Source organism: Cellvibrio mixtus subsp. mixtus J3-8 (assembly GCF_000766945.1).
GTDB classification, from domain to species: Bacteria; Pseudomonadota; Gammaproteobacteria; order Pseudomonadales; family Cellvibrionaceae; genus Cellvibrio; species Cellvibrio mixtus_A.
In genome coordinates this window covers 4498-48779 of sequence record NZ_KN266213.1, presented here as the reverse complement: position 1 = coordinate 48779, position 44282 = coordinate 4498, and the positions used below count along the sequence as shown (strand labels likewise).

The window sequence follows — 44282 nt, the reverse complement described above, 5'->3', positions numbered from 1 at the left end:
CAGGCTGAACGTTTGATTGAAGAGCATTATGGATTGATTGCCGGTGGTGATCTTACGGTAGAGTTCGAACGCGATGTTTCAGGTGGAGAAGCGGCGCATGTAGAAGCTACCTATGCATCCTCCGGTTCCACTGGCACCAATATTAAACTGGTTATTGACCTTAGTGATTTCAGTGAGCTGCCCAATGGTAATTCCCCCTGGTATTACGACCGCATCATCGCGCATGAAATGGTGCATGCGATCATGGCCCGGAACATGAACAATTCCGAATTGCCGAGTTGGTTTAAAGAAGGAACCGCAGAGTTTATTCACGGCGCTGATGAACGCGTTAAAGGTGATGCCGATATTCTCGCGCTCGAAAGCAACTTCAGTGTTTTATTTGGCACTACACCGGCTGCTCCCACGCATTCTGCGGCTTACTCCGTTAGTTATATTGCGGTGAAATTGCTGGATAAAGAAATTCGCGATAGTGGTGGTGCGGGTATCAAAGATGTTTTCAACCATTTGAAAACTGGAAAAACATTGGATCAAGCGTTAGCGGCAGTCAGTGCTGCATATCCTTCATTGTCTGGTTTGTGGAATGGCAAGGCATCATTCGAATCGCATTTCCTGGCAGTTGGTTTTGCACAATATCCCTTATTATTAAATCTTGATGATCAGGATACCGGTTCTATCGCTGGTTCTGATTATGGCCATTCATCAAAATCTGAAGCCGCCATTATGCCGGAAGGCATTAGTGGTCCATCTAAAAATTTCAACGTCATTATTCCTGCTGCATATATCCCGACACCCGAAATCCGTGGTGCACTGGAATCAATTCGTTTTAGTAATGGCAATGAGTGGAATCAAGCCAGAGTCCTCCAGGAAGTCCTGAAGCCAACCAATGGTAATGACACCATTCATGCCTTCGATACCAATGACACATTAAGTGGATCAAAAGGTAATGACAAACTAATTGGTTACGGCGGCAATGATGTTTATCGCTATTCATCAGGTGATGGCAATGACGTCATTATTGATAGTGCGGGCACTGACCAGATTGATTTTTCGGCGGAGATATTGGCTGCGGATGTTAAGTTAAGGCGTGATGCGCAAAATAATTTAATTATCACAGTGAAAGATGGTTCAATTATCACAGTTAAAAATGCGTTTGATACATCCGGTAACCTCACGACAGGTTCAATAGAATCTATTAAGTTTTTGAGCGGAATAACATGGGATTCTGCAAAGATTCTGGAAGAAGTAAACAAGCCAAGTGAGCCTCTGATAAACATTGTTAATGGTACTGCCAGCAGTGAAACCTTATTGGGTTCCAGTGGCGATGACATAATCATTGGCGGGAAAGGTAACGATCAGTTAAATGGATATGCAGGTAATGATATCTATCGTTATTCATTAGGCGACGGCAATGACATTATCATTGATAGCGCAGGCGCTGACCAGATTGAGTTTTCGGCAGAGATATTGGCTGCGGAGATTAAGTTAAAGCGTGATGTATATAACTTGGTTATTACGCTAAAAGACAATTCCACAATTACCGTTAAAGATGCTTTTAATGCATCTGGTAACTTTGCAATTGGTTCTATTGAGTCCATTAAGTTTTTGAGTGGTGTTACATGGGATTCTGCAAAAATTCTGGAAGAAGTAAACAAGCCAAGTGAGCCTGTGATTAACATTGTTAATGGTACTGCCAACAGTGAAACCTTATTGGGTTCTAGTGGCGATGACGTAATCATTGGAAATAAAGGTAACGATCAGTTAAATGGGTATGCAGGCAACGATATTTATCGTTATTCATCAGGCGACGGCAATGACATCATCATTGACAGCGCAGGCACTGACCAGATTGAGTTTTCGGCGGAGATATTGGCTGCGGATGTTGAATTGAAACGAGATGTGCAGAACGACTTGGTTGTTACACTAAAAGATAATTCAACAGTAACTGTTAAAAATGCTTTTGATTTATGGGGTAATCTTACAGGTAATTCGATTGAGTCAATTAAGTTTTTGAATGGAGCAATCTGGGATGCTGCAAAAATTCGCGAGGACGCAAATAAACCTGGTGCGAATTTTGTCAATGGATCTATTAACAGTGAGACCCTCACTGGCACTGCAGGAATTGATATTTTAACGGGTGGTAAAGGGAATGATTTACTGCAAGGCAAAAGTGGTAATGATACCTATGTGTACAACCTGGGGGATGGCAACGACACTATAGCGGATGATAGTGGAGTTGACGTAATTAACTTCGGGCAGAATATTTTTTCTGATCAAATTATATTTTCTCGTTGGGGCTGGTACGGAGTGAAGATTGATCTGCAGGATGGCAGCTCAATTATAATCAACAATATGTTTAATTCTATTGATGTCGGGGCTGGCGCTGTTGAAGGTGTTCGATTTGCTAACGACGAGTTCTGGGGGTTATCAAGGATCAAAGCGGAGATATTGAAACGTGAATCATCAGATGGCAATGATGTGTTTGATGGCTTTGGTGGGGATGATGTGCTTGAAGGCAAGGGAGGATATGACCGGATTTATGGAAGAGAAGGGAATGACCGTTATATATTTAAACGTGGAGATGGTGTAGACATCATTAATGACACATCAGGCAATGATACGTTAGTGTTTGGTGAAGGGATTACTCCAGAAGATATTATTGTTCATCAAGCAAGTGGAAATTTATATTTTATTATTAATAATGGTGAAATGGTTCAGATAATGGGTTCGCTTATTGATGGCGCACCTGATGAATCCAAATTCATCGAAAAAGTTGATTTTTCTAATGGAGTTGTTTGGGATCAGGTAATTATCAAACAAAAAATAGCTGAAACAAAAATTAATCCTGATGTGCTTTTTGGGCGTAATACCTGGGATGATTTATATTCTGGTAGTGCCTATTTAATCCACGGGTTGGATGGCGATGATGAAATTCGTGGCGGAAGAAACACAAATTTCATCATGGGTGGTGGTGGACTTAACTTTCTGCAGGGTTATGGTGCTACCTATCTTATAACAGAGCAGCCTAGCTTAAATTTCATTGAAAATTTTCGAACTGATCAAGACCGGATTTTATTTGCCGAAGGTATTAAGCCAGAAGATGTAAAAGTAAAAATTGTTGAGGCACGCATTGAAGCTGGTCTGGAAGATGGCAGATTAATGGGGTACACCCTTGGATCAGAGAATGGTCGATGGAATCTTGAGTTAACTACAGGCGAAGTCTCAATTTATCTTGATAGTCTTTTTACGGATGGAGCCTACATTGGCGCGAAGGTTTATAGCCCAGAGAGGGCAATGGGTACTGTTGAATTTTTTGATGGAACTCGTTGGACAATAGATGACCTTTTAGTTCTTGCTTTGAATACTTCAGCGAATAATGATTGGATAAATGGAACAGGTTATAACGATAAAATATCGGGTAACGAGGGAAATGATTCCATTTATTCCTATTCAGGACAAGATTTGCTTGATGGTGGTGTCGGTGATGATCGGCTTGTTGGTGGTGATGATCAGGATACGCTAATTGGGGGTAAAGGAAATGACGAGCTTTATGGGGATTTCGGTGAATTTAGTAATAGAAATACCGCTAATGATACTTATATTTTTAATGTTGGTGACGGTAGCGACACTATTACAGATCTTTTTGGTTTCGACACTATTGAGTTTGGTGCAGGCATACAAAAAGAGGATGTTGTCATTACAACTATTGATGAAGATCTAGTTGTTTCATTTTTAAATCTGGCAGACCGTATAACTATCATTGGTGGTGCTATTCCTGAATACAAGTTCTACGTTGGAGGTAAAATAGAAAATTTTAAATTCTCTAATGGAGATATTTTAAATTTTGATCTGAAAGATACCCCGATATTTTTGGAAGGGGATGATCGGTATAATTTTTTATTTGGAGGAAACAAAAACGACACAATAATTGGTGGTTTGGGTGATGATGAGCTCAGTGGGGGCGATGGTGATGATGAGTATAGATATAATCTGGGAGATGGTTTTGATAGAATAATTGAAAATTCTGGGAGTGATAAAATTATTTTTGGAGAAACGATTACTCCTGAGATTACTAAAATAATAAGAGACAGCAACTTTTTTACTATTTACGTTGATGGAGAGCAAGCACTGTCTTTCCGTGATTCGTGGACTGACGTTGGTTCTATTGACTCTATTGTTTTTGCTAATGGTGAAATTTGGAATGTCTCGCAAATGATTTCCAAGTCGCTGATAGCAACATCTCAATCGGATAGTTTATATGGAAGTGATTTCAACGATCTGATTAATGGCTATGAGGAGCGTGACTTCATTAAAGCGGGCATGGGTAATGACACCATAATAGGTGGGTTGGGACATGATTCTTTGGAGGGCGGTTTAGGGGATGATATTTATCAGATTGGTTCAGGTCATGGTTATGATCAGATCTTTGACGAAGGGGGTATTGATACTATTGAGTTTGGTGTGGGTATTCTCCCCACAGATATTTCGGTGCAGGCCATAGACTCCAATTTAGAGATAAAAATAAAGAATGGTGAAACGATTATATTATATAACGTTTTTGATAATGATCTTACAGGCGTGGCAACAAGGAAAATAAATACAGAAAATTTAGTAGAAAACTTTATTTTTTCCAACGGGCAAAATTTACTGTTAACTCAGTTATTGCAAAAACTATCTGTCGGCACAAATCTTCAGGATACTTTGTATGGATCAGATATCAATGATTTTCTTGATGGTAAGGAATCGAGCGATGTAATGTATGCTGGTAGTGGAAATGATACATTAATTGGTGGCGACGGAAATGATCGATTACTTGGTGAAAGAGGGGACGATATTTTATATGGTGGCAATGGAAATGATGTTCTTGAGGATTTTTATGGAAACAATATCTATGTGGGCGGTAAAGGCAACGATAGAATTTCATTGTCAAATGGTAATTCGGTTTTTGGTAGGGAAAGTGCAGGGCCGAGTGTAATACGCTTTTCTTTGGGGGATGGTGTCGATACAATCGGCTGGGCTGTTCCTGGTCAAATGGTGATTGAGTTAGGCGAAGGAATATCGCCAGAAATGCTTGCATTTAAGTCATATAACGATGGTCTCGTAGATTTATTAATTCCTGGAACCACAGATCAAATAAATCAATTATCCGATAGACGGGAATATAGCATCAAATTTTTTGATGGCGCTTATTGGAGTCCTGATCAGTTATCGGCAGCTGTTAATAAATCAAAAGCCTTTCTTTCCACCAGTAAACAGACTCTTAGTGGGACTGTGCGGCCAAACGCTAAAATTTTTATTTCTGTCTTAAATCAAAACAATACCATTACAAATTATCCAATGATTCTGTCTGACTCTTCTGGTTATTATGAAATTGATTTTGAAGAGCGACTTTATACACACCAGATCGAAATTTTTTATGAAGATATAGTTGGAAATAAACTTCCCCTCACTGTATTTGATACTGTTGATTCACGCACGCCTCCTACACCCACAGCTGAGATAGATACTTCTGGTTATTTAATTGAAGGTTTTACAAGCCCCGGTGCTACTGTAAGTCTCTTAAATTATTATACGTCTATAGCTTCAGATCCAACTACAGGGTTTTACAGTATTGTTTTGCCAGACAATTTTGTTAATGGTGAAGATATTAAGGTTGTGGCAAGTTTTAATCACAGTTCTTATTCTTTACCAGCAATTATTAAGGCTCCAGACACTACTGCCCCAATACAAGCCTCAGGAATTCTTGACCATGTTGGGAGCAGGATTACAGGGGTTGCAGAAAAAGGTGCAGAAGTTACGTTGATAGATAATTTTGGTAAAACTTTAGGTATAGCCACTGCAAGTTCTAGTGATGGAACTTATGCAATCAAGTTTCAACGGCCTGTCGCAAATGGTGAATTAATCGAAATAATCACACGAGATGCCGTAGGGAATTCATCATCGGGTTTCATTCGTGCACCGGATTTAACTGCTCCTGTTTCGCTACACGCTTCTATTAATACAAACAGAAAAATCATCAATGGATACACAGAACCAGGTGCTAAAGTTATCGTTCGCTCACTAGAAGGTTCTTTTTTAGGTGAAGTGATTGCATCCGGTGTAAATGGATCTTTTGAATTAACTTTATCTACAGCATTGGCTGTTAACGATATAGTTAATTTACGTGTGATAGATGTCGCAGGAAACGTGTCTGAAATTATTCAATTAAAAGCCCCTGCTATAAATTCACCAATTCAACCTTCTGCGGCATTTGATGTGCTAGGAAAGACAATTTCCGGTGTTGCTGGTGAGAGTGGGGTTCTAATATTAAAAGATCAAGGTAATCACGAAATTTCCAGAACAGTTGTTCAGGCTGGTGTAGGTTTTTCTATTGAGCTTGAAAAGTCCTGGATAAATCGTGAAGTTTTTAATGTGGCGTTAATGAACGCAAGTGGCGATATTTCCTCACCTGTTTATTTTATCGCTCCTGACAGAACGCCGCCTAAAACTCCAAGTGCAATATTAGATGATTATAATTATGACATTGAAGGGTATGCTGAGCCTGGAAGTACTGTGGATATTGTTGATAAAAACGGTGATATTATTGCAACAGTGAATGCAGATTTAAAAACTGGGCACTTTACCAAAGTTTTATATGGGAAAGTGACAGAAGGTGAAGATATTTTTGTTAGGTCGGTAGATAGTGCAGGCAATAGCTCTTCTCTTAAATTGACCGTGCACGATTTAACTGCACCGTCACTTTCTGGCTATTTCGATGAACAAGGGCGTGTAATAAGTGGTGTCACAGAACCTGGTGCTTTGGTTTATATTAAGTACTCATCAGATTATGCAATCGCAAGTGCGGATGGGACTTACTTAATTGAACTTAGTAAGCCAGTCATCAGTGGTGAGTCTTTTGAAGTTCATGTGAAAGATAAGAGTAATAATATTTCTTCGATTTACATTGATTCGCCTGATTTGACCCAGCCAATGCCTCCGACAGCGCAATTTGATTCGGCGGGAAAAGTTATTACGGGGGAAACCCAATCGACTTCCACTGGAGGTTCTCAAGTTATTGTTATGGATAGCACTAATACAAGGGTTCTAGGTAGTGTTGTGTTAGGGGCATATTCGAGCTCTTTTAAAATAACATTAGCTACCGCATTGAAGAACAATGAGGTTGTTAATGTTACTGTGAAAGATGTTGCAGGAAATACATCTTATGCAACATCAATTAATGCTCCTGATAAAACTGCTCCCATTATTCAGTCTGTTAAATTTAATGAAACTGGGAAAATAGTTATTGGCACCACGGAACCAGGTGGTGTTGTGATTGTAAAGGATCAATCAGGCCAGCAGTTAAAAACAGCAGTTGCCGATTTAACAAATGGCAATTTTAGTATTACATTAGACACAGCATTTATTAATAAAGAGACAGTGAGTGTCACTGTGAAGGATGCGGCTGGAAATGTTTCGACAATAAAATCAATAATTGCTCCTGATTTAATTGTGCCTATTGTTCCAACCGCATCAATTGATGCTGCTGGTAAAGTAATAACGGGGACCGGAGAAAAAGGAAGTATTATTATTGTTAGAAGTGCGAGTGGTGAGGAGCTAAAAACGGCAACTGTTAATACATCAACAGGCACATATTCATTGACACTTACTACAGCGATGATAAATAAAGAAACGTTACTTATTTTTTCTAAAGATGCCGCCGGAAATATTTCTAATCCAACGTCCTTGATTGCGCCTGACAAAACACCGCCTGCAATTCCATCGGCGGAGTTTGATACAACCGGGCAAATTATTACGGGTTATACCGAAGCCGGTAGTACGGTTACCGTTAAAAATTCCTCTAATGTACTGCTTAAAACTGCTGTTGCTGATTCAGTCTCTGGTGCTTATACCGTTATTCTTGATTCGGCATTTATTAATAAACAAACTGTGAGTATTACTGCAACCGATAGCGCAGGAAATATTTCGGGTAAAAAATCCATCATTGCACCGGATTTGACTCCACCTGGTATTCCAACGGCGGCGATTGATGCTACCGGTAAAATTATTACGGGTAAGGCGGAGAAGGGCAGCACAGTGATTGTGAAGGATGCGAATGGTGTCGAATTGAAATCGGTGGTGCTGGATGCTGCAACAGATGCTTATACATTGACGCTTGATGTGGCAAAGATTAATAAGGAAACACTGTTAATTACTGCGAAAGATCCGGCGGGCAATATTTCTTCTCCAAAATCCATTATCGCTCCCGATAAAACTCCACCTGCTGCCCCTTCTGCAGTCCTCGATGCGACCCGAAAAATTATTACGGGTACCGCAGAAATTAGCAGCAAGATTGAGGTTAAAAATGCTGCCGGGACTGTGCTGAAATCTGTTACTGCCAATGCAACCAACGGTTCATACAGCATTACGTTAACGACAGCATTAGCAATCGGCGAAAAAGTTACTATCACAGCTAAAGATGCTGCCGCTAATATTTCGGACCCAACGGTATTGACGGCAACGGCAGTGCAAGCGGTGTCTACTCTTTTTGCAGACGCTGCACCTGAATATTTGTTAGTTGAATCCTTGTTCGGAGATGGCGTTGATGTAGCGGTCATTAATACGCCTACCGGTGTTAGTGATTATCGCCAACAAAATGGGATATTGATTCAGGCCATGGCTTCGTTTGCAGTGGTGGACGGTGTTGATACCAGGCGATCCGTTCATTATTACGAGGAGCGACCAGCGATGCTTGCTCCGGCGGTGTAAAGTTAATCAGGATGTGAAAGAAAAGTTGCAGGTATGTAGGGTTTTTAATTCTGCGCTGTAATTTTAAAAGAGCCTCATTTGAGGCTCTTTTTTGGCGATCAATAAAGAAAGAATATTCCAGGCAAACGTCTGGCATTTTCCTCGCGGAAAATTCGTTTGGACGTTCGCTAAATGGATGGCGAAGTTGGCGCCACACTTTTTTTGTGTTCACTGATTTTCTTTTTCTTGAGCTCGAACAATAACAACGAATGATCAGTGACAACAAATTCATGACCGAAGTGGTAAAAATCATGTTTATTGCGCTGCGGTTGATTGGTATCAATCAGGCAGCTCCAACCACTCCCCTGGGGAACTGCGGGCAGTTTGAAATTAACCGCGTCGGGTTGGGCATTGAGAATAAGCAATAATGTTGCATCCGAACCGCGGCGATGAATACCGGTGGGTTGCGCGCGGCCATCCATGATCATGCCGAAGCAACCCAGGTTTGGATCATGCCAATTGCCTTCCTGCATTTCTTCACCGGTGGGTGAAATCCAGCTTACATCTTTTACATCGAGTTCTTCATTGTACTCGCCTACCAGAAAACGCCCGCGTCGCAACATTGGATACGCATGGCGCAAGCGGATTAATTTGCGGGTGAAATCGAGCATGGTTTTTCCTTGCTCTTTGATGTCCCAATTCAGCCAGCTGATTTCATTATCCTGGCAGTAGACGTTGTTATTGCCGTTGAGCGTGTGCGCGAATTCATCGCCGGAAACCAGCATGGGTGTGCCTTGGGAAAACAGGAGCGTAGCCATCATATTGCGCATCTGGCGCTGGCGCAGGCGAGTGATGTTTTCGTCGTCAGTCGGACCTTCACAACCGTAGTTAGCAGAGAGGTTATTATCGGTACCGTCGGAATTATCGTGGCCGTTTGCCTCGTTATGTTTTTGCTCATAGGTAACGAGGTCATGCAACGTAAAACCGTCATGGGCGGTTACGAAATTCACCGATGCAGAAGGGCGACGACCACGGCGGTTGAACACATCGCCGGAGGCAGTTAAGCGGCTCGCCAACTCCTGTATTTTGCCTTTATCGCCACGCCAGAATTCGCGCACGGTATCGCGGAACCGGTCATTCCACTCCAGCCAGCCGGGTGGGAATGCCCCGACTTGATAACCCCCCATACCGCAATCCCAGGGCTCGGCGATGAGTTTTATCTGGCTAAGTAATGGATCTTGTCGGCATGCGAGATGGAAACCATGGCGTTCATCAAAACCGGTTTTGGCGCGCGCGAGGATAGTACCCAGGTCAAAGCGGAAGCCATCCACACCCATATCGGTGGCCCAATAACGTAACGAGTCGGTCACCATACGCAGTACACAGGGATGACTTAAATCGAGGGTGTTGCCGGTACCGGAATCATTGATGTAATAGCGCTTGTTATCGGGCATTAACCGGTAATAAGTCGAGTTATCGATTCCGCGCAACGACAGCGTTGGGCCGAATTCATTGCCTTCGGCAGTGTGGTTGTAAACCACATCCAGAATCACTTCCAATCCGGCTTGATGGAAATGGGCCACCATTCCTTTGAATTCATTCAGATGACCGCTCGCCAGATAAGGTGTGTGCGGTGCAAAAAATCCGAGGGTGTTGTAACCCCAATAATTTTTCAGGCCGCGCTCAAGTAAATGCTGCTCGTCGACAAACGCATGAACTGGCAAAAGCTCAACGCTGGTGACGCCCAGCGAGCGTATATGTTGCAGCAGATCGGGATTGCTCAGCCCGGCAAAGGTGCCACGTAAATGTTGCGGAACTGAAGGGTGTTGCATGCTGATGCCGCGCACATGGGTTTCGTAAATGATGGTTTTGTCGGGGGGAATGCGTTTGAACTGGTGGTTACCCCAGGTAAACGCGGAATCCACGACTTTGGATTTGGGGATATAGGCGGCGCTGTCGCGCTCATCAAAACTCAGGTCACCGTCGGGCGAGCCAATGGTGTAACCAAACAAACTGTCGTCCCATTTCAATTGGCCGACCAACTGTTTGGCATAGGGATCAATCAGCAATTTGTTGGGATTAAAACGATGCCCGGCGTCGGGTTCGTAAGGTCCGTAGACGCGGTAACCATACACCTGGCCGGGGCGAGCATCGGGTAAGTAGCCATGCCAGATTTCATCGCTGTATTCCGGCAACTCAATACGCTCCAGCTCATGCTTGCCGCTCGCATCAAACAGGCAAAGTTCGACCTTGGTTGCATTGGCCGAAAACAGCGCGAAGTTAACACCCAGTCCATCCCACGTCGCTCCTAACGGAAAAGGATTACCTTCGCTGATACGTGAATGGGTTTTAATCATTGGAGCGGGTACCTGTGTGTTCATCAATCATATCCCCCAGGCCTGTATGCGGCCTCTCATTGAAAAACGTGCCAACGGAAAACCTGCAAGGTAAAAACCATGCAAAACGTTTACCTATTGGCAGGGTCCTGTTGTTTTAGTGTGGTTTGGCGGGTTTTCTGGAGGCCTTTTTCGGAGCCGCTGCCGGGTCGTCCACAACCGCTTTTACGCGCACGCGGGTCGGGGGCGGGGCGATTTCCGGATCGGCAGACGCCATAGTGACCTCATGCTCAGCTGGCCCAAATGGCGATTTTCCATCGACCGGTTTGGCTGCCTGCTGTTCGTCGGCAGGTTTAAAGTTCTGCGGATCGGTCAATGATTCCATCGGGTCCGCTGGACCAGTTTCACCGGCAGCGAGTTTGCAGGCCATTTCCCAGTGACGCGCCGCCTGGCCATCGGGTTTACCTTCCGATTCCCAAATCTGGTGCGCGAATTTACGTACAACGTGTTCATTAGGTTGCATGATGCACCTCCGGTGAGAGTGATAAATAGAGAAGGTTGACGGGAAAGTCCGCGAGCAAATCGCGGGCTTCCAGTTGATCTTCCCGGGCTTGGTGAAAACGGTTGGAGAACACGCTGACCAGGCGTTGGCCAGCCAGCTCAGGGGGAAGGGTGATATGCGTGTCTTCCCACAGTAATGTTGGAACGAGAGGGGTTTCTGTATCGCCCAGCAATGTTGCTGCTAAACGCGGGGCGATAATGATGACCCATTGATTTTCCCGTTGGCGGGCAAAGGCAATAATCCGCTCGGCCCCTGTGCCACTAACGGCCAGTGGTTCATAACTGCCACGGCTAAACATTTCGGGAATAACATTGCGCAGGCCAAGGGTTTTGGTGATCAGGTATTGCTTGATATAACCATTGCGCCATTGCTTGATAAGGTCGGCGGGTGCTACGTCACTTTCCAGCGCGGCGAGTCGCGGGGCGTAGTCCACCGGGCGCCGGTTGTCCGGGTCGACCAGACTGAAGTCCCAGAAGTCGCATCCCTGGTAAAGATCCGGTACGCCAGGCGTCGTAATGCGCAGCAGGGTTTGGGTCAGGCTATTCAATGCACCAGCTGGGGCAAGGCTCATGGCAGCGGTATAAATATCCGTGCGCAAATCGCGAGCCTCATCGGCCGTGAGCAGGCGGGTCAGGAATTCCTTGCAAGCTGATTCATAAGCCCCGTTCGGGCTGATCCAGCGGGTGCGCAATTTGGCTTCGCGCATGGCCTTTTCTTGCCATCCCAGCACTCGCTCCAGATAAGTAGCGATGCCATCCTTGTCTGCTACATCCAGCCCCAGTGGCCAGCTTCCCAACAGGATTTGATACAACGCCAATTCGTCGCCAGCGGAGGGTGCAAGTCCATCTTCCAATTCCGTACGCAAGGGGTGGGCGAGCGAGCGCCACTCGTACACCTTTCCCGCAAACCACACGGAGCGCTCACTAATAACGGCAATACGTGCGCGCGTATCTTCACCGCGCTTGTGGTCGTGGGTAGCGGTCGCCAATAGGTTGTCAGGAAAGTTTTTTGCGCGTTGCCGGGCAATTTGGTGGAAGCGGGCTGTAGGAGCGCTAAATCGCGCCGGATCAAAACCGACATCGTTGCGTGATAGCAATACAGCGGAGCGATAACACGCCGTATCTTCCACCGCTTTGGCCGCTGTAGGTGATGTCACCTGTTGGAAATGGGCGAGGGTTACACGGCGCAAACGCCGCGCCTGGCCGGGAGGCAATTCATGTAAAGGTTGTGCGCCCAACCAGGAATCCAAACGTTCCAGCAACGGCCAATCGCTTTCCTGCAATGTCGTTTTGGCGCCGGCCAGCGCTTCGGAAAACACAGCTTGTTCCTGCGGTGTACGTGCGCATGCATTGGAATAGGTGCGATACACAGGGAAGTGGACAATCAATTCCAGCAAGGCCCGGCGAATTGCACCGAGGGTGAGGTCGCGGGTGGCAATATCGGTGCGGGCAACCAGCAATAACTGATGCGCGAGGCTTTCAAAATCGCCCGCCAGGGATGTGGACAATATCAGTCGCCGCGCTTCCAGTACTTCTTCCTTAAAGTTTGCCGAACGATTACTTAATTCCTGCCACAAACCATGTAATTGCAAGGCGCCAAGTGGATCGTGTTGCAGCAAGGAAACCTGGTTCATAAATTCGTAACCGGTAGTGCCTTGTACCAGCCAGTCACCAGGCAATTGCTCATCATCGGCGAGTATTTTTTCTACATAGATAGCAAATTGCTCTGGTTGTGGCGCTAACTGGTTAACGCGTCGACGCAACTTGCGGCAATAAGCCCGTGGGTTTGCGAGGCCATCCACATGATCGATGCGCAGACCATTCACGACGCCCTGTTCGATTAATTCAAAAATTTTTGCATGAACGGCTTCAAACACGTAACTCCGTTCCATGCGTAATGCGCCCAACTCATTTACATCGAAGAAGCGTCGCCAATTAATATCATCGGCGGCGGTGCGCCAGCTGGCCAGGCGATAATGTTGTTGTTCCAATAACTGGTGCAGGCGTTGTACTTGTGCGGAATAGCCATCGTGCTGGTTGCCACCGGTGCCCGGTACCACGGTAAATTGTGCAATCGCATGCCCAATCGCAGTGGCGATAGCCTCGTGTTGGGCGAGTTGATGCAACTCCTGCTGTAATGGACGAACGGCTGTCAAATAATCCGGGTGTTGATCCAATGCTTTAAAACGTTTGCCCAATCGTTTCAAATCATCATTTTTACTGCGCGCCAGGATTTCTGTGTAAGTCGGTGGATAAACCGGAAAACGGTGATCAAAATGTTCGAAATAAAACGCACCTGTTTCTGCTGAGAAATGCAGCGGTAATTCACCGGCTAATAGCACTTCGCCATAATCGGTGCGCAGGAACGGAACAAGCAATTGACCTTTCATCAACGGGTCGGGGGAGTTCCAATTGATGTCAAAAAAACCCGCATAAGGACTGCGTTGTCCCCACTCCAATACACTTAACCACCAGGGATTGCTAGCGCCGCCTACTGCCATATGGTTGGGCACAAAATCCACAATCAAACCCATATATTCACGGTGCAATGCATCGGCCAGGCGGCGCAGTCCTTCTTCACCCCCCAGCTCCGGGTTGATGCAGGTTGGGTCTACCATATCGTAACCGTAGGTTGAACCGGGGCGCGCTTTCAATACTGGCGATGCATAAATATGGCTCACGCCCAACTGCAAAAAATAAGGCACTAAAGCAACAGCGTCATCAAAGCGGAATCCGCTGTGAAATTGCAGACGTAGTGTGGCTCTTAATTCGGTCATATTCTTGCCTCTTCCAATACATGTTCCGTTGTTGCGATTGTTATTCCTGAACATTGTTATTCCTGAACAGTGGTTCCTGTATGTCAGTTAATCATCGTTGGCGCTCGCGTATGATTCAGGTGCTTGTGTTGCCTCATCCTGGTGGTGATGTTCAAGAATGGCGAGTGCACTGAGTCCCGGCAAAATATTGTGTTGATAATCATCATCGCTAACGCGGTGGCTGTACAAAACACGATGGCCGTTCCAGGCAGGATTTATAGTCACCGCGCCTTCGCTGAGATTAATATCGATGCGCAATTCGCGCCCGTCATTTAATAACCAACGGGCGCTGACTGCTTTATCTCCTAAAATATGCGCACCTGCCGCAACTGTTCCTGGCAAACGTGGAATGATTTCTTTTTTTCGCAACGCGAGTAATTCCCGGTATAACGACAAGCGCTCGCGGTGCGCCGGTTGCAAGCACTCTGCAAAATCCAGACGCGATTGGTTGAATGTCTCAAGTGCATTCGGGTCGGGAATTTGCTCGCGAACATCATCGCGATTAAAAAAACTGAACGCTGCAAATTCGTTGCGGCGGCCATCGCGTACGGCTGTGGCTAATTCAGGTTTGTGATCAGTGAAATACAGGAAGGGTTGTTCCGCGCCCCATTCTTCCCCCATAAATAACAGTGGAACCATCGGAGAGAGAAGTAATAAAACGGTCGCAGCTTCCAAGGCTTCTTTACGCGCGAGTTGCGTCAAGCGTTCACCAAAGGCGCGGTTGCCTACCTGATCGTGGTTTTGCAGAAACAAAATAAATGATGTTGGTGGCAAATGACCGCTAGGTTCACCGCGTGGCTTTCCATGGCGAGTAGTGTCGCCCTGGTAAATAAATCCTTCACTTAAAAAACGCGCCAGTTTTTCTGTTGCACGTTCAGAGAAATCGGCGTAATAACCTTCGTGCTCGCCTGTTAACAGGTGATGCAAAATATTGTGGCCATCGTCATTCCATTGTGCGTTGTAACCCTGGCTCAGCAAGGTTGCAGAATTATTTTCATTTTCCAGCATTAAATGGATATGACGTTCTGCGGGCACAGCGGCGCGAATTTGCGCTGCCATCGCCGCAAGGAAATCAGCATCCTGGATTGCATGTACCGCATCAAAACGCAAACCATCCACGCGATAATCCAGCAACCACATCAATGCATTTTCAATAAAAAATTCGCGCACTTCATTGCGCTGGAAATCAATAGCGGCACCCCAGGGGGTGTGGACATCGGGGCGAAAAAAATGGCTGGCGTAATTGTTCAGGTAATTTCCATCCGGGCCAAAATGGTTATAGACCACATCAACAAACACCATAATTCCCAATTCGTGCGCGCAATCAATTAAATGTTTTAATTCGTCGGGGGTGCCATAACTGGCGTCCGGTGCGAATAACAAGGCACCGTCGTAACCCCAATTGCGGCTGCCGGGAAATTCGTGCAATGGCATTAACTCAATAGCGGTAACGCCCAATTCCATTAATAACGGCAGGTGTTTGGTTACACCGGAAAATCCGCCCATTAAACCTGCATGCAATTCATAGATAACAGTTTCATGCCACGGGCGGCCACGCCAGTCATTGCAATTCCATTGATAAGTCGAGTGATCGACAACGAGGCTCCAATTGTGCACATCGTGATGTTGTGCACCGGCTGCAGGGTCCGGTACGGGTAATTCATTATTGATAATAAAGCGGTATGCATCGCCACCCGTGGCGGCAGCAGTGAGTTCGAACCATTCTTGCCTGCGCTCCATTGGCAATGTATCGCCTTTGCGAAATTGCAAATGTACGTCGCGCGCATCGGGTGCCCATAATGAAAAACGGGTATAACCTTTGCCTTGGGTGACAGCGCCAAAATGTTGAGTCCTCATCGACATTGGCGTAATCCTCCTGAAATTAAATGTGTTGTCCCGGTGTGTGGATAAGGCCGCTTATTAATAACTTGCTGGTACAGCTGATGATAAGGCCGAACGGATTCGCGCCAATATTGTGGTGAGTTCATCGCATGGCAACGCATTGCATTTAACAATTCAGGATACTCGTAAACATTTAATGCGCGCTGGATGGCTTCGTTGTAACTGCTTAATGTCGCTTCTTTAAAAAGAAAACCGTTAAGGCCATCTTCAATTGTATCGGCAAGGCCGCCAGTGCAGGTCGCAATAGGCAAGGAGCCAAATCGTTGTGCGTACATCTGGCTTAAACCGCAAGGTTCAAAGCGCGATGGCATTAACAAAAAATCGCTGCCGGCAAAAAAGCGGCGCGATTCATTTTCATTAAACCCTATATGTACACCGACTTGTTTCGGGTAGCGTTTGGCGAGTTTCACTAACGCATTTTCCAGCGACGAATCGCCGGTTCCCATCACCGCCAACCGCCCGCCAGCGCGCACTAGTGAATCTGCAATTCCCAGGGTGAGATCCACACCTTTTTGCGGTGCGAGACGCGAAACCACGGCAAACATCGGCCCGTCATTGGCAGCGAGATTGAAACGATTTTCTACATAGCGTGTGTTCGCGCGTTTTGCTTCCCATTGGCGCGGCGAAAAACTTTCCACTAAATAAGGATCAGTGCTCGGCTCCCAACTGTCATCAATGCCGTTGGTAATTCCTTGCAATTGCCCCTGTGCGGATTTTTTTTGTAACAATCCATGCAAGCCGCAACCAAATTCCGGGCGAGTAATTTCACGGGCGTAATTTTCACTCACAGTAGTAATCGAATTCGAATAAACGAGGCCTGCTTTTAAAAATGATAACTTCCCAAAGAATTCCATTTCTTCGGTATTAAAAACCTGCGCTGGCAAGCCAATGTCATTTCCGGTTTCCGGATTGAATAAGCCCTGAAAAGCGAGGTTGTGAATGGTAAATACAGTCGGGGTGGATTGGTGGCGCAACGCCATGTACGCAGGGGCGAGGGCGCTGGGCCAATCATTGCTGTGAACTATGTCAGGGCGCCAGCTTAAATGCCCTTTGCCCAGCGCGAGATCAGCTGCAGCAAGCCCCAGGCGCGCGAAGCGAATATGGTTATCGTCCCATTCATTGCCTTCTGGCGATGCATAGGGGGAACCTGTCCGATCATACAATTCCGGGCAGAGTAAAAGATAAATAATCGGGCCATTCTCCAATTGTATCTGCCCGATTTTGCACGCTGGAATTTTTGCCAGCCCCTCAAGTCGGGCGACAATTTTCATCGGAAAATTTTTCTGCAGAATTGAGCGGTAACCGGGGATTAAAATTCTTACATCGTGCTGGTGCAATAGTGCTCGCGGTAGCGCCGCCGAAACATCGCCCAATCCACCCGCCTTTATAAGCCCTGTATATTCCGGCGTAACAAACAATACTTTTTTCCGGGGAGCATGGTCCTCACGAAATGTTTTTAGCCGCTCCGCAAACGTAGGCTCCAGCTTGTTATCGCTTAATAATTTCCGGTTAACTGAATGATTCATAAATTTCTCGCTATACCGGTGGTTGGCGTTCTGGTTCTGGATGTGTGTCCACAGGTGGGGCTGGTGGTTCCTTTTCGCGTAACATGGCGCGCAGTTGCGGCAAGGAATCGGGATAATTTTTCATAATAAAATTAATCAGGTTCTCGCGCAGATAACAGCGCAAGTCCCAATTTTTAGAAGAATCGGTAGTGCTGATTAAAACGCGTATCTGGATACTTTTGGCGTCGGTATCGGTAACTTGTACACCGCATACCCTGCCATCCCACAATTGCGGAACTTCTTTACACAGGCGCGTTGCTTCCTCGCGGATGGGCTCGATAGGCACGGAATAATCCAGCCATAAATAAAAGAATCCCAACAATTCGGTGGTTTTTCGAGTCCAGTTTTGGAAGGGGTTTTCGATAAACCATTGCAGCGGAACAATCAGGCGGCGGTCGTCCCAAATACGTACTACTACATAGGTACCGGTTATTTCTTCAATGCGTCCCCATTCGCCCGCGACAATCACTACATCATCAAGGCGAATAGGCTGGGTGATAGCAATTTGTAAACCTGCGATTAAATTCCCCAGCACCGGTTTGGCAGCAAAGCCCAGCACCAAACCGGCAACGCCGGCAGACGCTAGCAAGCTGGTTCCAAATTGCCGTGCGATAGGGAAGGTCATCAACATCGCGGAAAGGCCAAATAAAATGACCAGGAAACTGAGGGTGTGCACCAGAACTTTGGTTTGGGTTTGAATGCGCCGGGCGTGCAAGTTGTCGCTGATATTAATCGGGTTATGTTTGTAAATAAGTTGTTGCACTGCATCGACTGCGCGCAAACCCAACCAGGTTACCGCGCCAATAATTGCCAGCAAGGTGATATGGTTAATGGCATTAATGCCGGTCATATCTTGCGGAGCAGATCTCGATACTGTTTGCAGGCCTATCAACGGAATCAATAAATGCAATGGATCGCGAATGCGCTCCAAAATGTCGCGTGCAAATGAAAAAGGCGTAAAAACGTGCGTAATAATCCGGCTGACAATCCGCGCGATAATAGCAAGGGCAATAAATACAACGATTGCAATCGTTAACCAGGTAAGTTCGGGGAATTGTTCCAGCCATTCATTCAACATAATTCACGCTCGTTACAAAAATACAATTAAGCGATAGCCTGATAGCACATAGGTTATGTACACCAGCGCCTTAGTTAACTCCCGCGAGAGAGCCCTATCCTTAAATTCCACCGCAAACCCGATGAATAAACAGCTTACGACGCTCTACGTAACGCTAAAATCAATTCCTGCTTGTTCATACCGGAACGGCCAGCAATATTTTTGTTGCGGGCTTTTTCCAATAAACTGATTTTGGTTTGTGATTCCAGTGAGTTGGGGTTTTCTTTTTTCTTGCGAGTGTCCGCTGCATTTTGGGCTGAGTCTTCACGCGCTTTACGTTTTTCGCTGGCCGGTTTATTTACACCGGAGCCTGATTTTTCGCCCCCACCGGATTGTTTATTTACGGTAGCCCAGGCGATTTGTTCTGCTTTCGCACTGGAAACGCCTTTTTCTTTGTAACCGTCTTCAATATGTTCCGCTTTGCGTTTTTGTTTGTCGGTATATTTTGCTTTGCTATCGCTACGTTGAGGCATGATAATTTCCTCTTGGTATCATTGCAGTTATTGAATGATTACCTGAAAGAAGCTATGAACTTCTTTCAGGTAATGCGGTCATCGCCAGAGGCGATTGTTTTATTCAGTTTCAGCCTTGGTGCTAACGTTCGGGCTGTTTTTAGCCAATTCGCTCACCAATGCTTCCGCTTCTTTCAAGTGATGTTGAATTTTAGGAACAGTAGCTACTGCAAAAGTGCGCACGTCTGCATCTTTTGACTTGGCTGCATCCTTATAAAATTCGAGTGCATCTTTATGCGCGCTCACTTGGTTGTTGGCATACGCGACATCAAATGATTCGCCGTCACGTTGCTTTAAAATAGCCGCCTTGGCTTTACTGGTCAGTTCAGCTTCATCAGTCACATCAACTTTTTTGCGAGTTGCCAGGCTGCGTATTTCAGTGTTGTTGGCACTGTGCTCATTAATCATTTTTTGCGCGAAGGTGCGCACGGCAGGGTAAGTAGACTTATCCAATGCCAATTTTGCTGCTTCAATTTCGGCAATATTTTTTGCAGCAGCTTCATCAACAAAATCCTCTGCATCTATGTCGGCCATTGCCGCGATGCTGCAGGTACCTAATGCCACAGTGAACAGGGAAGTCATAATGTATTTAGTCATTTTCATGATTGTTGCCTCTTATTGAACAAAATTTAAAGATCATGAGCGAAGATCTGGTTTTTGTATTTGTTGTGTACGCAACATTCAAGCCAGATTTTATTTCATAAAAAAATAATTTTATTTTCTACGCATAACCCGCGTCATGATGGTTATTTCTGGGGCATCTGGCACAGAGGAAAAATTCCCGATATAGAAAAAAATTTCGAAAATGGCGCGCAAGGGCATCATTTCTACTGGCGTTATTGTAATAATTTCAATAGATAGGGCATATGGTAAGCTTAAAGCTATGGGCGCTGATGGTGCTTGATAAGCAATATCCGGGGTTCACGGGTTTACGTGGAAGGAAATAGTTTTAATTGGAAAATTATTTAGACCTGAACATTTTTTGCTGGTCTATATTTTGCACCCGGCTTTGATAGTTTTTTAATAAAGCTTATGGAAGAAATTCATAACGTTTATTTTTCTAATAAGCCTGGATGAGGTGTGTGATGGCGAAGCAGAATAATCGCAATGTGCTTTTAGGTGACTCTACCTGGTATAAAGATGCAGTAATTTATCAGGTGCATGTGAAATCCTATTTCGATTCAAATAACGATGGAGTAGGGGATTTTGCCGGGTTAATTACCAAGCTGGATTACATTGCTGAACTTGGCGTCACTGCCATCTGGCTTTTACCGTTCTATCCATCCCCCATGCGCGATGATGGTTACGACATTGCTGACTACCGTGCAATTGAACCTTCCTATGGCACTATGAGTGAAGTGCGCCATTTTATAAAAGAAGCGCATAAACGCGGTTTGCGGATTATCACCGAGCTTGTTATTAACCACACATCGGATCAACATCCCTGGTTTCAAAAAGCGCGGCTCGCCAAAAAAAATTCCAAAGCACGTAATTTTTACGTGTGGTCTGATACCAATCAAAAGTATGAAGGTACCCGAATTATTTTTTCGGATACCGAAAGTTCCAATTGGACCTGGGACCCCATTGCCGGCCAATATTTTTGGCACCGCTTTTATTCCAACCAACCGGATCTGAATTTTGATAATCCCGATGTCTTGAAAGAAGTCCTTTCTATTATGCGTTTCTGGTTTGATATTGGTGTGGATGGTTTGCGCCTGGATGCCATTCCGTATTTGGTTGAGCGCGAGGGAACATTGAATGAAAACTTGCCCGAGACGCACGCGGTCCTTAAAAAAATCCGTGCCGAATTGAATGAACATTATCCGGACCGGATGTTGTTGGCGGAAGCGAATTTATGGCCAGAGGACATCCAGCAATATTTTGGTAATGGCGATGAATGCCATATGGCATTTCATTTCCCGTTGATGCCGCGTATGTACATGGCCATTGCACAGGAAGATCGTTTTCCAATTATTGATATTCTGCGGCAGATGCCGGAGATTCCGGAGAATTGCCAATGGGCAATTTTTTTGCGTAACCATGATGAATTAACACTGGAAATGGTGACAGACCAGGAGCGCGATTATTTGTGGAATCACTATGCTACGGATAAGCGCGCGCGTTTGAATCTGGGTATTCGTCGGCGCTTGGCGCCACTGGTGGAACGCGACCGGCGCAGGATTGAATTATTAAAAAGCTTATTGTTGTCGATGCCGGGAACCCCAACGATTTATTACGGTGATGAAATCGGTATGGGCGATAATATTTTCCTGGGAGATCGCCACGGTGTGCGCACGCCGATGCAATGGACGAATGATCGCAATGGTGGATTTTCCCGCGCCGATCCTGCGAGCCTCACCTTGCCGCTGATTATGGACCCGCTATATGGTTTTCAAGCGATCAATGTAGAAGCGCAAGCGCGCGATGCCCATTCGCTGTTAAATTGGACGCGCCGGATGCTATCGGTAAGGAAGCAACAAAAAGCATTTGGTCGCGGCAGTTTAAAAATATTATCGCCAGCAAATCGCCGCATTCTTGCTTACCTGCGCGAGTATGGTACAGGTGAAACCAGTGAAATAATTTTATGTGTGGCAAATATGTCGCGCGCGGCCCAGGCGGGTGAATTGGATTTGACCGCGTATGCAGGGAAAATTCCGATTGAAATGATTGGCGGCACTCGTTTTCCTGCGATTACGACATTGAATTATCAATTGACCTTACCTCCCTATGGGTTTTATTGGTTTTTGTTAGTCGATGAAAACCAAATGCGCAGCTGGAATGTGACTCCCGCCGATGTGTTGCCCGAATTGCCAACACTTATTATTAAATTGTCTTTATTGGAAATATTTTTATTACCCGCGAAAACGGTGCTGGAACAGGAGTGTTTGCCAGTGTATTTGCAAAATCGCCCCTGGTTCCATTATTGGGCGGGTGTCGCGGAAGAATTCCGGCTGGATTATCCGTTGTCATTTGGGGAGGCGAGCCAACCTTATGTATTTGCCGAGCTGGAAATGATTAATGCTGCAGTCAGCGGCGCCCGTTACCATTTGGCATTGGGTGTAGTTGCGGAACATTTGGCGAGTACACTTTCCAAACAGCTCACTGTTACACGCTTGCGGCAAAAACGCGTAGCAGGCTTATTAGTGGACGCATTTAGTTTGCCGGAGTTTAACCGCAAATTAATTAACTGTTTTTATCAACAACATGTTTATCGCTATGAAAATTCGGAAATACAATTTTTAGCTAAATCGGAGCTGCCGGAATTAAGTGACGCGCAGTTGGATGATATCCAGATGCTTTCCCATCCACACACGTTATTGGTATTGGTGGGCAATGCTGTTGTGATTAAACCGGTGCGCACGATTATTTATGGCCCGCATCCTTTTGTGCAGTTGAGTGATTACTTGCATCAACACCATTATGTGAATGCGATTAAAGTGCTTGCGGAGATGCATCGCGTTGATCAGCAAGGTTCCAGCAGCCTGGCTATTTTGCAAGAGTACCTGGTTAACCAGGGCGATGCGTGGCAGTGGACGCATAATACCCTGGAGCGCGGATTCCGCGACCAAACCACAGCGGGAAGTTCGAGCATGAATGAGCAGGTACCGGCATTGGTGGAGCTGGAAAATTTTGCCGGTGTTATGGGAAAACGCCTGGGCGAAATGCATGTGGTATTGGCATTGCCGTCGGATCAACCCGAATTCGGTATGGTGTTGGCAAGCTCGGAAATGATTGCGGTGTGGGTCAAAAGAATCGTGAATCGTTTGGATGAATTGATCCAATTATTAAAACAGCATTCGTCTGCTGATGTTGTCGAAAGCGCGAATCGATTGGAGAAAGATTTGCCAGCGATTGCAAAACATTTGGAAGCGCATATTCCCCAATTGGAAGGGGCACCGCATATTCGCACCCACGGCAATTTGCATTTGGGGCAAATTTTAGTAGTGCGTGGCGATGCTTTCTTTGGTTGTTTTGATGAGTTCCCGGCTGCATCGTTAATTGCAGCGCGCTCACCGGCCAATCCGTTTAAGGATGTCACTGACCTGCTGTTGTCGTTTGATGATGCTGCATCGGCAGCGGTACGCAATATTAGCGACGCCGATCCGCTCGCGAATATCGAACAAGCCCAGGCACTGGCGGTGTTATATCGCCAACGTGTAAAAACAGCTTTTTATAAATCCTATCAATTGGCAACGGAATCGCTCCCCGCCTTCTGGGATCAACCGGACCGTGTTGCGTTGGCTTTACAATATGCATCTGTAGAAAATCGTATCAATCATGTATTGCGTGGTGCATCCAATACCAGTCTCTTGCAAATACACCTGCATACATTGGAAGAGCGGTTGGTTGGTATTCTCGGTAATAACGGAAATGGATAAAACCTGTTCAAAAAGCAGGTAAATGTGCAGGCCGGTTTTTTAGCTGGCCCCGTTTTTATAGGCAACTTTTCACACAATCACAGACAAACTTCGTTCCCCCATGGCATTCCGGTCCGCATGTGGTATGTTACGTCGCATTTCCAGGCCAGCTCTGTGGAAGCTGGCTTGCGCTTGAATAATGTTGGCCTGCGCGTGCCTGAAAATAAGAGGAAGTCATCTGTGATAGAGATCTTTTTAGCTGGTGGTCTTTTGATGTGGCCGTTGTTGGCCTGTTCATTAATTGTGATTGCCATTAGTGCTGAACGTTATTGGACGTTGAACCCTGCCAAAATTGCCCCCAAGACCCTGCTTGCCCAAGTATGGACCTGGATTAAAAATAATCAGCTGGATGCGACCAAGTTGCGCGAGCTGAAACAGTCATCCCCCCTGGGTTATATTTTGTCCGCCGGTTTGAGCAACTCCAAACATGGCCGCGACATTATGAAAGACTCGGTGCAGGAGGCGGCCAACAAGGTTATCCATGACCTTGAGCGTTATGTCAGTACCTTGGGAACCATTGCGAATATCGCACCCTTGTTGGGATTGTTGGGAACCGTGTTGGGAATGATCGAAATTTTTAACGGCATCATGCTTGAAGGTTCCGGTAATACCAATGTGCTCGCGGGTGGTATTTCTATCGCGCTGTACACCACTGTAGCGGGTTTGGTGGTGGCAATTCCGGCAACGATTGCGAACAAATATTTCCAGCGCCGTATTGATGCGATTGTGGTGACCATGGAAGAGGAAGCGATCAAGTTGATCGATGCTCTCCATAGTGAGCGTCGCGTCGATGTGAAAGTAGTCTAGGGCGGGAGCTAACTGTGCAGTTTCGTAGGCAAAAACGCGAAGACGACTTTATCAACCTGACACCGTTGATTGATGTGGTATTTATCCTGCTGATTTTTTTCATGGTCTCCACATCATTCACCAAAGAAAGCCATTTAGTGGTGAGTTTGCCGGAAGCGACCGGTGAAGCCCCGCAAACACCGGCGGATCAGATTGAAATTATTATCATGACTGATGGCAGTTATGCCGTTAACGGCCAAGGGCTGGTGAATACCAAAATTGAGACCCTGAAATCAGCACTGGAAAAAGTGTCTGGAGGTAATAACAAAGTGCCGCTGGTCATTACTGCCGATGCCAAAACGCCGCACCAGGCGGTAGTGCAGGCGATGGATGCCGCAGGTCAGTTGGGTTTTGCGCATTTAAGCATCACTACTCGCCAGCCCGAAGCTAAAAAAGACTAACCGGAACGGTTGGTCCAACCTGAAAAAGACGAGTAAGTCAGCTACAATCCCCACCTAATTAACCATTCGGACTTTTGCCAATCGCAAAAGTCCTTTTGTTTTTACAGGCTGGCCAATTGAGTTCCCAATCCCCTTCAACGTCTTCGACCACCAAAACCAATTCCCAGGATACCTGGCTGGATGCCTGGTACGGCACGCGGCGTTGGACGCTGTGGTTATTGCCGGTGATGTGGTTGTTTGTCGCGCTTTCCGGTTTACGCCGTTTTTTATTATTGCGCTACAAGCAAAAACGTTTGCCAACACCGGTGGTGGTGGTCGGGAATATTTCTGTGGGTGGAACTGGCAAAACGCCGCTAATAATCGCAATGGTTAAATGGTTGCAGCAGCGCGGTTATACTCCGGGTGTAATTAGCCGTGGTTATGGTGGCAAGGCAACCCAATATCCTTGTTTGTTGGATGCGCAGACTACGGCTATTGAGGCAGGTGACGAACCCCTGGCAATTTTCCAGCAAACCGGTGTGGCGGTAGTTGTTGGTTCTGATCGCATTGCCAGTGGCAAATTATTGGAAGACCAGGGCTGCGATATTTTATTAAGCGATGATGGTTTGCAACATTATCGCTTGGGGCGCGATATTGAAATCGCTGTAGTCGATGGTTTGCGCGGTTTGGGAAACGGTTGGCGTTTGCCGGTTGGACCATTGCGCGAACCAGCAAGCCGCTTGAAAACAGTTGATTGGGTTGTGGTTAATTCTCCCGCTGAAAATTTTATATTGCCAGCACCGGGTGGCGATCCATTTTTTTATGTGCCGATGCAAATCCGGCCCAGTGAATTGATTCAATTGAAAACGGGTAACAGAATTTCCCGCTCTGAATTACCTGATGACATTAATGCGGTAGCCGGTATTGGCAATCCCGAGCGTTTCGCAAACACCTTGCGTGAGTTGGGTTTTGTGCCGCAATTGCATGGGTTTCCCGATCACTTTGCTTTTTCTGTTAATGACCTGGATTTCAAAAACTCACTGCCGGTTATTATGACGGAAAAAGATGCAGTGAAATGCCGTGGCTTCGCGCAGGATAACTGGTTTTATTTACCCGTTAATGCAGAATTGCCGGATTCTTTTTGGCAAGCATTCGAGCAAAAACTGGAGCGAGCTTCAGCGCAACAAAAATCCCGTTTTCCATTGCGATAATTTTTGAAGCAAAATTTTTTGCTTCATCAAATCGGATCAATATTATGAGCTTCTACGTTGTCATTCCTGCGCGTTATGCGTCCACCCGTTTACCTGCAAAACCGCTCAAGGAAATCGCGGGCAAACCGATGATCCAGCATGTGTATGAGCGCGCAAGTAAAAGCAATGCTGCGCAAGTGATTATTGCAACCGATGATGTGCGTATTGAATCGGTTGCCAAAGGTTTCGGTGCGCGTGTGTGTATGACTTCTGCTGCGCATAATTCCGGCACTGACCGCTTGCAGGAAGTTGCTGCGCAATTAGGTTTGAAGCCAGACGATATTATCGTCAATGTGCAGGGTGATGAACCATTAATTCCACCGGAAGTAATCAATCAGGTTGCAAACAATCTTGCGGCCAACACGTACGCCAGTGTCGCTACCTTAAGTGAGCCGATCCATAGCCTGGATGATTTTCGCAATCCTAATATTGTAAAAGCGGTTGCCGATCAAACGGGGAAGGCGTTGTATTTTAGCCGTGCGCCCATTCCCTGGCCGCGCGATCATTTTGCGCAAGCGGAAGTCAGTGTTTTGCCCGCTGAATTTCCGGCGCAACGCCATATCGGTATTTACGCGTATCGCGTGGCATTACTGAATCGTTTTATTACCTGGCCGCAAGCAACGCTGGAAAAAATTGAATCGCTTGAGCAGTTACGCGTATTAGCAAATGGTGAAGCAATTCATATTGCTGAAGCTTGTGCGCAGGTTCCTGGTGGTGTGGATACCGAAGCTGATTTGATGCGTGTAAAAGCATTGCTGGAAAACTGAGAATATTTTGAACTGAGACGAACATGACCAAAGTATTATTTGTATGTTTGGGCAACATTTGTCGCTCACCCACCGCTGACGGTATTTTTCGTGAAATTATAAAACGTGAAAAACTGGAGCAAAAAATTATTGTTGATTCCGCTGGAACCGGCGATTGGCATATTGGTAAAGCGCCTGATTCACGCACTGTCGCCGCAGCAAAAAAGCGTGGTTATGATTTGTCAGTGTTGCGTGCTCGCCAGGTGATAACCGCCGATTTTGATGAGTTCGATTATGTATTGGCCATGGATAACTCCAATTTGCGTGATTTGCATTCGCTCAGGCCAACGCATTTTGCTGGCCATCTCGGTTTATTCCTGGATTTTGGTTCGCGTAAAACTCACCGTGAAGTTCCCGATCCTTATTACGGCGGCAATGATGGTTTTGAATTGGTGCTGGATTTGGTGGAAGAAGCCGCTGAAGGATTGTTAACGCATATTCGCCAACGACTTTATTAATTTATCTTATCGAAGGTTTGTGCTGTGCCACTTTTTCTGCCGCATTTTAATATCCAGAAATTCAATACGCTCGCGGTTCCTGCGGTGGCGAATTATTTTGTTGCCGTGCAAAGCGATGAAGAATTACAGGAAGCGTTAGCGTTTGCCAAAACCGAAAAACTTCCGTTATTAATTTTGGGGGGCGGTAGCAATATTGTATTGCGTGCGGATTTTCCCGGTTTGGTCATCCACATAAAAACCCGTGGCCTGGATGTGGTTGCAGAAAATGACGAGTTTGTCTGGCTTAAGGTGGCCGCCGGGGAAAATTGGCACCAACTGGTGGAATACTCCCTGGATAATGGTTATTACGGATTGGAAAACCTATCCCTGATTCCCGGTAGTGTCGGTGCTGCACCAATCCAGAATATCGGTGCTTATGGTGTCGAATTAAAAGATGTCTTTGCTGAATTGAGTGCGCTGAATATTCAATCGGGATTGATGGTGACGTTTACTAAAGAGAGTTGCCAGTTTGGTTATCGTGACAGTATTTTCAAGCAATCGCTAAAAGATCAGTACGTGATTACGACTGTTACGTTGAAGTTGAGCAAAATGCCGAGATTGAATTTGCAATATCCAGCGCTTCGTGCGGCCCTGGCGGATATTCCCGGGGCTGAGGTTTCGCCGGAACAAGTGAGCGCTGCGGTAGTTACCATTCGCCAATCCAAATTACCTGATCCGCAACAAATCCCGAATGTGGGTAGCTTCTTTAAAAATCCGATCATTTCCGTAGCGCAGTTTGAGGCATTGAAGCTGCAATATCCCCAATTGGTGTCTTATCCCGTTGATGAGCTACACGTAAAGCTGGCGGCGGGCTGGTTAATAGATCACGCTGGCTGGCGGGGTAAGGAAATTAATGGCGTGCGGGTTCATCCAGACCAGGCGCTGGTACTGACAAACCCGGGTAAACTTGAAGGTAAACTTATATTGCAATTGGCAGATAGGGTGGTTGCCAGTGTGCGGGAGCAGTTTGGCGTGGTACTGGAGATGGAGCCGCGGGTATATCCCGAGTGAAAACCGGGTCATTGGTACTTCATCATTTTGCTGCATAACCCAAAAATCTGAAGGATCGGGGATGCATAAAGTAATAAAAAACAATGGGATTCCAGATTATTGGCATTTAACCAGGCTTAAAAGGGACATTTAAGAGTGGTAGTTTGTGTGGAGTCTCACTACAATCTCTAAAAATGTGCCAGCAAGTGTTGGCCATCGATAACAACAATGTCTGGTATCCGGTTTCGGGTTTGGGGGCTAGTTTGACAAAGATTCTCGTAGTCGATGATCACGATCTAGTTCGCATGGGGATAGTGCGTATGTTAGCCGACATAGACGGCTATCAAGTGGTTGGGGACGCCAAGAGTGGTGAAGAGGCGGTCACAAAGGCGCGTATTCTGAAGCCTGATGTAGTCCTGATGGATGTTAAGATGCCGGGGATGGGCGGCCTTGAAGCCACCAAAAAGCTGTTGACCGTAAATCCGGTGATTAAAATTATCGCGGTTACCGCCTGTGATGATGACCTTTATCCCACTCGCCTGATGCAAGCGGGTGCGGTTGGTTATGTCACCAAAGGGGCGGAATTTACCGAGATTACTGACGCAATCAATAAAGTGATTCGCGGTGATCTGTATATGAGCAACAGTATTGCCCAGCAGCTTGCCTTAAAGACGTTTTCCGGTGGTAATAACCAGGAATCGCCATTTGAAAAACTATCCCAGCGCGAACTGCAAACAGCCATGCTGATTGCTAATGGCCAAAAGGTGAATGATATTGCCAACACCTTTTGTGTAAGCCCTAAAACGGTTAATTCTTACCGTTACCGTATTTTTGAAAAGCTTGATATCAATAGTGATGTAGAGCTGACTTTATTGGCAGTAAAACACAATCTTCTCGATCCGGAAGCAGTCGTATAAGCGACTGCTTTTTCTTTCTGCAGATCTGTTTCAATGACGCAAGACAGCGCTGAGCTTTTTGACTCCGTTCGTTTCCTCGCTAGTACTACCCAGCAGCCAGGTATCTACCAGATGTTTGGTGGTGACGGTGCTATTTTGTATGTGGGAAAAGCCAAAAACCTAAAGGCTCGTTTATCCAGTTACTTCCGCAAAACGGGCCTCACTCCCAAAACCCAGGCTTTGGTATCGCGTATTGCCCGCGTTGAAGTGACGGTTACTGCGAGCGAAACAGAAGCATTGATTCTTGAGCAGAACCTGATTAAATCCAATCGTCCCCCCTACAATATTTTGTTGCGGGACGATAAATCCTATCCCTATATCTTTATTTCCAGTGGTGAAGATTATCCGCGTATTTCCTTTCATCGCGGTGCCAAGAAAAAACGTGGCGATTACTTCGGACCATTTCCGAATGTGGGTGCGGTAAAGGAAAGCCTGAATTTTTTACAGAAAACATTTCGTATTCGCCAATGTGAAGATAGCGTGTATAACAATCGTACACGTCCCTGTTTGCAATACCAGATAAAGCGTTGCACGGCGCCTTGCGTCGAATTTATTTCACCGGAAGACTACAAAACGGATTTGCATCATACGCAGTTATTTTTAACGGGTAATAGTGACAAGTTGCTGGGCGAGCTTGCCGATAAAATGGACAGTGCTGCGCAACAATTGCAATTTGAAAAAGCGGCTGCTTATCGCGATCAGATTACTGCCTTGCGTACCGTGCAATCGCAACAAGTGATTGAAGAGGGTAATGGCGATATCGATGTGATAGCTGCTGAAATGCGTGCGGCGGCGATTTGCGTGCACGTTTTATTTATTCGCCAGGGGCGGATTTTGGGGAGTCGCAGTTTTTATCCATCGTCAACGCTTGCAGAAACCCCGGCAGAAATTCTGGCTGAATTTATCCCGCAATTTTATTTGGCCAGCACTGGCCGGGAAATTCCGCGTGAAATTATTGTGAGTCATCCGCTGGATGAGACTGATCTAATTGCATCAGCGTTGCAGCAGGCTGCGGGGCGCCAGGTATTTATCAATCATCAAGTGCGCAGCCACAGATCCAAATGGCTGCAGATGGCAGCAACAGCCGCATTGCAAAATCTGATTGCCCATGTGAACAGTAAAAAGAATTCGCTTGATCGATTTGTTGCGTTGCAAGAAGCGCTTGGGTTGGATGAAACTCCGCAACGTTTGGAATGTTTTGATATCAGTCACAGCAGTGGTGAGCTAACTGTTGCAAGCTGTGTAGTGTTTGATACCAACGGGCCGCTCAAGTCGGATTATCGCCGCTTTAATATCGAAGGTATTACCGGCGGCGACGATTATGCGGCCATGGAGCAAGCGTTAACGCGTCGTTATACCCGCTTGCAAAATGGCGAGGGAAAGTTGCCGGATATTCTGCTCATTGATGGTGGAAAAGGGCAGTTGGGTAAAGCCAAAGAAGTATTATCGGAATTGGGTGTGCAGGGCGTGCAACTGATTGGTGTAGCCAAGGGCACTACACGTAAAGCCGGGTTTGAAACCTTGTTTGATGGTGATACCGGTGCAGAAATCGTATTGCCTGGCGATTCACCTGCATTGCATTTGATCCAGCATATTCGCGATGAGTCACATCGTTTTGCGATTACCGGCCATAAACAGCGGCGCGACAAAAAGCGTAAGACCTCAACTCTTGAAGATATTGCTGGTATTGGTGCAACCCGTCGCAGGGAGCTACTGCGGCATTTCGGTGGTTTACAGGAAGTACAAAACGCCAGCGTCGATGACCTGGCGCGAGTGAGTGGGATTAGCCAGAAACTGGCTGAAGAAATTTACGCGTTTTTCCATAATGACTAGGTTTTTAGCGCTTAACCCTTAAGTCGCAGGGTGTGAAAGCCGCCTTGCTGGTGTATTATCGCGCCCGTTTTACTGATTTGTTCATCTGGCCCAGAGAATTGCCTATGACGCTTGCCAACCAGCTGACCCTGATGCGGATTTTCCTGATTCCGTTATTCGTTGTAGTGTTTTATTTACCATTTGGTTGGGCTCATTTCGTCTCCTCCGTGATCTTCAGTGTTGCTGCCATCACCGATTGGGCGGATGGTTACGTAGCGCGCAAATACAACCAAAGTACTCCTTTTGGTGCTTTCCTGGACCCCGTTGCCGATAAATTGATGGTAGCAATTGCGCTGTTGTTGCTGGTGACCTTGCATCATGATTCAGTATGGTTCGTGGTCGCTGCTGCAGTCATTGTTGGCCGTGAAATTATTATCTCTGCTTTGCGTGAATGGATGGCGGAAGTAGGGCAGAGGGCAAGTGTGGCAGTTTCCTACATTGGTAAAATCAAAACCACATTGCAAATGACAGCAATTATTGTCTTGCTAGCAAATATTCCTTTGTTATTACCCATCGGCTACATTGCGTTGGCTGGTGCCGCCGCATTAACACTGTGGTCTATGGTGCTTTATCTGCGCGCTGCGTGGCCATTCCTGTTGCCCAAAACCCCTGATTAATAACGTCTTTTGATCGACCTGAGCAGCATTTAAACAATCTGCAAAAAACCTTCGGTTCAGTTATATAAAAGACTAGGATTTTCAAAATGAGTCCGCTAGAATTGCGGCCTCTTGAAATGGCGCGATAGCAAAGCGGTTATGCGTCGGATTGCAAATCCGTTGAGCCCGGTTCGACTCCGGGTCGCGCCTCCATTTTTTCTTTACGTACCGACGTAAAGGCACTCCGCCCGAGTGGTGAAATCGGTAGACACAACAGATTTAAAATCTGTCGATCTTTTGGTCGTGCCGGTTCAAGTCCGGCCTCGGGCACCATGTACTAAAACGTAAATAATCGTTTTTCCCCGCAAACGCCCGCAAACACTGAGTTTGCGGGCGTTTTCGTTTGTGCTTCATCTCGCATTTGCCCGTATTTAAACGTATATTCCTGCTTGGTCATTACGTTTTATTACGTCGGGGATTACGTTTTTTTATGGCAACCTTCAGGAAGATCGGCGACCGCTGGAGTGCCGAGGTGTATGTAAATGGGATCCGCAAGTCAAAGCGGCACGATACAAAAGCACAGGCTAAAAGTTGGGCAGCACAAACAGAATTTGAATTAGGGCAAATGGCTGATGGTGTAAGCACCACGCATACAATGCTCGATGTTTTTAAAAAATATGCAGAAGAAATTTCAGAAACAAAAAAGGGGGCGCAGTGGGAAATTGTTCGTTTGAAAATGTTCGAGCGATTTTCAATTTCAAATGTGCGCCTGGTCGATTTGCGGCGTGAGCATTTTGAAAGCTATATCGTCGAGCGATCAAAATCGGTAAAGCCCTCCAGTATCAATCGTGAATTGAATTTAATCAGCCACAGTTTGACTCAGGCCCGCCGCTGGCGATTGATGACTCATAATCCCATGGAAGATTTAAAGCGGCCAAAGGATCCCCCGCATCGCGAGCGCCGAATCTCTCAGCTTGAAATCGACACCATTTTGGTAGCCCTAAACTACGATGAAAGGTTTCCTGTAATTCAGCAACAGCAAAAGGTCGCAGTTGCGTTCCTGCTGGCGATTGAGACTGCAATGCGGGCAGGGGAGATCTGTAGCCTCCAGTCTAAAAACGTCAACTTTGCCCAGAGAACTGCTTTTCTGCCGGATACTAAAAATGGTCGTTCCAGAGCGGTACCTTTATCCCAGGAGGCGCTTCGCTTATTGAAGCGTGTAGACCCTTGGGGGGATGATGGAACAGTATTCAACATGGCTTCCAGCACACTGAGCACATTATACAAGCGTGCTGTTGATCGCACTGAAATTGAAGATTTAACGTTCCACGACACAAGGCATGAGGCGATTACGCGATTGGCGGACAAGTTGGATGTGTTGGATCTAGCTAGAATGGTGGGGCATCGAGATATTAAGCAATTAATGACTTACTATAATAAATCTGCAGCAGAATTAGCGACATTATTGGATTAAAACACTTGGGGTCTTTATGGAAAACTTTTCATTCGAAAAATACGATTTTACGGAAATAGTGTCTCGGCTTGATATTCTAAAAATGAGATTGGGCGAGGCAGATAAGAATATGGTCGATATTATTATCGACACCTTCAATACTATAAAACTCAATACAAAACATTGGGATGACGCATGTGTATTCACTAAAAAAAAATACGCCAAAATCCTTTTAAATTGCATTGCTCACATTGACTCTAATGATTTTCGTATAACCTTTAACGGAATTATTTTAAGTGTTTATGCATTTTACGAGGAGTCTAAATATTGGTCTGACGATCATACTTTTAGCATTACAGACCCGGGTATTAATTTTGCTCGATTGGTGGCAAGCGTAAATTCAACAGATGTTTACAATGGATTAATTCCTGAGTTTGATTCTATTAAAGATGAAGTCTATCGCGAGACTGTTCGAAGCAAAGTCAATAATGAAACGTTTCAGAAAATTTATGATGAAGTAAATGACCGAGATAATGTGTTAAAAGAGGTTGGCACCCTAAGTTCATATCTTGAATCCAAGACTCAGCTCGTAGAAGCATTAGATAAAAAAATATCAGAGTTAAGGACTGAATATAATTTTGTTGGTTTGTATAAGGGGTTTGAGGATCTGTTCAAAAGGAAGGCTGCAGCTAAAAAGGACTCTTTAAAATTTGTTTATATGTTAAGCGGGTTTCTAATTTTAGTTCCATTTTTGATTGTATTGAGTGCATTGGTAATTCAGGTGTTCTATTTTTTAAACACAGAAAATTATCTTACTCTGTTAAAGTTTATTGGTCTCCCTCTTATTTCTATAGAGATATTTTTGCTTTATTGTTTTCGTTTGAAATACGCGGAGGTTAAGTCCATTGATGCTCAATTGTTGCAGCTTGAGTTGCGCATGTCCCTTTGTCAATTTGTTGAATCATATTCCACATTTGCAGCTGAAATTCACAAGGATAATCCAAATTTACTATCGAGTTTTGAATCTATTGTTTTTAGTCCGATAGTTGCAAATGAGTCAGATATTCCTCCTTTGATTGATGGTGCTAATCAATTAGTTGAGCTGGTTTCTAAGGTTCGTAAGTAGCAAGCTGGCCTATTTATGGCCAGCCACCCAATCCTGCACTTCCACCGCATACCACCTCGCATGACCACGCTTGCCCCTATCACTTGGTAATTTGATAGGGGCAGGGAAGTCAAACGCTTTGCTCACCTTGTCCACAAAATGCCGCTCGCTTACGCCGATGTAATCGGCGCATTGTTTTGCAGTCCAAATAACTCTCGCTTGTGCGGGTAGGGCTTGAAGCCGCTGGGCAATGGCGTCGGCAAGTTTCTCGTAATCTATCTCGTTCATTTTTTCCGGTTCGCGCCCTAATGGTGAAATTTAAATCGTTGCTCGTTAATTTCCTGACAGTGGACGCATGTTTGAACACCCGGCAAGGCGATGCGTCTGGCCTCAGTAATTGGTAGGTCGCACTCCTTACAGTCAATTGCACTGGGTTGGTCGGTGGGTTGTGGGCGGTTGCTTAGGATGCGTGCAATGCGCTCTTGTTCTACATCGTTGGCAATATCTGCTACATCGGCCATGGTTATTCTCCTTAGTGAAGGTTTTTGTTATGAAGGTGTGACCAATCAGTGGCGAGCTGCTGAAATAAAGCGCCGCCATTTTCGATTAGCGTATGGGGTTCGGTATTCATACGGCAGCGCAGGTCAATCACTACCAATACAGACAAGTAGTAATTAAAATCAAGCAGGCACAAACCGCCTAAATCCAGTTTGTATTCGTAAATGTTGTAGGTGCTTAGCAATACTGCGGCGGCAGTTTCACTGGAGCCACAATGTTTGTTTGCCAGTTCGAGCAATGCATTAACGGCTTGATATGGGCTGATATTTTTTGTGCCGCATGTAATAGGTGCTTCTCTTTGCATTTTTTCTTCCTCTGGTTTTTTAATTAATAAATATTCAAGTAGCTGCAATCCGCTATCAGTAACTAATGTTTTTTGGTACGGCATTTTTCCTTTTTCCGGATGCGTCCAACTGTTATTTGCAACCACAAAATAACCTTTACCGCTGTATCTCCCTTGTGGCTTATTTGCTGAATCTAATACGCGCATTTCACGCAATTTTTTTGTCATCACATTGCGGCCAATACCTAAAAACTGCGCCGTGTCGTCGAAGGTGTAAGGCATAGTTACTCCTAGTCTTCAGGTAGTTGGCCGTCTGGTGTGGAAACGCTTAGGCCATAGGTCGCTAATTGATTGAGGCTTAATGCATACAGGTGGCCAATACGTTGTCTGCGGATGCTGCGCTCCAGGTTGCTCTCAGCAACTACATCGGCACGTTCCAATTGCTTCGCAAAAACCTTGGCGGTTTTCACCGGCATTGCATCGAATTTGGCGCGCAGGGCGCTGGTTTGGGAAAGGTGCTGCATGATGTGGGTGGGGCGAATTAGTAACCACACGTCGCCATCATTGCGTTGTTCAAATTTGAATGGTGATTTGAATTCGTGCCGGTCAATCTCACCCAAAATAATTTCCATAATCCACACCCACGGTTCACGCACCGCGCGTGACTCGATAATGTGGCTATTCATTTCCTGCACTAAATCGTCAGGGAATTGATTTTGGTCAGATGCGATACCCGCGAATTCCGCAAGTAAAATCCATGCGGTAGCCAATGCAGCGTAATTGCTCACCATGCGAGAAGCACCGTCATCGTCTTTGCTGCCAGCAGCTCGGATAAGTAATTTGTTGCGTGTAGTGCGGTGAATTTCACGGACGCGGCTTGGCTCAAGTTCTGCTAAAAATTGGAGCCATTCACGCACAGGAAATGCGGGTAGGTTCTCGGGCAACATATCGCCCTTACGCCCGGTCAATTGCGAGCGAACAATTTTCCCTTGCAGGCTATCCACAGGCACATCTTCACCGGCGAGCAATACTGGAGCACTCAATAAATACTCAGTCATTTCCGAGCCGCGGCGGGTAACAGAAAATTGATAAGTCTCCTGCAGTAGTGCAACGGCTTTATCGATAATGTCTTGGCGTCGAGCGGATAATTCCTCCCAGCCCACCGGTTGTGATGTATGTGAAACGCTGGTCACCAAGCGAAATTCAGAGCCAAGGCTTTGGCCGGAAAACATCGTGAACGCCGTAGCGCTTTCCAGTGATTTAATGAGCGTGGTTTTCCCCGAGCCCTTATCCGCTTGTAAAATCATATGAGGCCAAAAACCGAGTAGGGCTTTAAGGTGAGAACCCAAACACCAAGTTAAAAGCTGGCTGGCAGCGTTTTGGCGAAACGTTTGCTGATAGGCATGGATAACCTGTGCCGCATTGCTAACAGGGCCACTGGGGAAGTGCAGGTTGTGATAGGGGCATTGTTTTTCAGGATCAGCAAAATAACAGTCTGCCCCTTCGTTAACTACCGGCTTACCATCGCGAAAACAAAGCCCTACAAAGTTAGCTGCTTTGCGTGCGCCAATGCTTGTCGCGCGCTCCCAAATACTCAGCATGCGCGAGAATTGCTGCGGCTTAAAAATGGGGCCGAACTTGTTCCAATTGGTGATGTTGTGCAAGCCGTCATCACTCATCACTCGCCGCAATAATTCATTACCGTGGCGAGGTGTCTGCACGGTCGCTGCAAATACGGTTTGTGGTTGCGCATCAGTGCCACCGGTCATCGTCGCTTGCGCGCTGGCAATGGTGATGCGTGAAAGCCCAGCGATACGGAACCCGCATAAATCTTCTGGCGTTTCTTCAATGACAGAAACGTTGTGATCACCTTCCTCATCATCACCGTGCCTTTTGGTGGTGTACTTGATCAGCGTGGTGAAATCAGGTTTTACGCGGAAGCGCCAGTACACGGCAAAGTCGTGCGATGGTAAAAATATACGCGGGCGGCCCATTGGTTGTGGGCGTTCGTTATTGCCCGCTCCGGGTAATCCGGGTATCAGCCAGGGTTCAATATTTTCGATAGCGCTACGTGTTCTTAATGCGCCATGTTTTTTTAAAAAATCATTGAGGTCGTTAATGCCTTCCCAGTCTGCGGTGCCTTGGTCAATGATTTGCGCGGGTATGTTTAACGCCGTTAGCGCTTCGCAAATTCTCCAAGCGGCTTCTGGTCCTGGGCGACGGCCTTTCATTGGGCCTTCTTCAACGGGGGCGTCGTTATCACAGGCGATAATGACGCGCTTACCTGATATGAAGCTCCAATCAATATCGGTATTCTTGGTGCCGCGAATTGCGAGTGCAGCAAAACCTTGCTTTTTTGCAGCTTGCCACGCTGTTTCAGCGCTAAGGGCGTTAATCGCACTCTCTACTATCAATACCGTATGTGCCCGGCGCAGAGTCGCCCAGCAGCTTGTCCACAGCACTCCAATTTTGTCGCCAATGCTTTTGGTTTTCAGGCCACCATTTAGCGCAGGGTCTATGTAGCGGTAATCAATTCCGCGTGCGCGGCCAGTGTGCATATCGAGGCAAATAAACGCCGGCGCTGGACCGCCGTAACCTACAGATCCAAGTTCATGTTTCGCACTAGTGAAATCACTAAAGCCCAAGCTTTTGCGGGCGATAGCGGTAGCTATAACAGTGTCATTCAGGCCACGTGTTTGCGTTAGGTATTCAGCAGCTTTGGTTGGTTCTTTCAGACATTGCAAAGCGATATATTCAATGGTGTTTAGCTTTGCGGGCTGCTGGCTTTTATCGCGCGGTTCAGCAGGCAGGTTGTACCATTCGCGAATAGTTTTTATTGCTTCACCGGTATCGCATTGGTGTACATACGCAACTAAATCAAAACAATCACCACGCTGGTCAGCGCTGAAATCTTCCCAGCGTTGAATGCCGTCATTGCCTTCAAAAATAGAAAGTGATGGGCTGTTATCTTTGTGGTGCGGGCTGCGGTAATTACCTTTTGTATCTGGTCTCTCCAATCCCAAGCGTGAAGCGAGATCATGTAAATCGACTCTTTGTTTGATATCACTCAGCTTCATTCTGTTTTTTCCAAAGCCAAAAAATTCTTATGTGTGTTTCAACAATTGGGCGCAGGTTGCTTGGTACTTTTTTCAATGCTGCCCGGCGATCTTCAAGTTTCGGCATTGCAGTTATTTCCGCTGCCCACTGCCGTGGTGGCCTTTGGGTGGGCCGCATGGCACTTGTCTCAGTGGGTAACGACTTTTAGTTGTTCGGTTTCTGCATCGCTTTCACCGTGCTGGTCATGCAGTCCTAGTAAATCGCCCAACGTGAACACCAGTTTTTTATTTGGTGTTTTCACAATTAAAAGTTGTGAAGTTGAGTTCGCGATATCAATGCAATGGCCTTTAGGAATATTTCTGGATTCCAGTTCAGCCAGTACACGCCAGCAAGCCAATTCAGCGGCATCGCGTGTCATTTCTAGTTTTGCCATGAGTTCGTCGCGAGACTCTGTAATGCATTGGCGGCGTGGCTTTTTTTCTTGTAAGCGACGGGTGAGGGCGATTACAGCGCTGGTATTAATTTGGGTGAGGTTTGCATTCATGGTGCGGCTCCATTAGTGGCTTTCAAAAAGCGGCATCTGATCACGGTTCGGATCAAACGGATTTTTGGTTAATTGCTTGGCTTTTTCTTGTCGCTTAATTGCGTAGGGCGATAGCGGCAGTGAAACAGTGCTGGGGCGTAGTGATGGTGTGATGCTGGATAAAATTTCAGTCGCAAACCAGCCACGCCAACCGCACTCAATAATGTTGGAGCACTCAACAACGCCTTCGGCATAAAGTGCGGTAATGCGTGAGCTGGAACGTATACGCGCTTTGCTACCGCAAAACGGGCAAACACTTTGGTTTCGCTGATTGGAATTTTTATCACTGTCGGCCATGCGCATTCCCCTTAGAACGGTTGTTCTCCGGTTGCGATAGATTCCAGCAATTTTGCATCGCCAGCTTTGGCGTTATTGCCAACGATTAATTGCCAAGCGAGGAATGCGCCGTATGCCCACTCGCGATAAATTTCGCCATTTTCATTGAGTGGTTTTTCGCGAGATTTTTCAACCAGTCGCTGAATTTCATCGCGAATGGTTTGCGTGATTTTTGTATAGCTATCGAGCGTAGTTTTTTGCCCGCTTGATTTATCCAGTGCAACAATCTGAATCAAACGGTCGTCCCGTTTTTTGTAAGCCATATTGGTTGGCTGAACGTTGTAAGACTCTTGATCAGGCCCGTTTTGAAAACGCTCTATGCATTGAGCGTTCATGCCTTGGTTGAGCAGGCTTTTACCTATCAGGTTAAGCAGGGTGCTTTTACCTGACCCGGGTAAACCTTCAATCGTGATGGTGATAGCTGGTGTAATGGACTGATTCATGTTTGCTCCGTTAATGTCGCGCGGGCTTTTTTGCGGATTTTTCCAGACGTTCGAGAGACTCCAGTACTAAGCGTCGGCACACGCTGGTCATGCTGCGATCCTCAGTTTTGGCAATGGCTTCAATACGGGCGCGTTGTTCGTCACTCATCGTGACCATCACATGAGTGCGTTGCCGGCGTGGATTGGTGGCGGTTTTGGGTTTCATGGCTTAAAGTTCCTTAACGTTGAACACAGATATACAGTAGTTCAACAAATGTTGAACTGTCAAGCTGTAAAAGGAGCGTTTTGTTGAACATTGGTGATCGATTAAGAAAAGAACGTGAACGTTTGGGTTTGAATCAGCCTGAGTTTGGTGCGATTGCTGGGGTCAGTAAGACCACACAATTCAATTACGAAAAGGGTGATAGAAGCCCGGATGCCGAGTATTTGGCCGCAATTGCTGGGGCTGGGGTTGATGTGCTGTATGTATTGACGGGGACGCGCTCAACACCTGATGCCGAATCATTGAGTCCTCGGGCTGCAGCATTGCTGAATAACTTTGAAAACATGGCAGATGAAGACAAAAGGGCAATTGAACGCTTGGCCGATGCGGTACAGAAACCGCAGACGCAAGGTTTGACGGGGACGAAATAATTAAAATTGAAGTGTTCAATTTTCTTGCTCGGATAATTGAACAAGGGAGTTAGATAAGCCTGTTTAATACTTGGTTCAGGGCTAATTGGAGTGCGTTGAATTGTTAGATATTCCTCGTCGTATAGAAGTGATTAAATCGCTTCTATTAAAAAACACAGCAGAAAGTTTAACTTACGCAGCTTTGGAGAGTAGATTAACAATTGAGTATTTATGTTATGAGCGATTCAAACTCTCCTATACATATCTTTCCGCTGAAGACCTTAAACATTGGCAGCCAAAGCATGTTGTAAAGCAGATTTCAGAGGAGATTAATGAGAACGTAGTTAAAGGTTTTACTCTGTCGATATCTGCAGAACCGCTAAAAGGTAAGCTCCCAACTACTAGGGAAGAATATGAATCAATCGAATATATCCCAGTTGGAAGTCAGTCTGCGATTAATCTAAATAAATTGCATGAATTTTGGCATGGATTTTCAAATCTAGCTCTTCACATACCTGTCCCAAACATTAGTTCTGGCGACATAAGTATTTATGGTGATAAAGATAATATAAAGAAAAAAATTGAAGCTTTTATCGAGTATCTCTCAAAGTTAAAAGACGGCAATCTTTTAATGGGTGGAGTGCTGGGTAAAGGCTTTAGTTTTAACTGCTTTGTTTGCGAAACGTTAATTAAGAAACCTCTCAAATTGTTAGCATCACCAATTGTTGTGAGTTGCATCAATCCGAAATGTAATGAAAGTTATCTGATTGAGCCGGAATTGCAAAGTGAACACAAAATAACAAGATGCACTTTTAATTTTTCGTGCGTAGGATGTCAGGATGATTTGGAGATACCTTCAAATGTATTTAAAGGGCTTAAATTTGAGCAGCAGTTAAATATATGTTGTGGAAAATGCAAATCAAATCAAACGGTTGTCATGCGGCCTATGATTAAAGGTGCGTGAAAAGGTAATCAATCGAGTGGTTTTTAAGTTTCACTTTTACCAATCTGTTTCGCGGTTTTTTTTAATAAAATGCAACTTAAGAATCACCGCTGATCGCGGTGTTAGGCAATAATATCAGTCATTTACTAAGGCGTTGAATATGGAAAAGGAAAGAGAGAATTTTCCGGCAAAAGTAAAAGAGCAAATAGCTAGAGAAGCTATGTACATTTGTTCTTGTCCGGACTGTTATCGATTTACTGGTTACAATACAACCGAAGGAAAAGCGCGAACCATTGCTGAAGGTGCGCACATCTTGGCTGCCGGTAAAGCGGGGCCTCGTGCTGACGAAACAAAAGATAGCGATTTTCTCCGTTCTGCTGAAAATGGAATTTGGTTGTGTAGTATTTGTCATAAGAAAGCAGATGATGACCCCACATATTATTCAGAATTAAAGCTAAAGGAATGGAAAGCGAACCATCATGAACTTCTTCGTAGACTTGTAGGGAAGGACATTGAGACAGCACTTTTGGCTTTAGGAAATGAAAAGCGTCATTATCAGAATATAAGAGAATTTTTATCGTTCATGGATAACAGTCGAGTTTTATACGAAGGCTTGGATGGAGAGTTTCCTCCGCGAGTTCTCGATTCAATAGAAATGATGAGAGCTCGGGTTGTCCAGCTTAGGGCTCAAGTGGTGGATAACAAGGACGCATTTGCTGCCTTAAATCAAATTCAATTTGCAATTAATGAATTTTTATCCGGCGTAGGCAGCGATACAGATCTTAGAACACTAAAATGCAATTCCCATGACCCAAAGTGGCTTAAATTTGCAGACGAACTGATTAAATTTAGAAAGGCAATTGTCATAATATTGAAAGTCCTTTCAACTGATTCCAGTTATGAGCTGCATTGGGCTTTATGAAAATGCTAACAAGTGATTGTGGTATTAAGCCCGCGAGCAGCCGCGCTAGTTGCCTATGCGGTACATAAACCGACCGCGAAAACAGGAACCAATTAATTAAAAACATGGAGTTTTAATGAGGTTTTTTTTGCTTTTTATTTTTTTTCTTGTTGATGCCTCTTTCGCTCATGCCGAATCCATGACGGGAAAAGTTGTAGGGGTAACAGATGGCGACACGCTAACAGTGCTGGTTGATGGTAATCAGCAGCATAAAATCAGATTGGTTGAAATAGATGCGCCAGAATCTGGACAGCCTTTCGGAAGTCAATCAAAACAAGCATTAGCTAAACTCACATTTCAAAAAAATGTGCGTGTTGATATTGTTGGAAGAGACAGATATCAACGATTACTTGGCCGTGTTTATGTCGATGACATTGATGTGAATCGTGAACTTATATCGAGTGGATATGCTTGGGCTTACCGCAAATACATAAGTGATCATTCCTTACTATCCTTAGAAGCCGATGCACAAGCTAATCAGCGTGGACTTTGGTCTTTGCCGGAAAATGAGAAGGTTGCACCTTGGGAGTGGCGAAAAACTGGAAATAAAGCGGACTTACTAAACCTGGTTGATGAAAAACAAGAGCAAGAGTTTCAGTGTAAAGGGAAACGCACTTGCGGGCAGATGGTTAGCTGCGAAGAAGCTAAGTTTTATTTGAAGGTTTGCGGTGTTAAGAGTCTTGATCGTGATAGGGATGGCATTCCTTGTGAATCGTTGTGTGGTTGATTGGTGGTTTTTATAAAAACGGAAAAGTTAGGAGTAAAGTATGGCGTTAACATTAAAAAATTATTTATACAATTATTGTTTTTGGATTACTTTTCGTATCCACGATGAAAAAAGTAAGAAGGATGGTAGAGATTATGATGATCGTTATAACGCATTGCATGCTGCTGTTGAAAAATTGAGTGGTGGACAAGAAGATATGATGTGGAAAGAGTCTTCGTCTTTCATTGCATTTAGATCTGATAAAAATCTTGACGGCGTCTGTAAGGATTTGAGGGGAGCGATTGATCCATCTATTGATGTGCTAATCGTGCATAGATTAAATGATAAGAAACACCATGATGGCGATAAATATTTGGGAGTTACGGAAAGCTTGGGTGTTAACGACAACAGCACAGCTTTTAGGTTGTGTTTTCCTGTGCCTCATTAATTTATGTTGATTCAGCTTCAAAGCTGCTAGTTAACCCAGTAGATTCCGAAAGTCTGTGAGTAACCCTAATAGCTACCCATTTAGTGCCGTCTATTTCTGGCTTAAAGCCCTGGCACTGAATGGGTGCTTCAGGTTCAAGGTCTAAATTCGCCCGCGCGAGATTTAAACTGAATGTATTTTTCCCGCGTTGTAACCTCGCCAATTCCGATTTTGTTGCATAAAGTGCGTCGGCTTCACTGGCGTAAGTTTCTTTTAATTCCTTTGCTTTTTCTGTAGTGCCCGCAATCACCATTTGACGCTTTGCCCCGGAAACATTATTCCAATAGGCACGCACACCTGTGTAGGCATTACGGTCTGCACGCACGTAGCGGTGCTGATCGCCGTCACTTCTGATGATTGTGACTGGATTTAATATTTTTCCGGTGATTGATATTCCCTGTGCAATTGGCATGAATAAAAGCCGACCTTCTTTTACAGCAAATAATGCGTCGTAGCGTTCACCCAATCGTGTTAAAAAATGCGCATCACTTTCGTGTGTTTGATCGATGTGGTGAATGCGTATGCCATCTAGTGGTTTGCCAACAACGGGGATAAGGCCATGTTCATTGGCAATGGCGGTGACAATTTCCAGCACGTTTTTTTTATGCCAGCTA

Annotated in this window: 35 protein-coding genes and 2 tRNA genes; 20 read left to right on the top strand and 17 right to left on the bottom strand. The window is 45.6% G+C overall.

Features of this window, described 5'->3' with window-relative positions:
• A partial coding sequence (locus A596_RS22970) for a flagellinolysin (protein ID WP_039917636.1) occupies nt 1-8742 on the top strand: 8742 nt, incomplete at its 5' end.
• Nucleotides 8743-8909: 167 nt separating this feature from the next.
• On the opposite strand, the gene glgX is transcribed toward A596_RS22970, so the two are convergent.
• From glgX to A596_RS18545, 8 genes are all read right to left on the bottom strand, one after another.
• Entirely contained in the window at nt 8910-11102 is a 2193-nt protein-coding gene (gene glgX / locus A596_RS18580) for a glycogen debranching protein GlgX (protein ID WP_052417676.1), read from the bottom strand.
• Between the two features lie 112 nt (nt 11103-11214).
• Nucleotides 11215-11580, bottom strand: coding sequence for a DUF2934 domain-containing protein (locus A596_RS18575; RefSeq protein ID WP_052417675.1), 366 nt, complete (start codon nt 11578-11580; stop codon nt 11215-11217).
• The gene (locus A596_RS18570) at nt 11570-14395 is read right to left on the bottom strand and encodes a malto-oligosyltrehalose synthase (RefSeq protein ID WP_039917634.1); all 2826 of its coding nucleotides are present in this window, start codon (nt 14393-14395) and stop codon (nt 11570-11572) included. The genes A596_RS18575 and A596_RS18570 overlap by 11 nt, the downstream gene beginning before the upstream one ends.
• A gap of 87 nt (nt 14396-14482) precedes the next feature.
• A complete protein-coding gene (gene treZ / locus A596_RS18565) occupies nt 14483-16297 on the bottom strand; it encodes a malto-oligosyltrehalose trehalohydrolase (RefSeq protein ID WP_084128633.1) in 1815 nt (604 codons plus the stop codon).
• On the bottom strand, nt 16288-17862 hold the full coding sequence (glgA, locus tag A596_RS18560) for a glycogen synthase GlgA (RefSeq protein WP_084128630.1): 1575 nt from the start codon (nt 17860-17862) through the stop codon (nt 16288-16290). Before glgA ends, treZ begins: the two co-directional genes overlap by 10 nt.
• A 10-nt stretch (nt 17863-17872) precedes the next feature.
• A complete protein-coding gene (locus A596_RS18555) occupies nt 17873-18979 on the bottom strand; it encodes a mechanosensitive ion channel family protein (protein ID WP_039917633.1) in 1107 nt (368 codons plus the stop codon).
• 134 nt (nt 18980-19113) lie between these two features.
• The gene (locus tag A596_RS18550; RefSeq protein WP_039917631.1) at nt 19114-19491 is read right to left on the bottom strand and encodes a hypothetical protein; all 378 of its coding nucleotides are present in this window, start codon (nt 19489-19491) and stop codon (nt 19114-19116) included.
• A gap of 99 nt (nt 19492-19590) precedes the next feature.
• Entirely contained in the window at nt 19591-20133 is a 543-nt protein-coding gene (locus A596_RS18545) for a DUF4142 domain-containing protein (protein WP_052417674.1), read from the bottom strand.
• A gap of 482 nt (nt 20134-20615) precedes the next feature.
• Between A596_RS18545 and treS the strand changes: the two genes are divergently transcribed.
• The 14 genes from treS (at nt 20616) to A596_RS18475 (ending at nt 34720) form a co-directional block, all read left to right on the top strand.
• Complete coding sequence (gene treS / locus A596_RS18540; RefSeq protein WP_039917627.1) at nt 20616-23909, top strand: maltose alpha-D-glucosyltransferase; 3294 nt, start codon at nt 20616-20618, stop codon at nt 23907-23909.
• A gap of 219 nt (nt 23910-24128) precedes the next feature.
• A complete protein-coding gene (locus tag A596_RS18535) occupies nt 24129-24755 on the top strand; it encodes a MotA/TolQ/ExbB proton channel family protein (protein WP_039917878.1) in 627 nt (208 codons plus the stop codon).
• 14 nt (nt 24756-24769) lie between these two features.
• Nucleotides 24770-25195 (top strand): ExbD/TolR family protein, encoded by a 426-nt coding sequence (locus A596_RS18530; protein ID WP_039917624.1) that lies wholly within the window; start codon nt 24770-24772, stop codon nt 25193-25195.
• A 116-nt stretch (nt 25196-25311) separates the two neighbouring features.
• The gene (lpxK, locus tag A596_RS18525; protein ID WP_084128627.1) at nt 25312-26385 is read left to right on the top strand and encodes a tetraacyldisaccharide 4'-kinase; all 1074 of its coding nucleotides are present in this window, start codon (nt 25312-25314) and stop codon (nt 26383-26385) included.
• Nucleotides 26386-26429: 44 nt separating this feature from the next.
• On the top strand, nt 26430-27191 hold the full coding sequence (gene kdsB, locus A596_RS18520; protein ID WP_039917622.1) for a 3-deoxy-manno-octulosonate cytidylyltransferase: 762 nt from the start codon (nt 26430-26432) through the stop codon (nt 27189-27191).
• A gap of 23 nt (nt 27192-27214) precedes the next feature.
• Nucleotides 27215-27688: a low molecular weight protein-tyrosine-phosphatase gene (locus A596_RS18515; protein WP_039917620.1), complete on the top strand. Its 474-nt coding sequence runs from the start codon at nt 27215-27217 to the stop codon at nt 27686-27688.
• Between the two features lie 24 nt (nt 27689-27712).
• Entirely contained in the window at nt 27713-28738 is a 1026-nt protein-coding gene (gene murB / locus A596_RS18510) for a UDP-N-acetylmuramate dehydrogenase (RefSeq protein ID WP_039917619.1), read from the top strand.
• Between the two features lie 242 nt (nt 28739-28980).
• On the top strand, nt 28981-29634 hold the full coding sequence (locus tag A596_RS18505; protein WP_039917872.1) for a response regulator: 654 nt from the start codon (nt 28981-28983) through the stop codon (nt 29632-29634).
• Between the two features lie 33 nt (nt 29635-29667).
• Nucleotides 29668-31506 (top strand): excinuclease ABC subunit UvrC, encoded by a 1839-nt coding sequence (uvrC, locus tag A596_RS18500; RefSeq protein WP_039917617.1) that lies wholly within the window; start codon nt 29668-29670, stop codon nt 31504-31506.
• A 104-nt stretch (nt 31507-31610) separates the two neighbouring features.
• The gene (gene pgsA / locus A596_RS18495; RefSeq protein ID WP_039917869.1) at nt 31611-32162 is read left to right on the top strand and encodes a CDP-diacylglycerol--glycerol-3-phosphate 3-phosphatidyltransferase; all 552 of its coding nucleotides are present in this window, start codon (nt 31611-31613) and stop codon (nt 32160-32162) included.
• A gap of 118 nt (nt 32163-32280) precedes the next feature.
• Nucleotides 32281-32354: transfer RNA gene (locus A596_RS18490), tRNA-Cys, on the top strand.
• 33 nt (nt 32355-32387) lie between these two features.
• Nucleotides 32388-32474, top strand: a tRNA-Leu gene (locus A596_RS18485).
• Between the two features lie 157 nt (nt 32475-32631).
• Nucleotides 32632-33615, top strand: a complete 984-nt coding sequence (locus A596_RS18480) for a tyrosine-type recombinase/integrase (protein WP_039917616.1) — start codon at nt 32632-32634, stop codon at nt 33613-33615.
• Between the two features lie 16 nt (nt 33616-33631).
• The gene (locus A596_RS18475) at nt 33632-34720 is read left to right on the top strand and encodes a hypothetical protein (RefSeq protein WP_039917615.1); all 1089 of its coding nucleotides are present in this window, start codon (nt 33632-33634) and stop codon (nt 34718-34720) included.
• 9 nt (nt 34721-34729) lie between these two features.
• Here the strand turns inward: A596_RS18475 and A596_RS18470 are convergent, their stop codons facing one another.
• The 8 genes from A596_RS18470 to A596_RS18435 all read right to left on the bottom strand — a co-directional run bounded on the left by A596_RS18470 (nt 34730) and on the right by A596_RS18435 (nt 40164).
• Nucleotides 34730-34987 carry a helix-turn-helix transcriptional regulator gene (locus tag A596_RS18470; RefSeq protein WP_039917614.1) on the bottom strand — a complete coding sequence of 86 codons (258 nt, stop codon included), beginning with the start codon at nt 34985-34987 and terminating at the stop codon, nt 34730-34732.
• A 17-nt stretch (nt 34988-35004) separates the two neighbouring features.
• Nucleotides 35005-35220 (bottom strand): TraR/DksA family transcriptional regulator, encoded by a 216-nt coding sequence (locus tag A596_RS18465; protein WP_039917612.1) that lies wholly within the window; start codon nt 35218-35220, stop codon nt 35005-35007.
• Between the two features lie 11 nt (nt 35221-35231).
• The gene (locus A596_RS22310) at nt 35232-35822 is read right to left on the bottom strand and encodes a DUF7673 family protein (RefSeq protein WP_052417671.1); all 591 of its coding nucleotides are present in this window, start codon (nt 35820-35822) and stop codon (nt 35232-35234) included.
• A gap of 8 nt (nt 35823-35830) precedes the next feature.
• Complete coding sequence (locus tag A596_RS18455; RefSeq protein WP_039917611.1) at nt 35831-38617, bottom strand: toprim domain-containing protein; 2787 nt, start codon at nt 38615-38617, stop codon at nt 35831-35833.
• A 167-nt stretch (nt 38618-38784) separates the two neighbouring features.
• Nucleotides 38785-39141, bottom strand: coding sequence for a hypothetical protein (locus A596_RS18450; protein ID WP_039917610.1), 357 nt, complete (start codon nt 39139-39141; stop codon nt 38785-38787).
• Nucleotides 39142-39153: 12 nt separating this feature from the next.
• Nucleotides 39154-39477, bottom strand: a complete 324-nt coding sequence (locus A596_RS18445; protein WP_039917609.1) for an ogr/Delta-like zinc finger family protein — start codon at nt 39475-39477, stop codon at nt 39154-39156.
• A gap of 11 nt (nt 39478-39488) precedes the next feature.
• Entirely contained in the window at nt 39489-39959 is a 471-nt protein-coding gene (locus A596_RS18440; protein ID WP_039917608.1) for a hypothetical protein, read from the bottom strand.
• A 10-nt stretch (nt 39960-39969) separates the two neighbouring features.
• On the bottom strand, nt 39970-40164 hold the full coding sequence (locus tag A596_RS18435; protein ID WP_039917607.1) for a hypothetical protein: 195 nt from the start codon (nt 40162-40164) through the stop codon (nt 39970-39972).
• A gap of 83 nt (nt 40165-40247) precedes the next feature.
• Here A596_RS18435 and A596_RS18430 point away from each other — a divergent pair, with 83 nt between their 5' ends.
• From A596_RS18430 to A596_RS18410, 5 genes are all read left to right on the top strand, one after another.
• Nucleotides 40248-40592 carry a helix-turn-helix domain-containing protein gene (locus A596_RS18430; protein ID WP_039917606.1) on the top strand — a complete coding sequence of 115 codons (345 nt, stop codon included), beginning with the start codon at nt 40248-40250 and terminating at the stop codon, nt 40590-40592.
• A 100-nt stretch (nt 40593-40692) separates the two neighbouring features.
• Nucleotides 40693-41535, top strand: coding sequence for a hypothetical protein (locus A596_RS18425; RefSeq protein ID WP_039917605.1), 843 nt, complete (start codon nt 40693-40695; stop codon nt 41533-41535).
• Nucleotides 41536-41674: 139 nt separating this feature from the next.
• Nucleotides 41675-42436 (top strand): HNH endonuclease, encoded by a 762-nt coding sequence (locus A596_RS22305; protein ID WP_052417670.1) that lies wholly within the window; start codon nt 41675-41677, stop codon nt 42434-42436.
• 115 nt (nt 42437-42551) lie between these two features.
• Complete coding sequence (locus tag A596_RS18415; protein ID WP_039917604.1) at nt 42552-43202, top strand: thermonuclease family protein; 651 nt, start codon at nt 42552-42554, stop codon at nt 43200-43202.
• Between the two features lie 40 nt (nt 43203-43242).
• Nucleotides 43243-43629, top strand: coding sequence for a hypothetical protein (locus tag A596_RS18410; RefSeq protein WP_039917603.1), 387 nt, complete (start codon nt 43243-43245; stop codon nt 43627-43629).
• Between the two features lies 1 nt (nt 43630).
• Here the strand turns inward: A596_RS18410 and A596_RS22760 are convergent.
• On the bottom strand, nt 43631-44282 hold a 652-nt coding region (locus A596_RS22760), incomplete at its 5' end, for a contractile injection system protein, VgrG/Pvc8 family (protein WP_039917602.1).

What these genes read in the sequence shown, in the direction of transcription:
- glgX (WP_052417676.1), bottom strand. Translation starts at nt 11,102, where the DNA reads ATGAACACACAGGTACCCGCTCCAATGATTAAAACCCATTCACGTATC.
- A596_RS18575 (WP_052417675.1), bottom strand. Translation starts at nt 11,580, where the DNA reads ATGCAACCTAATGAACACGTTGTACGTAAATTCGCGCACCAGATTTGG.
- A596_RS18570 (WP_039917634.1), bottom strand. Translation starts at nt 14,395, where the DNA reads ATGACCGAATTAAGAGCCACACTACGTCTGCAATTTCACAGCGGATTC.
- treZ (WP_084128633.1), bottom strand. Translation starts at nt 16,297, where the DNA reads ATGTCGATGAGGACTCAACATTTTGGCGCTGTCACCCAAGGCAAAGGT.
- glgA (WP_084128630.1), bottom strand. Translation starts at nt 17,862, where the DNA reads ATGAATCATTCAGTTAACCGGAAATTATTAAGCGATAACAAGCTGGAG.
- A596_RS18555 (WP_039917633.1), bottom strand. Translation starts at nt 18,979, where the DNA reads ATGTTGAATGAATGGCTGGAACAATTCCCCGAACTTACCTGGTTAACG.
- A596_RS18550 (WP_039917631.1), bottom strand. Translation starts at nt 19,491, where the DNA reads ATGCCTCAACGTAGCGATAGCAAAGCAAAATATACCGACAAACAAAAA.
- A596_RS18545 (WP_052417674.1), bottom strand. Translation starts at nt 20,133, where the DNA reads ATGAAAATGACTAAATACATTATGACTTCCCTGTTCACTGTGGCATTA.
- treS (WP_039917627.1), top strand. Translation starts at nt 20,616, where the DNA reads ATGGCGAAGCAGAATAATCGCAATGTGCTTTTAGGTGACTCTACCTGG.
- kdsB (WP_039917622.1), top strand. Translation starts at nt 26,430, where the DNA reads ATGAGCTTCTACGTTGTCATTCCTGCGCGTTATGCGTCCACCCGTTTA.
- A596_RS18515 (WP_039917620.1), top strand. Translation starts at nt 27,215, where the DNA reads ATGACCAAAGTATTATTTGTATGTTTGGGCAACATTTGTCGCTCACCC.
- uvrC (WP_039917617.1), top strand. Translation starts at nt 29,668, where the DNA reads ATGACGCAAGACAGCGCTGAGCTTTTTGACTCCGTTCGTTTCCTCGCT.
- pgsA (WP_039917869.1), top strand. Translation starts at nt 31,611, where the DNA reads ATGACGCTTGCCAACCAGCTGACCCTGATGCGGATTTTCCTGATTCCG.
- A596_RS18480 (WP_039917616.1), top strand. Translation starts at nt 32,632, where the DNA reads ATGGCAACCTTCAGGAAGATCGGCGACCGCTGGAGTGCCGAGGTGTAT.
- A596_RS18475 (WP_039917615.1), top strand. Translation starts at nt 33,632, where the DNA reads ATGGAAAACTTTTCATTCGAAAAATACGATTTTACGGAAATAGTGTCT.
- A596_RS18470 (WP_039917614.1), bottom strand. Translation starts at nt 34,987, where the DNA reads ATGAACGAGATAGATTACGAGAAACTTGCCGACGCCATTGCCCAGCGG.
- A596_RS18465 (WP_039917612.1), bottom strand. Translation starts at nt 35,220, where the DNA reads ATGGCCGATGTAGCAGATATTGCCAACGATGTAGAACAAGAGCGCATT.
- A596_RS22310 (WP_052417671.1), bottom strand. Translation starts at nt 35,822, where the DNA reads ATGCCTTACACCTTCGACGACACGGCGCAGTTTTTAGGTATTGGCCGC.
- A596_RS18455 (WP_039917611.1), bottom strand. Translation starts at nt 38,617, where the DNA reads ATGAAGCTGAGTGATATCAAACAAAGAGTCGATTTACATGATCTCGCT.
- A596_RS18450 (WP_039917610.1), bottom strand. Translation starts at nt 39,141, where the DNA reads ATGAATGCAAACCTCACCCAAATTAATACCAGCGCTGTAATCGCCCTC.
- A596_RS18445 (WP_039917609.1), bottom strand. Translation starts at nt 39,477, where the DNA reads ATGGCCGACAGTGATAAAAATTCCAATCAGCGAAACCAAAGTGTTTGC.
- A596_RS18440 (WP_039917608.1), bottom strand. Translation starts at nt 39,959, where the DNA reads ATGAATCAGTCCATTACACCAGCTATCACCATCACGATTGAAGGTTTA.
- A596_RS18435 (WP_039917607.1), bottom strand. Translation starts at nt 40,164, where the DNA reads ATGAAACCCAAAACCGCCACCAATCCACGCCGGCAACGCACTCATGTG.
- A596_RS22305 (WP_052417670.1), top strand. Translation starts at nt 41,675, where the DNA reads ATGGAAAAGGAAAGAGAGAATTTTCCGGCAAAAGTAAAAGAGCAAATA.
- A596_RS18415 (WP_039917604.1), top strand. Translation starts at nt 42,552, where the DNA reads ATGAGGTTTTTTTTGCTTTTTATTTTTTTTCTTGTTGATGCCTCTTTC.
- A596_RS18410 (WP_039917603.1), top strand. Translation starts at nt 43,243, where the DNA reads ATGGCGTTAACATTAAAAAATTATTTATACAATTATTGTTTTTGGATT.